Below are 56407 nucleotides of genomic sequence, written 5' to 3' on the forward strand. Positions count from 1 at the left end.
CGGGAGCAGGTGCATGAAGATTTTCGCGAGAACTACGGCGTTGCTGGCCATGGTATTGGCGCTGGCCAGCGGCCTGGTGCAGGCCGATCAACGCCCGGAAGTGGCGTCCAGGGTGGTGGCGTTTTCCGGCGAGCAGGGCGTGAAGGTATGGACGCTGCGCATCGGCGCACGGGGTGACAACCAGGCGCTGGTGCAGGTCGAGGGCGTGGACCATGACTGGGACATGCGCATCGAGCGCATGGCTGTGGAAAAGAACGCCGGGGACACCCGCTACAGCACCCAGGTCGATGGCAAGAAGTTCGTGGTGTTGCTGGTACGTAATGGCTGGGGTGAGCTGTACCTGCCCGGTGAAGCCAAGCCCCTGATGGTTGGCTACGACAACGGCCTGTCGGAGCAGGGCAATGCCCAGGCCTTTCTCACCGACTACCTGCAGGCGCAATAAGGTGCTGGCGCAGACGGCAGAGTGTTGAGCGGGCGGCTGATTGTTGTGAGTGCCAGCCGCTGTGCTGCCCAGGCTGTCTTACGGACCGGATAATCCGCGCATCATGTCTATGCGAGGATTTTTCCGATGAACCAGCCCCTGTCAACGCGCTTCTCCGACGACGGCGTGATGTACCCGCGTGGTGCCCAGCGTGACGCCGTGATCGCCGAGCTGACCCAGGTCATCGAGCGGGTTCCCGAGCAGATGGAGTTCACCAACACCAGGCGCTACTGGGTGCTCGGCCCGGTGCTGACCCTGGGCGCGCTGGGCATCCTGTGGAGCGGCTTCAGTTTCGGCAAGACCGGCCTGGTGATTTGCGGTGGCTTCATGACGCTGTTTTTCATGTTGCTCACTTGGCAGCACCGCAACGCCGGCCGCGAGGTGTTCATGCGCCTGACCCGCCGCGAGCTGCATCACACCGCGCTCAGTGGCCCCGTGGACCTGACCAAGGTGGTCGACGTATTCGTCAAGGACGAAGGCTTGCTGACCCTGCAGAAACTGACCCTGAGTGACACCGCCTCGCTGCCGACCCACCGCCCGGTGTCGGTGCTGTTCGGCAACCAGGCGATGGCGCTGAAAAAGCCTCAGCCCCATGTGCGCATCAATTCCGCCGGCGTGGCCACTGGCGGCAGCAAGCTCGATATCGATGACCTGCACGCCCTGCTGACCGCCTACGTGCAGGCCGCCCTGGCCCAGCAACAGCTCGATGCCCTGAAACAGCATGGATGATGCCAGCCGCGCGGCGCTGCTCAGCGAGCTGCAGGCCCAGGCCGACGGCCCGCAGCAGCGTCACGAAATCCACGAGCGTGCCTCCGGGCAGGCACTGTGCAGCGCTCTGGGGGCCGCGCTACTGCTGTTCATCGGCGGCTGGCTGGTCAGCCTTCCGAGCATCATCCACATGCGTTCGGCGCAGTGGCTGTGCTGGGTGCCCGGCGCCTTGCTGCTGGCGGCTGGCCTGGCGCTGTTGGCCTGCGCCGAGGCGTTCAGCCGCCGTAATGGCCGCCGAGCCATGCTGCTGACCGCCGACGGCGTGCAATTTGCCAGCGCCCGTGAGGCAACGCCCTGGGACTGCTTCGATGCCTTCGAGATCGAGCAGCGTCACCTGAGCACGGCGTTGGTGTTCTCGGTGATGGCCGGTCAGCGCGTGCAGGGGCTCACGGCGCCAGGCTTCAAATCGCTGGCCGCGCCGGATGCACGCTCGGTCGCCGCGGGCATGCGCCTGCGGCTGTGGCTTTTCAACCCGATGCTCGACGGCCGCCGTCTGGATATCGAGGCGCTGACCGACCTGCTCTATGCGTACCTGCAAGCCGCCCAGGCGCGGCGTACCCTGGGCAAGCTGTTCCCAGAGATTCAGCGCTTCTCGGCGGTGCGCCACAGCACTGGCCAGTAGGTCGAATCCAGGCCGAGGCAGGTGCCCAGCATGCTGGCGTGGAGCGGCACGAAGCCCTGGCCGTCGTAGCGCCAGCGCTGGGTAAAGCCGCAGCCACCCATGCCCATGGCCAGCGTGAAGCTGCTCAGCTCACCGCTGGCCGGGTCGAATTCGACGCTGCCATTGGGTGGTAGATCCTCGAAGACGGGTATCTCGGCGATGCGCGCTTTGCGCGCCTGCTGGGGCTGATCGAGCGGTGCCTGATACAGGCTGTAGGCGCAGTTGTAGGCGCCGCAGCCGGTCTTGAGGATGACCAGCGCCTCGCGGTCACTGAGCGCGAAGGCCTGGCCCTCGGGCAGTTCATCCTCATACATGTCCGGCTGCCAGTCATTGCGCATCGTCTCGCGCACCGCGTCCAGCAGGCGCTTGCTCTGCGCCTCGCTCAGCGCTTCGGGCACTTGCCAGGTTGGTGCAAGGGGCGCGGCCGGGGCGGGCGGTACGCTGTTTGCCGGGTTGCTGCCTTTGCGCAGCAGCGCCGTGGTGGTGGACAGGCGACCCTGCACCGAATCCATCAACAGCAAGGCGGCGCTCATACCGCTGAGCGAGGTCACCGCCTCGCCTTGCTCGGTCGGCAACACCAGGCGCTGGCCATTGCGCAGCTCGGCGATCAGCGCCTGGGCGTCGCTGCCCTCGACGCTGTAAACCTCCGGCACCGAACCCTCGGTCAGCTTGCCCGGCTGCAGCTTCACCTTCAGCGGCTTGCCATCGAGCAGCGGCTGGCCGCTGGCCTTGTTGTAGCTGAACAGGCCGACATGCAGCGCACCTTCGGGGCCGGCTTCACGGTTCACGCTCAGGCTCCAGGTGGGCAGCGTCTGTACGTCTTCTTCGGTGGCGTTGGACAGCGCCGTGCACTGGCGTGTGTTGTCACAGGCTACCAGCCAGTCCTTTAGGTTGCTGTAGAGCGGCACCTGCTCGGCGGCGCCGGCGCTACCGGCAGCCAGGGCGACGAGCAGGGCGAGGGAGCGACGAATCATGGGCGAACCTGCGCAGGGAAAAGTGCCATTAGGGCAGGTTTGGTGGGCGGCGCCTAGCGGCTGGCTGCCGCGCACAACAGACGGGACGTGCCGCACATTTTCGGGCTCAGAACCTGTTCAAAGTCTGCTGCGCGTCGGCACTGCGGCGTTAAAAACAGGCTCGGACTGCTCATTTACAGCTCGTAAACTCCGCGTCCTCGCCTGTTTTCGCCTTGCATTGCTCTAGCTCGCGAGACTTTGAACAGGTTCTCAGAACGAGGCGATGATTCGCCCCAGGGTCTGCATTGCCTGTTCGCTCTGGGCGGTCCACGGGTGGCCGTGATTGAGCCGCGCGCAATGGCCGAAACCGCGAGTGGCCGAGAAGATCGGCCCTGGCGCCAGGCTGATGCCCTGGGCCAGCGCCAGGCGAAACAACTGCAGGGCGTCGACCCGCTCGGCGAACTCGAACCACAGGAAGTAGCCGCCGCTTGGCCTCGTTACTCGCGTGTCTGCCGGGAAGTGCCGGGCGGCCGAGGCGAGCATCGAGCCCTGCTGGCTTTCCAGCTGGTGGCGCAGCTTGCGCAGGTGGCGGTCGTAGCCGCCGTGCTGCAGGTAATCGGCCAGCGCCGCCTGGGCGGGCACCGACGGTGAAATGGTGGTCATCAGCTTGAGCCGGGCGATGCGCTGGGCATGGCGCCCGCCCGCCACCCAGCCGACCCGGTACCCCGGCGCCAGGCATTTGGAAAACGAGCCGCAGTGCATCACCAGGCCCTCGCGGTCGAAGCTCTTCACCGGTTTCGGCGGCTGCGTGCCGTAGTGCAGTTCGGCGTACACGTCGTCTTCGATCAACGGCACTTGATGGCGCTGCAGCAGTTCGTAGAGCGCGGCCTTCTTGGTGTCGCTCATACTCGCGCCGAGCGGGTTCTGCAGGCTGCTCATGAACCAGCAGGCCTTGATCGGCAAGCGCTGCAGGCTGTCGGCCAGGCTGTCCAGGTCGATGCCTTCACGCGGATGCACGGGAATTTCTACCGCCTTGAGCTTGAGCCGCTCCAGCACCTGCAGGGTGGCGTAGAACGCCGGGCTTTCGATGGCCACCAGGTCGCCCGGTTCGGTTACCGACTGCAGGCAAAGGTTGAGCGCTTCCATGGCGCCGTTGGTGATCACCAGCTCTTCGAGCGGCAGGCGTACGCCGCTGAGCATATAGCGCAGGGCGATCTGCCGGCGCAGGTCCGGGTTGCCCTCGGTCATGTCGGCGATCACCGCGCGGCTCGGCATGTCGCGCACGCTCTGCGCCATGGAGCGGGCCAGGCGTGGCAGCGGAAACAGCTCGGGGCTGGGGAACGCCGAGCCGAACGGCACGGTGTGCGGATCCTTCAGCGAGCCGAGTACCGAGAACACCAGTTCACTGACGTCCACCTCGGTGGCCTGGGCGGCGCCCGCGCGCAACTGCGGCTCGTGCAGCGGCCGCTTGGCATGCTCGCGCACGAAGTAACCGGAGCGTGCACGGGCCTGGATCAGCCCGCGGTCTTCGAGCAGGTAATAGGCCTGGAAAACGGTCGAGGCACTGACGCCATAGGTGCGGCTGGCGTGGCGCACCGAAGGCACCTTTTCACCAGGCGCCAACAGACCCGAGCGGATCAGGGTGGCGATTTCGTCGGCGAGTTTCTCGTAGCGTTTCATGGCGTACCCGATGCGCAGGAAAGTAAGCATGCCACGACAGCGCGGCGCCCAAGGATGTTACAGAAGATATCAGATTTAAGAATTAGCGAATTTTGCATATCAGATAGAGCGCCGCTTGCCGCTTGACCTGCCGCTAAGTTGTTGAGCGAGAAACACTGCACAGAATTCTGAAATACCCATCTGATATGGTTTTTTGCGATTTATCTGAGGCTGTTTTGCTTTTGCCTGCTTGCCCATAGTGGCGGCCCTGTCTGCCGCGTTCCATGGCGCAAGGGGCCTGTCATGTATCACTACGACGAGTACGACCACGCGCTGGTGCGCGAGCGGGTCGCGCAGTTTCGCGACCAGGTGCAGCGACGCCTGAGCGGCGAGCTGAGCGAGGAGGAGTTCCTGCCGCTGCGTTTGCAGAACGGCCTGTACCTGCAGAAGCATGCCTACATGCTGCGTGTGGCGATTCCCTACGGCACCCTGTCGGCCCGCCAGCTGCGCACCCTGGCGTCCATCGCCCGTGACTACGACCGCGATTACGGCCACTTCACCACGCGCCAGAACATCCAGTTCAACTGGATCGAGCTGGAGCAGGTGCCGGATATTCTCGAGCGCCTGGCCGAGGTCGAGATGCACGCCATCCAGACTTCGGGCAACTGCGTGCGCAACATCACCACCGAAGCCTTCGCGGGCGTGGCGGCCGATGAGTTGTTCGACCCGCGGCCGCTGGCCGAGATCCTCCGGCAGTGGTCGACGGTAAATCCGGAATTCCTGTTTCTGCCGCGCAAATTCAAGATCGCCCTGTGCGCCGCCAGAGAGGACCGCGCCGCGGTACCGATGCACGACGTCGGCCTGTATCTGTACCGCGATGCCGCCGGTGAGCTGCTGGCGCGGGTGATGGTCGGCGGCGGCCTGGGACGTACACCGATCCTCAGCCAGGTGATTCGCGATGGCCTGCCGTGGCGCCATTTGCTGTCTTACGTCGAAGCGATTCTGCGGGTCTATAACCGCCATGGCCGGCGTGACAACAAGTACAAGGCGCGCATCAAGATTCTGGTCAAGGCACTGGGCATCGAGGCCTTCGCCAGGGAAGTCGAGGCCGAGTGGCAGCACATCAAGGACGGCCCCGCCGAGCTCACCGACGCCGAATACCAGCGTGTCGCCGCCACCTTCGCGCCGCCGGTCTACGCGGCGCTGTCGGACACCGATCTGGATCTCGGCACCGCCCTTGCCGGCGATGCCGCCTTCGCCCGCTGGGTGTCGCGCAACGTGCAGCCTCACAAGGTGCCGGGCTACGCCAGCGTGGTGCTGTCGACCAAACCAGGTGCCAGCCTGCCGCCGGGCGACGTGACCTCGGCACAGATGGACGCCGTCGCCGAGCTGGCCGAGCGTTACGGCTTCGGTGAAATTCGCGTGGCCCATGAACAGAACCTGGTGCTGCCCGACGTACGCAAGGCCGACCTGCACGGGCTCTGGCAGCGGGCGCTGGAGATCGGTCTGGGCAGCGCCAATATCGGCCTGCTCACCGACGTGATCGCCTGCCCCGGCGGCGATTACTGCGCCCTGGCCAACGCCAAGTCGATCCCCATCGCCCAGGCCATCCAGCAACGTTTCGAGGATGCCGAGGCGCTGCACGCCTTGGGCGACATCAGCCTGAATATCTCCGGCTGCATGAATGCCTGCGGCCACCACCACATTGGCAACATCGGCATTCTCGGCGTCGACAAGAACGGCAGCGAGTGGTACCAGGTGACCATCGGCGGCGCCCAGGGCAAGGCCAGCGCACTGGGCAAGGTGATCGGCCCCTCGTTCAGCGCCGCCGAGGTGCCGGACGTCATCGAGCGCCTGGTCGAGACCTTCGACGAGCAGCGCCAGGGTAACGAACGGTTCATCGACACCGTGCAGCGCGTTGGCATCGAGCCCTTCAAGGCGCAGGTGTATCGCCAGGCGGAGGCGCCGGCATGAACAACCTGATCAGCCTGCGCGACGGCGCGCCACGCATCGTCACCGACGACCCTTGGGTGCTATCCCGTGATGGCGAGACCACGGAGCAGCAGCCCTTGATTCTGCCGTTGGCGCGCTGGAGCGAGCGGCAGGAGGCTGGCGCGCAAACCCGCTGCGACGGCCTGCTGCTGAGCCCCGACGACGAGCCCCTGGATTTGCAGCCCTGGCTCGCCGTGTTGCCCCTGATCGCCATCGACTTCCCCAGCTTTCGCGACGGCCGCGGCTACAGCCAGGCCTACCTGCTGCGCACTCGCCTGGGCTGGCGCGGAGAACTGCGCGCGGTCGGCGACGTGCTGCGCGACCAGCTCGCCCACATGCGCCAGTGCGGCTTCGACAGCTTCGCAGTGCGCGAGGACAAGCCCGTGCACGATGCCCTCAAGGGCCTGGCCGGCATGAGCGTGCAGTACGGCCGTTCGGTCATCGAGCCGCGGCCGCTGTTCCGTCGCCGATCCCTCTGATTCTCACTGACCCAAGGAGCCCGCGCGCCGCCAGCCGGCGCCGTATCGACACATGCTCGGAAAACTCACTCTCGACGCCATACCCCTGCACGAGCCCATCCTCGTCGTCACCATGATCCTGGTGGCGCTCGGCGGCCTGGGCCTGTTCGCCGCGCTGACCTACTTCAGGAAGTGGGGCTGGCTGTGGCGCGAATGGCTGACCTCGGTCGACCACAAGAAAATCGGCGTGATGTACGTGATCGTCGCCCTGATCATGCTGCTGCGCGGCTTCGCCGACGCCATCATGATGCGCACCCAGCTGGCCGTGGCCACCGGCGGCGCCGAGGGTTACCTGCCGCCCCATCACTACGACCAGATCTTCACCGCCCACGGCGTGATCATGATCTTCTTCGTCGCCACGCCCTTGGTGGTTGGGCTTATGAACATCGTCACGCCGCTGCAGATCGGCGCCCGCGACGTGGCCTTTCCGCTGCTCAACTCGCTGAGCTTCTGGCTGTTCGTCGGCGGCGTGCTGCTGACCAACATCTCGCTGTTCGTCGGCGAGTTCGCCATGACCGGTTGGGTCGCCTATCCGCCGCTGTCGGGCATCGAGTACAGCCCGGGCGTCGGCGTCGACTACTTCATCTGGAGCCTGCAGCTCTCGGGGCTCGGCACGCTGCTCACCGGGGTCAACTTCCTGGTCACCATCCTCAAGATGCGCGCGCCGGGCATGGGCCTGTTCCAGATGCCGATCTTCACCTGGACCATCCTGTGCACCAGCGTGATCATCTGCGCGGCGTTCCCGATCCTCACCGTGGCCCTGGCGATGCTGACGCTGGACCGCTACCTGGATTTCCACCTGTTCACCAACACCGCCGGCGGCAGCCCGATGATGTACGTGAACCTGGTGTGGGCCTGGGGCCACCCCGAGGTTTACCTGTTGATACTACCGGCCTTCGGGGTGTTCTCCGAAGTCACCGCGACCTTCGCCCGCAAGCGTCTGTTCGGCTATCACTCGATGGTCTGGGCCACCGTGGCGATCACCCTGTTGTCGTTCGTGGTGTGGCTGCACCACTTCTTCACCATGGGCTCGGGGGCGAGCGTCAACGCCTTCTTCGGCATCATGACCATGATCATCGCGGTACCCACCGGGGTGAAGATCTTCACCTGGCTGTTCACCATGTACCGTGGCCGCCTGGAGTTCACCACGCCGGTGCTGTGGACCCTGGGCTTCATCATCACCTTTTCCATCGGCGGCATGACCGGTGTGCTGCTGGCGGTGCCCGGTGCGGATTTCCTGCTGCACAACAGCCTGTTCCTGGTCGCCCACTTCCATAACGTGATCATCGGCGGCGCAGTGTTCGGCTACATGGCGGGCATCACCTACTGGTTCCCGAAAGTGTTCGGTTTCCGGCTGCACGAAGGCTGGGGCAAGGCATCGTTCTGGTTCTGGATCGTCGGTTTCTACCTGGCCTTCATGCCGCTCTACATCCTGGGCTTCATGGGCATGACCCGGCGCCTGAACACCACCACCAATCCCGAGTGGGAACCGTACCTGTACGTGGCCGTGGTTGGCGCCGTGCTGATCGGTTTGGGCATTCTGTGCACGCTGATCCAGATCGCCGTGTCGATCATCAAGCGCAAGGAACTGGCCGACCACACCGGCGATCCGTGGGATGCTCGCACCCTGGAATGGTCGACCTCGTCGCCACCGCCGTTCTACAACTTTGCGATCACGCCGCGTGGCGACCGCGTCGACGAATTCCACGAGCAGAAGCGCGACGGCCGCCCACCCGCACCGAGCAAATTCCGCCCCATCCATATGCCGCGCAACACCGGCATAGGCCTGATCGCCTCGGCGTTCATGACCCTGATGTGCTTCGCGCTGATCTGGCACATCTGGTGGCTGGTGGGCGTGACCTTCATCGCCAGCATCGCCTGCTTCATCGTGCGCAGCTACGACGAGGACACCGACTACTACGTGCAGCCGGAGGAGATTGCGCGGATCGAGGCGGCGGGAAGGCGCTGACGATTGACCGACACCCCTTGCCTTTTTGGTAGGGGGTGTTTTTTGGGGCAAGGATGCAAGTATTGAGAATTGGAATGAAAATTCGTCGCTAATGCGATGAAGTGCTATTTACAATAAATACTCAGTTGCATAATCTCGCGCGGATTTTGCCGATGTCATCCCGATATCGGTTCATAACCAGCGTGAGTCCAGATCGTTCCGGCATGGAATTGCCGGGTGCGTGGTGCATCCCAGGGGAGAGCGTTCGGGGCATCCGCAGGTGTTCAGGGAGAAGAGCGGTGACGCGCGACACGCTGTTGTCGGAGCCTTCATGTCCCATAACAAAACCACTCTTCAGCTGGGTTCCGGTGCGGCGGCGCCGGGGCTGAGTATCTGTTCGCTGGCTCTCGCCGTACGCCTCGTGGCTGCTGGCGCGCTGTTCGCCGTACCTGCCGCTTATGCCCAGCAGGCCACCCAGAGCGGTGCATTGGAACTCGATGCGACCGCGATCACCGACACCGTCACGCCTGCTGACGATGCCGTGACCGAAGGCACTCAGTCCTACACCACACGTTCGGCACGTACCGCAACGCCGTTGAACATGTCGCTGCGTGAAACCCCGCAGTCGGTCAGCGTGGTGACTCAGCAGCGCATCGAAGATCAGGATCTGCGCACCATCAACGATGTGGTCAACAACACCGTTGGTGTATCCATGAACCGATACGAGACGGATCGCGGCCAGATCAACGCCCGTGGTTTCAAGCTCAATTCGTTGATGATTGATGGCGTACCGACCATCTGGGAGCAGCCGTGGAGTTCAGGTGAGATCTTCGGCAGCTTGGCCATGTACGACCGCGTCGAAGTGGTGCGCGGTGCCAATGGTCTGATGACGGGCGCCGGTGATCCTTCGGCCTCTCTGAACATGGTGCGCAAGCGGGCCAGCAGTCGCGAACTGACCGGCTCGATCGAAGGCAGTGCCGGTAGTTGGGATACCTACCGTACTCTGGGCGACGTCTCCATGCCGCTCAACGAAGCGGGAACCGTGCGCGGCCGCCTGGTGGGCGAGGTCGAGGACGGTAACAGCTGGATCGACATGAAGGGCAACAATCGTCAGACCTTCTACGCCACTATGGACATCGACCTGACGCCGGACACCACTCTCTGGTTCGGCCTCAGCCAGCAGGACAACAAGGCCAAGTCGCCAGCCTGGGGCTCGCTGCCAGTTTGGTACGCCGACGGCGGCCGCACTAACTGGAGTCGCTCCAAGTCCATTTCGGCGGACTGGAGCAAGTGGGACACCAGCACCGATACCTATTTCGCCAATCTGGAACATACCTTCGCCAATGACTGGCGCGCCAAGGTCGGCTACAGCTACAGCGAGCGCAATGCCGACTCCTATCTGCTGTATCCCAATGGTTTCCCCAACCGCAATACAGGTGCGCTAGAGGGCTCTTTTGCCGGTTACAACGGTGGTGCCTACAAAGTTAAAACTACTCAGTACGATTACTTCGCTCAAGTCGACGGCCCGTTTCAGGCTTTTGGTCGCAGCCACGACTTGGCATTCGGCTACAGCTACAGCAAGCAGAAGTTCGACGCAGATACCCGTGGCTATATCGGGCTGGGAGCTGATTTCGATTTCAACAGCGATTTCGGCCACTCGATTCCCGAGCCGGCCTGGGGCGGCTTGACCGACAGTGACGAAAGCAAGACCACGCAGGAAGGTCTGTACGCAGCCACCCGTTTGAATGTGGCCGATGACCTGAAAGTGATCCTCGGTGCCCGCAACAGCAACTACGAGAAGGATCGTGTGGGCTCCAAACTGGAAGCCAAGAACGAGGTCACCCCGTATGCGGGCGTGGTCTACGATCTGACCGAAAATCTCTCCGCTTATGCCAGCTACACGGAAATCTTCCTGCCTCAGTCGGAGCGCAGCCTCGGTGCGAAGCAGTTGGAGCCCATCGTGGGTGAAAGCTATGAGACCGGTCTGAAGGCCGAGTTTCTTGGTGGCCGTCTGAATACCTCTGCAGCCATCTTCAAGATCAAACAGGACAATCTAGCGCAGAGTACAGGCGTTTATATTCCAGGCGTAACTCCGCAAGAGTTCGGCTACGAAGGAACTGACGTGACCAGCGAAGGCTTCGAACTGGAAGTGTCCGGTGAACTGGCAGAAGGCTGGAATGCCTCCGCGGGTTACACCCAGTTCAAGGTGCGCGATACCGACGGTCATGCTGCCAATACGCTTTACCCGACCAAGCTGCTGCGCACCTTCACCACTTACAGGCTTCCTGGTGCATTCAACAAGCTGACCGTCGGGGGTGGGGTTAACTGGCAGGATGCTACCTACACCTATGCTACCAACCCGCAGGGCGGTACCGAGAAAATCAGTCAGGATGCCTACGCTCTGGTCAATCTGATGGCGCGCTATGACATCACTGACAACCTTTCAGCTCAGCTCAACGCCAACAACCTGACCGACGAGAAGTACTTCGACATGTTCGATGCGTTTGGTGGCATTACTTACGGTGCGCCACGTAGCTTCACTGCCTCGGCGAAGTACCGCTTCTGACTTACCACCGCTGCGCGACCTGAAGGCCGCGCAGCCTCTTGCAATCCAACAGCCCCTTCACTTCAGAAATTCAAGAAGATGCCCGACCACGAAGTCGGGCGCCTCTTCGGGGATATAGTGCCCGCACGGGGCGATCACGCCTGTCACGTTATCGGCCACCTGCCTCATCATGCTTTCCATCATGCTGCCCAGTGCCGCCTCGCCGCCCATGGCCAGTACCGGCATCTCTAGGCGCTTGCGCGCATGCACATGGTTCTGCGCCATGCTGTCGAACAGCGCCCGGTAATAGTTGGCTGCCGCTCGCCAGGCGCCTGGTGCGGAGTAACAGCGGACGTATTCGGCCAGCGCCTGGGGTTCGAGCCAGCTGCTGTTGGCGCTCTTGGCATGGAAGAGCCAACTGAGAAAAGCGTGTTCGCGGCCGCTGATCAGTGCCTCGGGCAGGTCCGCCTGGGCGAGAAAAAAGAAGTGCCAGTTCTTGCTGATGCGTTCTGGCTCGAAGGCGTACATCTGCGCTGGCGCAAGGCCGGGCACGGTGGCGTCCAGCAGGGCCATCCGGCGAACCTGCTGTGGGAACAGGCTGGTGTAGGCATAGCCGATCCATACCCCCACATCGTGGCCCACGAAATCGAAGCGCTCCCAGCCCAGGGCTTGGGTCAATTCATGCAGGCGCCTAGCCACGCTGTCGGTGTCATAGCCGCCGTAGGGTTTGTCCGAGTCGCCGAGGCCGGGCGGGTCCACGGCAACCACCGTGTAATGCTCGGCGAGCGCCAGCATGGTCTTGCGCCAGGCGTACCAGGTTTGCGGCCAGCCGGGTACCAGCAGCATCGGTGTGCCTTGGCCGCCGATCACGTAATGCAGGCGCTCGCCCGCAGCGCCTTGCATGCGGTGTTCGAAGATCGAAGCGAAGGCGGCTTCGTCATGAGTCGTGTCGTTCATCGCCAATTCCTCGTGGTGTTGTGTACCTATCCTAGGGCGCGGCGATCAACAGAAAATCGGCAGTGGCGTAACATCACTCATAACGGTGAGTGATGAGTGGGCGATAGTGATGGATCTGGATCTCAAGACGCTGGGTATCTTCGTCGAGGTGGCCGAGCGCAAGAGCTTCGTACGGGCGGCCGAGGCGCTGGGTATTACCCAGGCCGGGGTGAGCAATGCCATCAAACGCCTGGAAGCCCAGGTGGACACGGCCTTGCTGGTGCGCACTACGCGCAGCGTCAACCTGACAGTCGATGGCGAGGCGTTCTTCCATCGTTGCCGGCAGGTGCTCGCCGATCTCAACGACGCCAGGTTGGTGCTTTGCCGTGCCGGACGGCAGCCGACGGGTACTCTGCGACTCAGCCTGCCGGTGTCCTTCGGACGTAACCGGGTGGTGCCGCTGCTGGGCGAGTTTCAGGCGCGTTATCCACAAGTCGATCTGGCTGTCTCGATCACCGATCGCTACGTCAATCTGGTGGACGAGGGCATGGATGTGGCCATTCGCTTCGGCCCTCTCGAAGACTCCAGCCTGATCGCACGGCCGCTGCTTCAGGTGCGCCGTCGCGTGGTGGGCGCACCCGCCTATTTCGCCAGGCACGGTGTGCCCGAATCGCCTGACGACCTGACACGGCACAACTGCCTGGCGCTGACCTATCACGAAACCGGGCGCTCACGTGCCTGGGCTTTTAAGGCGGCGGATGAGCCGCGCGCTTCTCAGCCCAGAGGCTCGTTGACCTTCAACGATGGCCTGGCCCTGCATACCGCGGTGTTGGCAGGCTTCGGCCTGGGGCAGATTCACGATTATCACGTGAAGCGGGAAATAGACACCGGCCAGTTGGTGCCGGTTCTCGATGCCTGGGAGCCAGCCGCGGATGTGATTTACATCGTCTATCCGCAGTCTCGGCACCTGTCGCCGAGGGTTCGCGCTTTCGTCGATTTCATGGTCGAGGCGCTGGCCAGTGAAGGTAAGTTGTCGGGCGGCTGACTTGCCAGCCAGCCCGAGTGCAGTCGCGGCAGCTATGCTTGTGGCACTATTCTCTGCCGTCCCGGTGCCGCCGCGAAACCAGACCCCCACGTGAAATCTTTCCGCCCTGTCCTCGCGCTGTTTTGCCTGCTGCTCGGCGCCTTCGCCCGAGCCGAGCCCTATCAGATCGTCACCGAGGAGTGGGCGCCCTACAACTATCAGCAGGGCGACCAACTGACGGGCATGGCCACGGATATCGTGCGGGCGATCATGACCCTGACCGGCGACGGCTTCGAGATCGTGGTGGTGCCGAGCATGCGGGCCACCCATGTGCTGATGAATCGCCCCAAGACCATCATGTATTCGATGTTCCGCACGCCCGAGCGTGAGGCGCTGTACAAGTGGGTGGGGCCCATCGCCGAGGAGTCGATCTATCCCTACCAGCTGGCCGGCACGCCGCCGTTGGGCTCCCTCGAACAGTTGCGCCAGGCGCCGCAGATCACTACCCGGCATGCCGGGATCATCCCGCAGAAGCTCGAAGCCCAAGGCTTCGCTAACCTGGACAAGAATGCGAACAGCAGCGAACAGCTCTACCGCATGCTGCTGGCCGGGCGCACGGGAATCATCGTCGGTGATACCGATGCGGGCGTGGCCTATTACAGCGCCCAGCTGGATATCGCCCCCGGCACGCTGCGCCGGGTGCCCGTCGCGCTGTATCGCTCGGCGTTGTACATCGCCTTCAGCAAGGACAGCGACGATGCCGTGGTCGCTGCCTGGGCCGATGCGCTCGAGCAACTGCGCCTGAGCGGTGAGCTGGCGCGTATTCAGCAGCGTTACTGGCGGCCGATGACGTATGATCCTGCCCACTGAAGCGTGCCTGGCCAGGGGCGCTGTATCGATATAACCGGAACTGCACGCCATCCGGCGCACTCTGTATCCGCGCTGCCCGGTTGCTGGCCAAATGGCAGCGGTTTCCATCCCTGAGCGTCGTCGTTCAACTGCACTGGATATGAATGCGGATCCCATGGAACAACGAGCGTTTCTGATCGGCGGCGGCGAGACCGGTGCCCTGATCCGTGATCACGATTGGACGACATCTGCGCTGGGCTCTCCTGCGACATGGCCGCGTTCCCTGTGCAGCGCGTTGGAGCTGATGCTCGACTCCCCGGAAAGCATGTATCTGGTCTGGGGGCCGGAGCTGATCTTTTTCTACAACGATGCTTATCGGCCGATTTTTGGGCCGCGCTTGCCAGGTGCTCTCGGGCAGCCGTTGGCGGTGCTGTGGGCCGATGCCTGGGAGGCGGTGCGCGCACCCCTTGAGCAAGCCCTGCAGGGGCAAGCCGTACGCTTCGTCGATATGCCCATCGAGATGGCGCGACGTGGCGAACCCGAGCAGACCTGGTGGAGTTATTCGTTCTCGCCCTTGCGTGACGATGCCGGGCAGATCGCCGGCGTGCTGTGCTTTACCCGGGAAACCACCGAGCACGTCAAGGCCTCCCAGGCACTGCGCGACAGCGAGCAGCGCCTGGATGCGCTGATCCGCTCGTCCTCCGAGGTGCGCTTTCATATCAGCGCCGACTGGAGCCAGCTGCACGAGCTCAATGGTGGCAACTTCATCCCCGATACCCAGACCACCAACAGCAGCTGGCTGGACGACTACATTCCGGCCGAAGCTCGGGACATGGTCCGTGCGGAAATCGCCCAGGCCATCGAAACGGGCACCTACCACATCGAGCATCCGGTCAATCGTGTGGATGGCACCATCGGCTGGGCCCACGTGCGTGCGGTGCCGTTGTTCGCTGCCGATGGCACCGTCAGCAGTTGGCTGGGCGCGGCCTCCGACATCAGCGCCCGCAAGGAGGCCGAGGCGGCGCTCAAGGCGCGGGAGGCGCAGCTGCGCGAGCTCAACGCGACTCTGGAGCAACAGGTGGTCGAACGCACCACCAAGCTGCGCCTGTTCCGCGACGTGATCGAGGCCAACGCAGCACCCATTTGCATCTTCGACACCGAGTGCCGGCAGATCGCCTTCAACCAGGCCCACGCCCGCGCCATGCAGGAGCTCTACGGTGTCGCCGTGCAAGGCGGCGAAGTACTGCCCGACCTGGTCACCTCGGAGCAGGGCCAGGATCTGCGCGCCTACATGCAGCGCGCCTTGCGCGGCGAAACCTTTCGCGTGGCGGCCGAATATGGCCAGCCCAACGGCGAGCGGCGCAGCTACGAGCTCGCCTACACGCCGCTGCACGATGCCGATGGGCAGGTGATCGGCGCCTTCCACTTCGCCCACGACATCACCGAGCAGCTCCGCTCGCAGCTGGAGCTGGAGCGCACCCAGTCGGCCCTGCGCCAGGCCCAGAAGCTCGAGGCGGTCGGCCAGCTTACCGGCGGGGTCGCCCATGATTTCAATAACCTGCTTACGGTGATCAAGTCGTCCAGCGACCTGCTCAAGCGCCCTGGCCTGCCAGAGCAGAAGCGGTTGCGCTACATCGAGGCGATTTCCGATACGGTCGACCGCGCCTCAAGGCTGACCGGGCAACTGCTGTCCTTCGCCAGGCGCCAGACCCTGCGCCCGGAAGTGTTCGCGGTGGGCGACAGCCTGCGAGCGCTGACCGACATGCTGGAAACCCTCAACGGCACGCGCATCGAGCTCGCCCTCCAGTTGCCCAGCCAGCCGTGCCACGTTTACGCCGATGCCAACCAGTTCGACACGGCCATCGTCAACATGGCGCTCAACGCCCGCGACTCGCTCAACGGCGTCGGGCGCATCCAGATTCGCGCCAAGCCCTGCACGCAGATTCCGGCAGGCCGCATGGGCGCTGCGGTGAATGGCGATTTCATCGCCGTGTCCATTACCGACAACGGTACGGGCATCGAGCCGGAGCACCTGGAGGCGATCTTCGAGCCGTTCTTCACCACCAAGGAACTGGGCAAGGGCACCGGCCTGGGCCTGTCCCAGGTGTTCGGCTTCGCCAAGCAGTCGGGTGGCGAGATCATGGTCGACAGCGTGGTGGGCGAGGGCACCACGTTCACGCTATATCTACCGCGGGTCGCGGCGCGGCCGTCGTCTCGTGCCAAGCATGCCGAGCCGCAACCGCTGGACGGCGCCCATGGCACCCGCGTGCTGGTCGTCGAGGACAATCCCGACGTCGGCAGCTTCTGCGTCAGCGCGCTGATCGAACTCGGCTACCAGCCCACGTTGACCTGCAGCGCCGAGCAGGCGCTGGCGTGCCTTGGCGATGCGGCGCAGCGCTTCGACGTGGTGTTCTCCGATGTGGTGATGCCCGGCATGAACGGCATCGACCTGGCCAAGGCGATCCACCGCAACCACCCCTTGCTGCCGGTGGTGCTCACCTCCGGCTATAGCGAGGTGCTGGCGCAGCAGGGCAGCCACGGTTTCGAGTTGCTGCACAAACCGTACTCGGTGGAGCAGCTGTCGCGCATCCTGGCCGGGGCGATCCAGCGCGCCGAGGCGTGCGACTGAGAACCTGGCCCGTTTCTGTGGGAGCTGCGACCTCGCGGCGATTCGCTCAGGCGCTGCCGATAGGCAGCCAGGCTGCAATCGTTCGCCCCGAGGTCGAGCCTCCTACAGATCGGTTCGAACGGACGCTTCGCCTTGCAGCAGCCTCTTTGATGTCGCCTAGAAAATCGTGAACAGGCTCTGATCGAATGCATCAGGTCTGGTCAGGCGCTGGCGCAGTCGCGCCTGCGGCCAGGGGCGAAATCATCGTGCCAGGCGCTGGGCCATGGCGCGTGCCCAATCATCGACAGCGAAGCCGTATTGGCCCGTCCAATGCCCACCTCACAGGCTCCGAGCAACCCGAAATTTACCCAGCACTTCGCCAGATGCCGGTCGGTCATAGCTGCAGGGCTACCAAATCAGGAGTGCGCCGCAATGGCCGTGAGATTGAAGAAACTGCAGGGCAGCGACATACCCGAAGAACACAGGCACCTGGGCGATGAAGAGATCTTCCAGGTGGTCACCGCCGATGATCAACAGCACTTCTTCGCCAGCGAAACGGAAGCGGCAGCCAAGGTGGCGCAACTGATCGACAGCGAGCGCGACAGTAAGGCCTAGCGACGAACGTATTTACTGGCGGGTGAGCACCAGCGGTTTGTCCGGGCCGGGAATATGCACCTCGGTGCCGCTGATCACCTCCAGCGGCTCGCCCGGCTGCGGGAACAGCACGGCGTCGCCCTTGATTTCGCTGAAGGTCATCACCGCGCCGTCTAAGGCATAACGGGCGGTGCCGGTGAATTCGTAGGTCTTGATATGCGCTTTCTTGGTGATGACCTGGCCGTCGCCGAAGGCGAAGCTGATGGTCATCGGGTAGCCGTCCTGCTCGACCTGGCCGGTATACAGCCCGTGGGGCAGTTGGGTCGGTGTCGGCCTGGCCTTGTAGGTATCGATCACCGCCATTTTCGCCGGGCTTACCGCAGGCGGGTTGCTGCGAAAGGCGTCCATCGATTTGCGGTGCTCGTAGGGCACGTAAATGGTGACGTAAGCGCCCCAGACAATGAGCCCGAGAACCATCAGGCTGAACAGGTGGCCCGAGCCACGCTGTGAGTACTTCATCGTGTCATTCCTGCGTCGCCGGCCCTTGAAAGACGCCGATTATCGCATCAGTTTCGCCGCGCTGCAGTGGGCGTCGCCGAGGGCCTGAGGCAGCACGCACTCGGCGATCGTCCCGGCGGCCTTATTCGCTCTGCAGGGCCTCGCGCTGCTTGCGTACCTCGTCGGTACTGATCGGCGTGGCGGCGTTGCCCCAGCTGTTGCGGATGTAGGTCAGCACATCGGCGACGTTCTCGTCCGACAGGTTCCAGGCGAAGGCCGGCATCGCCGGGCCGGTGGGCGCTGCTTCGGTGCTCACGGCGCGGTTACCGGCCAGCACCACGCGAATCATCGAGGCGGCATTCTGAGCGTTGACCAGCGGTGCGTTGGCCAGTTTCGGGAACAGCGTGGCGATGCCTTCGCCGTTCGGCGTGTGGCAGCCCGAACAGCGGTCGGCGTAGATCGCGCTGCCGGCTTTCATCACAGCGTCAGTGGCGGCCAGCGGCTCGGGCTTGTCGTGCTCGTGGTCGAGATCCTTGAGGTACACGGCCACGGCCATCAGGTCATCGTCACGCCAGTGCTGGGTGGAGTGCTCGACCGCTTCGGCCATCGGCCCGGAGGCGATGTCGTAGCGGTTGGCACCGGTCTTCAGGTACTGGACGATGTCCGCCTCGCTCCAGTCGCCCAGTCCGATATGCGCGGCACCGGTGATGTTGGGCGCCATCCAGCCCTGCAGGTTGCCGCCTTGCAGGAACTCGGCGTTCTTGTCGCCGCCGATCAGGTTTTTCGGCGTGTGGCAGCTGCCGCAGTGGCCCAGGCCCTGCACCAGGTAGGCGCCGCGGTTCCACTCGGCGCTCTTGTCGGCTTGGGGTTTGAACTCGCCTTGTTCAAAGTTCATCCAGTTCCACACCTTCATGTTCATTCGCACGCTGAAGGGGAAGGGCAACTGGTTGGTTTCCACCTCGTTGTGCACCGGCTCGATGGTGCGCAGGTAGGCCCACAGGGCCTGGTTATCTTCGCGAGTGACCTTGGTGTACGCCGCATAGGGCATGGCCGGGTAGAGCTGCTTGCCGTCGCGGCGGTGTCCGCGGGCCATGCTGGCTTCGAACTCCTCGAAGTTCCAGCGGCCGATACCGGTTTGCTGATCCGGGGTGATGTTGGCGCCCAGCAGCTTGCCGAACGGCGTGTCGATGGCCACGCCACCGGAGAACAGCGGTTTGCCGGGAATGGTGTGGCAGGCGGTGCAATCGCCAAGGGTGGCGATGTAGCGGCCTTTCTGTACCAGCTCGTAGGCGTCCTGGCCGCCGACCGCATGGGCCCCGGCGCTGGCAGTGGCCAGCAGGGCGAAGCTGACGCTGAGGAGAGTCTTCATACGTTGATCATCTCCCCGGGGCGCTTGAGGTACTGAGTGCGGATCGCGTGGGCGGCCTTGAAGGCCAGCGCGCCGACGGTGCCGGTGGGGTTGTAGCCAGGGTTCTGCGGGAAGGCCGAAGCGCCAACCACGAACAGGTTGGGCACGCCCCACACCTGCAGGTGCTTGTTCACCGAACTGGTCGCCGGGTCAGCACCCATCACGAAGCCGCCGACCACATGGGACGACTGATAGGAAGTGTTCGACCACGGCCCTTTGCGCGGGCTGGCGAACATCATCTTGGGGTTCAGCGCCTTGGCGATCTCGGCGGTCTTGTCGGTCACGTACTGGGCCATGCGCAGGTCGTTCTCGGTGAAGTCGAAGGTGATGCGCAGCAGAGGCCGGCCGTGGGGATCCTTGTAGGTCGGGTCGAGCGACAGGTAGTTGGTACGCGCGCTGTAGTTGCTCGCCTCGCAACCGATGGACATGCTCGCGGCGTAATACTGCGCCGTGGCCTTCTTCCATTCCTTGCCCCATTTGGGCGTGCCGGGTGGCACCGGGCGCGAGTTGATCGGCGCAGCGCCGATGGGCGTCACCCGGGTGCTGCCGCCGCCGACGAAGCCCAGGCCGGAATGGTCGAAGTTGTCGTTGTTGAATTCGTCGATGCCCATGCCGATGGCGCCGCCACCGATGAAGGGGTTGAAGTTCTTGTCATCGAAGAACAGCTGCACATTGTTGGCCGTCTGGTAGGCGTAGTTGCGGCCGGTGGTGCCGGTATTGCTGATCGGGTCGTACGGCTCACCGATGCCGGAGAGCAGCATCAGGCGCACGTTCTCGAAGGTGAAGGCGGCCACCACGACGATGTCGGCGGGCTGCTCCCACTTCTCGCCGTTGGCGTCGACGTAGATGATGCCGGTGGCGCGCTTGCCGGTGCTGTCCTTGGTCACTTCCAGCACTTCGCAATGGGTGTTGGCGGTGAAGTTGGGCATGCGCACCAGCGCCGGCAGCACGTTGACGATGGCGCTGGCCTTGGAATAGTTGGCGCAGCCGTAGTTGGTGCAGAAGCCGCAGAAGGTGCACGGCCCCATGGTCACGCCGTATTGGTTTGTATAGCCCTGGGAGGCCAGTGCAGAGGGGACCGGGAACGGTTTGTAGCCCATGTTGCGCGCCGCTTCGGCGAACAGCGTGGGGGCGTAGGTCTGCTTGGTCGGCGGATTGGGGTATTCCCGCGAGCGAGCGCCCTCGAACGGGTTGCCGCCCTCGATGATTTTCCCGCCGATATTGCCGGCCTTGCCGGAGATGCCCGCTACGCGGTCGAATGCGTCGTAGTGCGGCTCCATCTCTTCCCAGGTCGTGCCCCAGTCCTGCAGGGTCAGGCCTTCGATGGCCTGGCTGCCGTAACGCTCGGTGAGGTGGCTCTTGAGGCGGAATTCCTCGGGCTGAAAGCGAAAGGTGATGCCGGCCCAGTGGTTGCCGGCGCCGCCGGTGCCGTTACCGGGGTGGAACGAGCCCCAGGTGCGCATCGGCAACGCGGTTTCGCTGGGCTTGTTGCGCAGCGTGCAGGTGTTCTGCCGGGTGCGCAGCATCAGCTCCTGGCGTGATACGTAGCGCAGCTCGTCGGCCACCGAAGCGATATTGAAGTCGCTCGCCGTGTCGCGCCAGGCGCCACGCTCGAAGCCCACTACGCGCAGGCCTTCGTCGGCCAGTTCCTTGGCGATGATCGAACCGGCCCAGCCGAGCCCCACCACCACGACGTCGGTTGCAGGAAGTTTCTTGGCCATGCCGCTCATCCTTTGCGATTCCACGCGGAGCTGCCGATGATCGACAGCGGTACCAGATCCAGCTTTTCGTTGTGCCGGTCGATGTAGGGGCGGTAGTCGTAACGCGCACCGGGAAAGCCGAGCATCTTCCAGCTCACCATGTCGCGGTTGCCGCCGTAGATCGGGTCGGCGAAGAAGCCCTCCATGGTGTTCTGCAGCACCTGGGTGAAGAACACCTTGGATTCGATGTTCTCGAAGACGATCTCGCCCGACTCCAGGCCTGTGAGCACCTTGTCGCGCTGCTCACCGCCCAGTTCGCTGAAGCGTTTGCCGAACGCCTGCTGGCAGTGTTTGCCGAGCTGCTCCAGGCCCAGGCGATAGCGCTCACGGGGTAGCTGCTCGGAGCCCGGTTCGATGTCGGGCACGAAGGGGCCCTGCTGGTAGAGGCGTTCATAGGTGCCGTAGTGGCCGGCCAGCTGGCGGTCGATGAACGCCGCGCAACCGGCGTCCTTGCCGCTGGGCGACAGCTCGTCCGCCGGGATCAGTTGTTCGACGATGGCCTCGACTTCGCGGGCCTCCTCGACGGTCAGGAACTGCCAGCCCTTGGCGTCGTAATGCAGCGGGCCGTTATGATCGAACGGCAGCCACTGCGGCACGCCGCTGATGGTGGCGGCCTGGGCGCTGGCGGCGACGCCGGCTGCCACGGTGGTGGCCGAGGCCTTGAGCAGCGAGCGGCGGCTCAAACCCCGCGGGGCTTCTTTGGACATGGGAACTCCTCGAGCGCCGGGCATCCACTGCCCGGCTCAGGCTGTCTGGTACGGAACCACCCGAGGGCGGCATGCGGATGCACGGGCATCCACGACGGGCGTCGAGGTGTTCTGGCCGGTTACGAATAATGGTTTTGCGGCCCTGCGACGCGGCGTCGGAAGCGGCTCCCAGGTGCTCGAAATGTTTTCTGCAATGCATTGCAACAAACTATTGGACGGCGCCAGGGAACTTCTTCGAAAAGTCCGACAGCGAAGCGGCGCGCGGCGTTCAGAGATTTTTGGCCAGGTGGTCAGAAAGTTTCCTGATCGTCGGCGCCCAGTTCGTACAGGGCAGGGTATTTGGGAATGTTTCTGCCTTCGCATCCAGGGGCGATGCGACTCGCTTCGCGCTATCGTTATCCACTCTCGCGCCTTTCAAGTTTCCTCTGGCCAAGCCGATGAAACGGTACCCATCCTGGAGTTCTTGCCGTGTTCAACTCTCACCTCAAACAGATCAACAAGCAGCTGGAAGCGCGCTTGGCCATGCAGGAGGAGGTAAGGGAGAACCTCGACAAGGAAATGATCATCATCCAGCTCGGCAGCGATGGCCGCATCGAGCGGGTCAACGAGCTGTTTCACACCGAGCTCGGCTATCGGCCCGGCGATGTCGAGGGCCAGGCCCTGACCCAGCTGTCGCCGCCGGAGCTGACCCGCGACCCGCATCAGTCCCGCGCGCTGTCGGCGATCAAGGAACGCCGGCATTTCAGCGGTGCGCTGCGTCTGCTCGGCAAGGATGGGCGCCACGTGTGGCTGCGTTCGGTGGTGGTGCCGATGAGCGACGTGCAGACCGGCAAGCAGCAACTGGTGATTCACTCCAGCAACCTGACGCGCACCATCGAGGCCTCCCTGGAAAACGAAAGCCTGGTCAAGGCGCTGCTGCGCTCGACGGCGGTGATCGAGTTCAACCTCGACGGTACGGTGATTACCGCCAACGACCTGTTCTTGCGCGGCATGGGCTATAACCTGGCGCAGGTGGTCGGCAAGCACCACCGCATGTTCTTCACCAGCGAGGAGAGCGCGTCGGAGGCCTACCGCCAGTTCTGGGAGCGGCTGCGCCGTGGCGAATTCGTGGTCGACCGTTTCCAGCGCATCGACAGCGCCGGTCGCGACGTCTGGCTGGAGGCGTCCTACAACCCTATCGTCGATCTGCACGGCAAGCTCTACAAAGTGGTCAAGTTCGCCACCGTGATCACCGAGCAGGTGCACCTCGAGCAAGCCGTCGCCAAGGCCGCCAACCTCGCCTACAGCACCTCGCTGCAAACCGATGCCAGTGCCAGCAAGGGGCGTGAGGTGATTCGCGATACCGTCGAGGTACTGCATCGCTTGGCCAGCGCGATGGAAAGCGCCACCCAGAGCATTCAGGCGCTGGATGAGCAGGGCAAGGCGGTCGAGACCATCGTCGCGGCGATCAGCGGGATCGCCGACCAGACCAACCTGCTGGCCCTCAACGCCGCCATCGAAGCCGCCCGTGCCGGCGAGCAGGGCCGTGGCTTCGCCGTGGTGGCCGATGAGGTGCGCCAGCTCGCCTCGCGCACTTCCAAGGCTACTCAGGAGATCGTCGCCGTGGTGCAACAGAACCAGGCGCTGGCTTCCGGCGCGGTCGACGTGATCACCCGTAGCCGCGAGCTGGCCGACGAGGCGCTCACCCTGGCCAACGACTCCGATGCGGTGATCCAGAACATCCAGAACGATGCCGAGTGCGTGGTCGCGGCGGTGAGCCAGTTCTCCAACCAGGTGGCCACCTGACCTGACGAGTAGCCATTGGCCGCTCGTCAGGTTGCACTCAATCCTCGGCCGGTACCGTCCAGAACAGCTGCACGCCATCGTCGCGCCAGGCGATGGTGACGTTGTCGTTCTCGGCTATCTCGTCGAGGATGCGCGACCAGTCTTCAGGGCTGTCGCCCTCGGCGCGCAGCAGCACCGCCGAGCGGGAGCGCTGGGCGGCGGGGGCGTTGATGGCGCGGGAAACCCGTGCGCCCAGCTGTTCGTAGGAGGTGGCGGGGCTGGCATCTTGAGTCATGAGCGGATTCTCGGATTGCTGTATGTGTATACAGTAATCCGGCCAGTGGCCAGCTGTCACTCCCCGTTCGAGGTTCCGTCGCTGCCGGTGATCGCCAGCGAATGCTCCGTGCCATAACAAGGAAAATACAGGCTGACGCTGGTGCCTTCGCCCACCCGACTGGTGATCGTCAGCTGGCCGTTCATGTCGGTGACGAAGCCCTTGACCATGGTCAGGCCCAGACCAGTGCTCTTGTCCACTGCCCGGGTGGTATAGAAGGGCGCGAAGATGTGCTCCAGCGCTTCCGGCGCGATGCCGGTGCCGGTATCCGTGATGCAGACCGCCACGTAACGACCGGGCTTGAAGTTGGCGTTGTGGTGGGGGAAGTTGCTGCGATCCAGATGGGTATTGAAGGTGCTGAGGGTCAGTTGGCCACCCTGGGCCATGGCGTCCCGGGCATTGGCCACCAGGTTGATGATGGCGCTTTCCAGATGCTGCTTGTTGGCCCTGAGGAAGCTGCTGTCGGTGGCCAGGTTGAGCTGGCAGTCGATCGTCTGGCCGGCCTCGTTGCTGATCAGCGTGCTCATGCCCAGCAGCAACTGGTTGGGGTCGATGCGCTCCAGTGCCCGCGGGCGAGTGCGCGCGAACAGCAGCAGGCCCTCGGCCAGCTGGGTGACCTGATCGGTCGCCTCGCGGCACAGCGCGTAGCGCGCCTGCAACTGCTCCGAGCCGGCGTCCATGATCTCCTTTTCCATCAGCGACAGGCTCATCGACAGGCTGGTCAACTGGTTGGTGAACTCATGGACGACGCCACCGCCGACCTTGCCGATCTGCTCCATCTTCTGTGCCTGGATCAGGGCATTCTGCAGGCTGTTCTGTGCCTGCTCCTGGGCGGCGTGCTGGCGCAGATCCTGGATGCTGTTCATGAAGCCGATCATGGCGCCATTTTTACCGAACAGCGGCACGATATTGGCGAGAATCGGCACCTGGCTGCCGTCACGCCGCTCGACGATCATGCGCAGGTTGGTGATCGGCTTCTTGCTGAGCAGCACCGCCGCCAGCGGTGACTGCTCCAGCGGCATATGCGCGCCATTCTCGCTACGCAGGCGATAGGCGCCGGTGTACTTGATCGGCTCCTTGCCCAGCTCCGGCGCCTCCCCCCAGATTTCCGCCGCCTTGGGGTTGTAAGTGGTCAAGTGCCCCACAGCGTTGCACAAGTACACACCCACCGGAAGAAACTCGATGAGCTCATGGCCGATCTTGCGCACCAGAGGTGCGTCTTCAGGCAGCCGCAAACCGGCGCTGGGCGGGATGTCTGCCATGGTGGCTCCGTTTGGTGGTAGGCGTAGATTAGTCGCTTCACGGGGCGGGCGCGACAGCAGGCGTGGGGCGTGAGGATAAATGGCAAGACGGCCGTCAGACACGAGTTTCGCTCGCTGCGCGAGCGCTATATTGCCAGGAGCTGCCTGCATCAGCAGCATGCGGCGACGCGAGTGTGCCGAGTGCCGAGGTCAGTCTCCGTCGCGAAGAGGCTCGCTTGTCACGCAGGCCTAGAACGACGAGGCGTGGGCACCATGCTTTCAGATTGGAAGTTGGTTCGTTTGCTTGATGGTTCTCAACGGGATCTCCGTCACCACATTGCCCAGACCCTCGATCTTGGTGAGCGTCTCCATCTGAAAGCGCTGATAATCCTCCAGATCCCTGGCGATCACCCGCAAGAGATAGTCATAGGTTCCGGCCATGAGATGGCATTCGAGAACCTCGGGTGCCTGCTGCATCGCGTTGGCAAATCGCTCCAGTGACGCTTTGTCGTGCCGCGTCAGGGTGATGCGCACGAATGTCGAGAACCTTAGGTCGACGGCGCAGGGCTTTACCTGGGCGATGTAGCCGGTAATCACTCCCTGCTTCTCCAGCAGATTTACCCGTCTGGAGCAGGGTGTGGCAGACAGCCCGACGTGTTCGGCGAGCTGTGCGTTGGTCTGCGTCGAGTCGCGCTGCAGGGCGCGGAGGATTCGTTTATCTATAGAGTCGATCATCTGGAGTCAGAAAAACCCTTATTCATTGGATAGGTAGTTATAACCGCCAATTGGCATCGTGGCTCTACCTTTTTTTGCATCCAATCTCCATCCCGTGGCTGTCACAATTTGTGTGTGGGTCATGGCGTGTCATCCAGCGCCTCCCCGATTTCTACGTATTGGAGACGTTCATGCACGAGCTCTTATGGCTTCCCTTCATCGCCACTTCCCTTTTGGTCATCCTCACACCTGGCCAGGACATGGTGCTAGTTCTATCGCGGGCCCTATCCTCCGGGACGCGATCGGGCGTGACGACGGCAGCAGGAGTCAGCGTTGGTCTGCTGCTGCATACGGTGCTGGCGACGCTTGGCGTGGGAGCATTGCTTCAGGCATCGGGCTGGTTGTTCACTGTGCTCAAGTTGCTCGGTGCGCTTTACCTGCTGTATCTGGGCGCAATGCTGCTTCGTTCATCTGGCGAGCTGCCCATAGCGGCCGGGCAGGATGCGCCGGTTTCCACGATCCGCTTATTCACCCAGGGCGCTCTGTCCAATATTTCCAACCCGAAGGTGCTGCTGTTCTACCTGGCCTTCCTGCCGCAGTTCGTGCCTGCCCATGTCGCGCATCCAATGCTCTCGCTGTTCATTCTGGGCAGCACATTTGCTGGGCTGACCTTTCTGGTCAAAGGCCCGGTCGCGTTATTCGCGGGGCTGCTCACCACCGCTGTGCGCCGTAATCCACGGATCCTGACGCGCATCCACCGGGTAAGCGGCGCCATTCTAGTGATTCTGGGCATCAAGCTGGCTTTGGAGCAGCGATAAGCATTTTTGGAAATGCAGGCAAGAGGCAGGGCGACTGGCCAGTGGCGTCCATCTGCCATATCGCCATGGCAGGTGGCGCTTCGCAAGACACGCGGGTGGTCATGTGGCGAGTCAGGTATCAGGCAGAAAAACCAAAACCTGAACCGCTGCAGGCTTTGTTCGGTGGGATGCAGCAGACATTGGCCGACAGCCGCGTAGTGGTGCGGGCCATCAGGATACGCCTCACTATCGAGTGGTATCCCGCACCTATCCTTTCGAGCGCTGGCTGCCAGCGGAAACCGACGCAACGGCAAAACCAAAAAACCCGCCAGAGGGCGGGTTTTCAAGGGTTTCAGCGATGTTGATGGACTTCGCTGGAACTTCAAATGGTGCCGGCACCAGGAGTCGAACCCGGGACCTACTGATTACAAGTCAGTTGCTCTACCAGCTGAGCTATACCGGCTTTTGAGGGCCGCCATTATATCCATTCGTTTGCATGAGTAAAGCGGCGCAAGGCAGCTTTTTTGCGGCTATTTCAGCCGCTCTGGCTGGGGCTTATGCACAAATGGGCAGCGGCTAGAGGTTTTTTAGAGAATTTCTACGCAGCCTTTCACAGTTTTGGCAAGTGACTGTTCTGTATAGCTTTTTATTGGCGGTTAAAAATGATCAGCTTTTGCCGCGCGTTATGGGTGGTGGGCTGGCGTGGTTTGCCCAGCTTCTATGAACAGAGTTATCCACAGATAGTGTGTGCAACTCAGGCGCGCTCGGCGAGCAGCAGCAGGTTGCGCGGGGTCAGGTGCGGGGCGCAGAACTGGCCGAGGCGTACCTCAAAGCCCTGTTCCTGCAGGTAGAGCGCGCGGTCGAGCACCAGCCAGAGTTCCAGAGGGCGGCGGAACAGGCCGCGCAGCAATTCCAGGTTGCGCACCTCGGCCAGGCGTTGCCAGCCGGTTGCTTCCAGGCGCTGCCAATCCTGCGTACCAGGGGCGGGCAGGTCTTTGAGTCCTGCGAGGTCGTGGCAATAGTCGGAGAAAGGCTTCTTCAGCCAGGCGGGCGGCAGCGAGGGCGTGGGCAGGTAGGCGTCCACGCCGCGCAGCTCGCGCTGCAGCAGGTCGAACGCCAGGCGCCAGGCCATGGATTGGTCGCGCTGCTGGCGCACGCGGTTGCCGGCCGTCACGGTTTCGCTCATGGGCAGGGCCAGGTCGTCCAGCGAGAGGCGCAGCGGCGAGCCCTTTGCGGCGGTGGATAACGGCTGGTAGTCGGCTGCTGCCACGCGGTTGTAGCAACAGGGGGCGATGGCCAACTGGCGGCAGCCTGCGGCGCTGGCCAGGTGCATCAGGCGTACGTGCAGGTCGCCGCAGGCGTGCAGGGCCACGGGGCTGTGTTCGGCGTGCAATTGGGTGGCAGCGCCTTCGGCGAGCACGTCCTGCTCGATATGCTGGGCTTTTATCCCCAGGCGGCTGCTCAGCTCGGCGCCGCTGGCCACCAAAGCTGGGTCGTATTCCAGGCAGGTCAGCTTCTGGCCGCCGTGGGCGAGTACGCGGCCGAGGTGGCCCTTGCCGGCGCACCAGTCCAGCCAGTGCTGCGGAGCTTGAGTGAAGCCCAGGCTGTCGCCGAACGCGCGTATCTGCTGCCATTTGCGACCGGGAACGTCCACCGAGAAGCGCGGCGGCAGGTCAGCCGAAGGCTGCTGGGGCAGGTCGCCGATCTGGCTCAAACGGTCAGCCTGCAAGGCCAGTTCGGGGAAGGGCGCTGGTGCGCTGTCCAGCTCCGTTGGCTGGTTGTGGCTGGCTTCGGCCTGCTCCAGGGTGCGGCTGCGCAGCCAGGCGGCCAGCTCGGCATGCTGGCTTTCCCAGGACAGTGTCTGGTGGGTGAATGGCCGGGGTTTCCACAGCGCTTGGTGGGCGACGAGAAACTTGTCCAGCGCCTGGAAGCGCTGGAGCAGTTCGGCGCCACTGAGGGGCGGGAGAGGTTCGGCTGTCATAAGCGACTGCGACGGGGCTTGCACCCCGTCGTCATCCTAGCGGCCCTGGCAGGCGTCGACGCGCAGCCAGCGCTCCAGGAGCTTGAAGGCGTTGATCAGCACGAAGGTGATCAGCAGGTAGAACACCCCGGCGGCGAAGAAACCCTCGACCGGCAGGTAGGTGCGCGCGTTCATGGTGCGCGCCATGCCGGTCAGCTCCAGCAGGGTCACGGTGCTGGCCAGGGCGCTGGCCTTGAGCATCAGGATCACTTCGTTGCTGTAGGCCGGCAGGCCGATGCGCGCCGCCCGGGGCAGCACGATGTGCAGCATCGCCTGGGGCCGCGACATGCCCAACGCCCGCGCCGCTTCGATTTCACCCGGCGGTACGGCCTGGATGGCGCCCCGCAGGATCTCGGCGATATAGGCGGTGGTGTGCAGGGTCATGGTGATCACCGCGCACCAGTACGGGTCGCGCAGGTACGGCCATAGCGGGCCCTGGCGCACGGCGTCGAACTGCGCCAGGCCGTAGTAGACCAGGAACAGCTGCACCAGGAGCGGTGTGCCGCGGAAGAAGAAGATGTAGCCGTAGGGCACGGCGCGCACGTACCAGTGCCGCGAGGCGCGGGCGATGCCGGTGGGGATGGCCAGAATCAGGCCGGTGACGACCGCCACGGCGACCAGCTCGATGGTCAGCAGGGCGCCTTGGGCCAGGCGCGGCAGCCAGGTGATGATGACGTCCCAGTTCATGCCGCACTCCGCTTGAAGCCTCGGTTGGCGCGCTTCTCGAGGAAGTGCAGGCCAATCATGGCAATGATGGTCAGGCCCAGGTAGATGAACGCGGCGACCATGTAGAACGTGAAGGGCTCCTTGCTGGCGGTCACGGCGATCTGCGAACGGCGCATCAGCTCATTGAGGCCGATCACCGATACCAGCGCGGTGTCCTTCATCAGGATCATGAACAGGTTGCCCAGGCCGGGCAGGGCGATGCGCCACATCTGCGGCATCACCAGGCGCCACAGGATGCGGCCCTTGGACAGGCCCAGGGCCTGGCCGGCTTCACGGTGGCCCTTGGGGATGGCCAGGATCGCGCCGCGAAACACTTCGGTGGCGTAGGCGCCGAAGCACAGGCCCAGGGCGATGACGCCGGCGGCGAAGGGCGAGAGCTCGAGGCTCTCGACGCCGAGCAGCTCGGCGAGGCCGCGCATCAGGCCCACGGTGCCGAAATAGATCAGCAGTACCCAGAGCAGTTCGGGCACGCCGCGAACCAGGGTGGAATAGGTACCGCCAAGCCACTGCAGCGGCTTGTAGGGCGAAGTCTTGGCGAAGGCGCCGAGCAGGCCGAGCACCAGGCCGACGCACAGAGCGCTGAGCGCCAGCTGCACGGTCATCAGGGTGCCGGCGGCCAGGGCCGGGCCGAATCCGGAAAGATCGAAATTCATGGAAACTCGAGCGCCCGCGCCGCCAGGGCGACGCGGGCAGGCTGCTTAGTAGATGCTGAAGGGGAAGTACTTGTCGTTGATCTTCTTGTAGGTGCCGTCGGCAACGATTTCCTCGAGGGCCTTGTTCAGGCGCTCACGCAGGGCGTCGCCCTTGCGCACGGCGATGCCGATCTTGTCGTTGTCGAATACCGGGTCGCCCTTGAATTCGAAGTCCTTGCCGGCGTCGCTCTTGAGCCACTCCCAGTTCACGAAGGTATCGGCCAGCACGCCGTCGACGCGGCCGGAGGCCAGGTCGAGGTAGGCGTTTTCCTGGGTGTCGTAGAGTTTCACGTCAACCACGCCGCCCATGTTGTCTTCCAGCCAGGTACCGGCGATGGTCGCGCGCTGGGCACCGATGACCTTGCCCTTGAGGCTGTCCTTGTCGGTCTTGAAGTCACTGCTTTTCGGGGCAATGAACTGCAGCTTGTTGGTGTAGTACGGGTTGGTGAAGTCCACGGCCTGCTTGCGCTCGTCGGTGATCGACATGGAGGCGATCAGGAAGTCGAACTTCTTGGCGTTCAGGGCCGGGATGATGCCGTCCCAGTCGGAGGTGACCACTTCGCACTCTGCCTTCATCTTGGCGCACAGGGCCTGGCCGATTTCCACGTCGAAGCCGCCGACCTGGCCGCTGGCGTCGATGAGGTTGAAGGGTGGGTAGGCGCCTTCGGTGCCGATCTTCAGTTTGTCAGCAGCGACGGCACTGGTGCCGAAAGCCAGGGTGGCGGCAGCTGCCAGCAGAATCTTCTTATAGCTATGCATGCGTGATTGCTCCGTGTTTAACGATTGCTGGACATGAATTGTTTGCAGCGCGCCGACGTCGGGTTGTCGAACACCTGGTCGGGCGTCCCCTGTTCCTCCACCACACCCTGATGCAGGAACACCACCTGGCTGGAGACCTGGCGAGCGAAGCTCATTTCGTGGGTCACCAGCAGCATGGTGCGGCCTTCGTCAGCGAGCGCGCGGATCACAGTAAGCACTTCTTGTACCATTTCCGGGTCGAGCGCCGAAGTCGGTTCGTCGAACAGGATCACCTTGGGTTGCATCGCCAGGGTGCGGGCGATGGCGGCGCGTTGCTGCTGGCCACCGGAGAGCTGGTTCGGATAGGCGTGACGCTTGTCGGCGATACCGACCTTGGCCAGCAGCGCCTCGGCGATCTCGCGGGCTTCGGCCTTGCTCTTGCCGAGCACGCGGCGCGGGGCTTCGGTGATGTTGTCCAGCACGGTCATGTGCGGCCAGAGGTTGAAGTTCTGAAACACGAAGCCGATTTCGCTGCGCAGGCGGTTGATCTGGCGGTTGTCGGCCGCTATCAGTTCGCCGTTCTTCTGCGCCTTGAGCTTGAGTTCTTCACCGGCCACGATGATCTGGCCCTGATGGGGATTTTCCAGCAGGTTGACGCAGCGCAGGAAGGTCGACTTGCCCGAGCCGGACGAGCCGAGAATGGAGATCACGTCACCGTCGCGTGCCGTGAGGGAAATGCCCTTGAGCACTTCGAGGTCGCCATAGCGTTTGTGCAGATTGCGGATTTCCAGCGCGGGCGTGGCCTCGGCCATCGAGCAGTCCTCTTAATTCTTATGCGGATGAATCCGGGTTCGGCGGGGCTGTGGGCAGCAAACCTAGCATAGGCACCAGGGGGCGCCAAGGTCGCTGCTGGCCCGTTGCCGTCACGGTCGCAGGGGTGTCGCATCATCGCAGTCTCTTGTCGCCACGCCGCAAAAACGCGGGCAACCAGGCTGCAGGGTGAAAAAGACGCGCACCCTACTCATATCCGCTTCGCAATTCCAGTGCCAGTCGGCCATTTGGCCGATCCGGGGCCGCTCGTGTCAGTTGCCGAGCATGCTCTGCACCTTGTCACGCAGTGCATCGAGTGAAAACGGCTTGCCGATGATCGAGGTGCGGCTGGCTGGCTCGCTCTTGTCGATCTCGACGCTCTCGGCGTAGCCGCTGGCGTACAGCACCTTGAGGTCGGGGCGCAGCTGGCGTGCGGCAACGGCCAGTTCCTGGCCGCTCATGCCGGGCAGGCCGATGTCGGTCATCAGCAGGTCGATGTGCTCGTCGCTGCGCAGGACCTGCAGCGCCTGCTGCGCTTCCCCCGCTTCGATCACGCGGTAGTCGAGCTCTTCGAGCACTTCCACGGTAAGCATGCGCACCACGTCGGAGTCTTCCACGAGAAGGATGCGCTGGCCGGCGGTCGATGCGCCTGGAGCTAGTTCTGACAACGGCGTTACCTCGATAAAGGATGGTGAAATGGCTGATCGTCTCGGCAGGCGGTTGGCCAGCCGGCGCGAAGCATTTCAGGGCCGCGTTAACGGCAGGCCGTCTAGCATGGCACGAATCTGGTGCGCGGGCTGCATCGCGAGCGTGCCGCCCGGCTGAAAAATGCCCATTGCAGGGTTGCTGTGGGAATTTGCCTGCAAGCCGAAAAAATAACTCGAACCCTGTGCAGCCTGTCGCGATCCAAGCGCGCGGACGACTGAGTGCTGATCGTTGGATTAACCCCGGGCGGCGCATTACCATCCGCCGTCCGCCACGATAACCATACCTATAACCATCTGCTGCAACACAGCCAGGGATCTGCGATGACCAACAGTTCGATCGACGAGAACAGCTTCAAGCGTATTCTCAGGCGCAACGTCGCCTTACCGCTTGGCGTGGGGGTCATCAGCGCGATCTTCTTCGTGACGCTGATCGCATACCTGCTCAACGTGCTCGGTTGGGTGCAGCACACCGACCGGGTGCTGAACAACGCCAGCGAAGGGCTGAAGCTGTCGATCGACCAGGAAACCGGTTTCCGTGGTTACCTGCTGTCCGGCGATGTGCGTTTCCTGCAGCCCTATGAAGTCGCCAAGCCGCGCATTCGCGCCGAGATGGAGATTCTCGGCGAACTGGTGGGCGACAACCCCACGCAGGTCGATCGCCTGCGCACCATCGCAGCGCTGCAGGACGAGTGGACCGCCTTCGCGCAGAGCGCCATTGCCGCCAAGCGCGACGGTGGCAATTTCCTGGACCCGGTGCGCGACGGCCGCGGCAAGCAACTGACCGATGCCATCCGCGCCGAGTTCGCGGACTTCATCGCCCAGGAGCAGCGCCTGCGCAAGGAGCGCAACGACGCGGCCAGCAACACCGCCACGCTCACCATCGGTCTGTTCCTGCTGTTCACTCTGGTGTTCAGTGCCGGCCTGGCGATTTTCGGGCGGCGTGAACTGATGCGCCTGACGGATACCTACGGCGCCATCCTCAGGAAGCAGGACGAGCACAACGAGCGCTTGCAGGCCCAGGCCTGGCTGCGCAACGGCCAGACCCAGATGGCCGAGCGGCTGATAGGCCAGCAGGCCCTGCCGGTGCTGGGGCGCAACAGCCTGGAGTTTCTTGCCAGCCATCTCGGTGCGGCGGTCGGCGCGCTGTACGTGCGCGAGGAGCACGGCAACCTCCGCCGTGTCGCCACCTACGGCTTCTCCCGTGAGCTGGAAAACACCGAGCAGTCGTTCTACAGCTCCGAAGGCCTGGTCGGCCAGGTAGCCCATGATCGCCGCCTGCTGATCCTCGACGAGCTGCCGGTCGATTACCTCAAGGTCAGCTCCGGCCTGGGCCATGGCGACCCGCTGACGGTGGCCCTACTGCCGATCAGCAACGACGGCGACGTCAATGGCGTGATCGAGCTGGGCTTCCTGCGCCCGTTGAGCGAGCGTGACGGCGAGTTTCTCCAGCAGGTCGCCTCGAACATCGGTGCCTCGGTCGAGGCGGCTCGCTACCGTCATCGCCTGCAGGAAATTCTTGCCGAGACCCAGCAGCTCAACGAAGAGCTGCAGGTTCAGCAGGAGGAACTGAAGACCGCCAACGAGGAGCTCGAGGAGCAGTCGCGGGCGCTCAAGGAATCCCAGGCGCATCTGGAAACCCAGCAGGCCGAGCTGGAGCAGAGCAACGAGCAGCTGTCGATGCAGCGCGATGCCCTGGACGACCGCAACAACGCCCTGCGCGATGCCCAGCAGCAGCTCGAGGAACGCGCCGAGGAGCTGCAGCGTGCCAGCCGCTACAAGTCGGAATTCCTCGCCAACATGTCTCACGAGCTGCGCACGCCGCTCAACAGTTCGCTGATCCTCGCCAAGCTGCTGGCCGACAACCCCAAGGGCAACCTGGACGCCGAACAGGTGAAGTTCGCCGACTCCATCTATTCGGCCGGCAATGACCTGCTCAACCTGATCAACGACATCCTCGACATTTCCAAGGTCGAGGCCGGCAAGCTCGACCTGCGCCCGGAGAACGCCAACGTGGTGCGCCTTGCCCAGAGCCTGGAGAGCACCTTCCAGCCGTTGGCCGGCGAGAAGCAGCTGGGCTTCAGCGTCGAGGTCGCCGACGACGTGCCGCGTTCGCTGTACACCGACCGCCTGCGCGTCGAGCAGATCCTCAAGAACCTGCTGTCCAACGCCATCAAGTTCACCGAGCAGGGCCAGGTCAGCCTGAGCGTCAGCCGGGTCGACGACGGCGTGGCGTTCGCCGTGCGCGACAGCGGCATCGGCATCGCCAAGGAACAGCAGGACTATATCTTCGAGGCGTTCCGCCAGGCCGACGGCACCACCAACCGGCGCTTCGGCGGCACCGGCCTGGGCCTGTCGATTTCCCGCGACCTGGCGGCGCTGCTCGGCGGCTCGATCAGCGTCACCAGCACGCCGGGCGAGGGCAGCGTGTTCACCCTGGTGCTGCCGCTGACCTACTCGCCGAGCGAGGAAGAGAGCCTGCTGTCCGTCGTCGAAACCGCCGGTGTGGTGCGCAGCGTGGCGCCGGCCATCGTCAAGGCACCGGTGCCGCAAGAAGCCGCGCCCGTGGTGCCGACCTTCCCGGACGACCGCGGCATGTCGGTGCTCGGTGGCCGCAGCGTGCTGGTGATCGAGGACGAGCCGCAGTTCGCCCACATTCTCTATGACCTCGCCCACGAGCTGGACTACCGCTGCCTAGTGGCCCATAGCGCTCAGGACGGCCTGGACCTGGCGACCACCCATCACCCCGATGCGATCCTGCTGGACATGCGCCTTCCCGACGTTTCCGGGCTGTCGGTGCTGCAGCGCCTCAAGGAGAACCCCGGCACCCGGCACATTCCGGTGCACGTGATTTCCGTCGAGGACATGGCCGAGGCCGCCCTGCACATGGGCGCCGTGGGTTATGCCCATAAGCCGGCGACCCGTGATCAGCTCAAGGGCGTGTTCAGCAAGCTCGAAGCGCGCCTGACCCAGAAGATGCGCCGCGTGCTGGTGGTCGAGGACGACAAGCTGCAGCGCGACAGCATCGCCCGGCTGATCGGCGACGACGACATCGAGATCGTCGCCGTCGAGTTCGGCGAACAGGCGCTGGAGCAGCTGCGCCACCACATCTTCGACTGCATGATCATCGACCTGAAACTGCCGGACATGCAGGGCGACGAACTGCTGGCGCGCATGGGCAGCGAGGAGATCCGTTCCTTCCCGCCGGTGATCGTCTACACCGGCCGCAACCTGACCCGCGCCGAGGAAGCCGAGCTGCTCAAGTACTCGCGCTCGATCATCATCAAGGGCGCGCGCTCGCCGGAGCGTTTGCTCGATGAGGTGACGCTGTTCCTGCACATGGTCGAGTCGGAGCTGTCCAGCGAGCGGCAGAGCATGCTCAAGACCGCGCGCAGCCGCGACCGCGTGTTCGAAGGAAGGCGCCTGCTGCTGGTCGATGACGACGTGCGCAACATCTTCGCCCTCACCAGCGCCCTTGAGCACAAGGGCGCTCAGGTCGAGGTCGCGCGCAACGGCCGTGAAGCCATCGAGAAGCTCGAGGCGGTGGGCGACATCGACTTGGTGCTGATGGACGTGATGATGCCCGAGATGGACGGCTACGAAGCCACCCGGCGCATCCGCGAGAACCCGCGCTGGCGCAAGCTGCCGATCATCGCGGTGACCGCCAAGGCCATGAAGGACGACCAGGACCTGTGCATGAAGGCCGGCGCCAACGATTACCTGGCCAAGCCCATCGACCTGGATCGGCTGTTCTCGCTGATCCGCGTGTGGCTGCCGAAGCTGGAGCGCATCTGACATGTCCGACCGTACGCAGGATATCGAGCTGCGTCTGCTGATCGAGGCGATCTACCTGCAGTACAGCTACGATTTTCGCGACTACTCCGGTTCTTCTCTGAAGCGCCGGATCGTGCACGCCATGGGCCAGTTCGACTGTGCGAGCATCTCCGAGCTGCAGGCGCGGATCATCCACGACTCCACGGCGTTCATGAAGCTGCTGCAGTTCCTCACCATTCCGGTCAGCGAGATGTTCCGCGACCCCAGCTACTTCCTGGCGCTGCGCCAGGAGGTGGTGCCGTTCCTGCGCACCTACCCGTCGCTCAAGCTCTGGGTGGCCGGCTGCAGCACGGGCGAGGAGGTCTATTCCCTGGCCATCCTGCTGCACGAAGAGGGCTTGCTGGAGCGCTCGATCATCTACGCGACGGACATCAATCCGCACTCGCTGGACAAGGCCAAGCGCGGCATCTTTCCCATCGACAACATGCGCCTGTACAGCGAGAACTATCAGCGCGCCGGCGGCAAGGGCTCGCTTTCCGATTACTACACGGCAGCCTATGACGGGGCGCTGTTCGAGCGCTTCCTGTGCGCCAACGTGACCTTCGCCGACCACAGCCTGGCCACCGACAGCGTATTCTCGGAGACCCAGTTCATTTCCTGCCGCAATGTGCTGATCTACTTCAACAAGACCCTGCAGGATCGCGCCTTCGGGCTGTTCCACGAATCCCTCGGACACCGCGCCTTCCTGGGGCTGGGCAGCAAGGAAAGCCTGGATTTCTCGGCCTACGCCGGGCGTTTCGAGGCGGTGAACCGGCAGGAACGGGTGTTTCGCAAGTTATGAACGCGCCACTTCGCAAGCTCGATGCGGTGGTGGTCGGCGCTTCGGCCGGTGGCGTGGAGGCCCTGCTGAGCCTGTTCGAAGGCTTGCCAGCCGACTATGGTTTACCGCTGGTGGTGGTGTTGCATTTGCCGGAAGGGCGCCCGAGCCTGTTGGCGGACCTGTTCGCCCGCCGCCTGAAACTGCGCGTCAAGGAAGCGCAGGACAAGGAAGCGCTGCAGGCGGGCACGCTGTACTTCGCGGCGCCGGGCTATCACCTGTGCATCGAGGCCGATCGCAGCTTTTCCTATAGCCGCGAAGAGCCTCTGCATTTTTCTCGGCCGTCGATCGATTATCTGTTCGAGTCGGCTGCCGATGCCTACGGCAAGCAGTTGATGGGCATATTGCTGACCGGTGCCAACCAGGATGGCGCCGCCGGGCTGTACACAATAAAACAGCGGGGCGGAGTGACCGTGGTGCAGGATCCGCAAGAGGCGCAGGTTCCGACCATGCCCGAAGCGGCTCTGGCGCTGCACCAACCCGATTACATTCTTCCTTTGCGAGGCGTTCTCGCATTGCTAGCCGAACTGGACTCACGCCCATGTTGAGTAGCACCGGATGCAAACTGTTGATCGTCGATGACCTGCCGGAGAACCTGCTGGCGCTGGAGGCATTGATCCGCCGCGATGATCGCGAGGTGTTCAAGGCGCAATGCGCCGATGATGCACTGGTGCTGTTGCTCGAGCACGAGTTCGCCCTGGCCATTCTCGATGTGCAGATGCCCGGCATGAACGGCTTCGAGCTGGCCGAGCTGATGCGTGGCACGGAAAAGACCAAGCACATCCCCATCGTCTTCGTCAGCGCCGCCGGGCGCGAGATGAACTACGCGTTCAAGGGCTACGAGAGCGGCGCCGTGGACTTTCTCTACAAGCCGCTGGATATCCAGGCGGTGCAGAGCAAGGTGGCGGTGTTCGTCGATCTGTACCGCCAGCGCAAGGTCATGGCCCAGCAGCTCGAAGCACTCGAGCGTTCGCGCCAGGAGCAGGATGCGCTGCTCGCCGAGCTGCGTTCGACCCAGGGCGAGCTGCAGCATGCGGTGCGCATGCGCGACGACTTCATGTCCATCGTCTCCCACGAGCTGCGCACGCCGCTCAACGGGCTGATCCTCGACACCCAGCTGCGCAAGATGCACCTGGCCAAGGGCAACCTCACCGCGTTCAGCGAAGACAAGCTCGGCGCCATGTTCGACCGCGACGAACGACAGATCCACAGCCTGATCCGCCTCATCGAGGACATGCTCGACGTGTCGCGCATCCGCACCGGCAAGCTGTCGATCCGCCCGGTGGAGTTCGACCTGGCGCAGACGGTGCGCAACGTCGCCGAGAACTTCGCCCAGCAGATGGCCGTGGCCGGCTGCGACCTGCAGCTCAACAGCACCGAAGTGCTGCACGGCAGCTGGGACCAGTTCCGCATCGAGCAGGTGATCAGCAACCTGCTCAGCAACGCCCTGCGTTATGGCGCCGGGCGGCCTATCGAAGTGCGTGCCCGCGCTGACGAGGGCGGTGTGCGCGTCGAGGTGCGTGATCACGGCATCGGTATTTCCCTTGAAAACCAGCACCGCATCTTCCAGCAGTTCGAGCGCGCGGTTGGTAGCGAATCGGTGGCTGGGTTGGGCCTGGGGTTGTTCATCTCCGACCAGATCGTCAAGGCTCATGGCGGGCGTATCGAGGTGCAGAGCAGCCTGGGGCAGGGCTCGCTGTTCAGCGTCTGGCTGCCGCGCGGCAAGCGCGTAGAGATAGGTTGAACTCGGGGCATGGCAAGGGTCGAAGCGAAGGTGCAGAAACAGGCAGGAGCAGGGCAATGAGCGATGTGAAACGAACCGTACTGATCGTCGAGGACGATCCGCTGCTGCTCATGCTGCTGGCCGAATACCTGCAGGGCGAGGGCTACCACGTGCTACAGGCCGACTGCGCCGCCGATGCCTTCGCCATCCTCGCCACCAAGCCGCACCTAGATCTGCTGATCACCGACTTCCGTCTGCCCGGCGGCGTTTCCGGCGTGCGCATCGCCGAGCCGGCATTGCTGCTGCGCCCGGATCTCAAGGTGATCTTCATCAGCGGCCACCCAGCCGAAGTGCGCGAGACCGGCAGCGCGCTGCTCGACTCCGCGCCGCTGCTGAGCAAGCCTTTCACGCTGGAAACCCTGAGCACGCAGATCGACCATTTGCTCGATTGAGGCGAAGGAGACAGCCGGTCGCGCTTACCTGATGAGGGGCGAGCCGGGACGTCTGGTTCATGCCCGCGAACTCGCCAATTCAGCGCTTCTCTGGCGCAGGCTTTCCCGGTTCTTCGATTGGCCGCTGAGGGCTGAAAGGGCTATCCGGGTCATCGACGATGGAGCCCGGGTCCTCGTTACCCGGATCGTTGATCGGCGTCTCTTGCGGCTCTGCCGGCGGCTGTTTCGGGTCGTTGGCGGCGTTCAGGGCGATATCGACGTGCATGGCTGGCTCCCGCTGCATGAGGCCCGCTGTAGTCGGTGCGGGCGATATCATGTGGATCGCCGGGCAGGGGCGTGCGTTCAGCGTATCCGCCAGGCGGAGGTGGGCTCGTCTATTTGCGTTTGTAGCTCTTGGTGCCACTGCTGGTCATGCAGTACTGCCCGCCGCGCGGGCCGGTGCAGAGCGTTCCGCTGCCGCAAGGGCAGTCGCTGGCGACGTTGCCGATGGCTCGCAGTGTCGTGCTGCCTGCGCCGCGGTGCTCGGCGCTGCAATTGCGCTTGCTGCCGCTGATCGACCCGTCGTTACAGAGAAACAGCGGGCCATCGCAGCGGGCGATACCGCCCTTGCTGCCCGAGCAGGGCGTGTTGGCGGCGTTGCCGAGCATTGGCAGCGTCAGCAGGAGCACCAACAATCCGATCAGACGAATGCTCATGCGCGCGGCTCCAGCCTTGAAGCGCCAGGGAGGGGGTAAATCTCAGGCATTAAAAAACCGGCGCTAGGCCGGTTCTTTAATTCTCGGATGGTGCATGCACCACCTGAGTAGAAGGTGGTGCCCAGGGACGGAATCGAACCGCCGACACGGGGATTTTCAATCCCCTGCTCTACCGACTGAGCTACCTGGGCAACGGCGCGTATTAAACGGTTTTAGCCTTGGGGTGTCAAACCTTTTTTGGAAAATATTTAAATATTCCGGGCGCTTACGTCTCAGGCCGCTTATTCGCTGGGCGGCACGTAGCCTTCGGCCTGGGCGTAATCCTCGCCGGAGAGAAACTTGTCCATCTCGGCCTGCAGGAATTTGCGGTCTTCGGCGTTCATCATGTTCAGGCGACGCTCGTTGATCAGTAGGGTCTGGTGCTTCTGCCATTCGTCCCAGGCTTGCTTGGAGACGTTCTGGAAGATGTCTTCGCCCTTGGCGCCAGGGTAGGGCGCGCGGTCGAGGCCGGGGAGTTGCTGCTTGTGCTTGCGGCACATCACGGTGCGGGTCATGCCATTTCTCCTGTATGCAGTGCGTCGGCCGCGCGTTTGAGCAGCTTCTTGACCGGGGCGGCGAGGCCCAGGCGCGGCGGGGTGGCGAGGTTATACCAGAGCCAGTCGGCCTCGGCCACGTAGCCGGGTACGCCATCGACTCCGATCAGCCAGGGGTCGATGGCCAGCTGGAAGTGGCTGAAGGTATGGATGATTTCATCGAGCTGGCGGCGCTCGCCCAGACGTAGCTGGTGCTGTGCGGCAAGCACGTGCAGGGCGTCGAGATCATCGAGTTCCGGCAGGCTCCACAAGCCGCCCCAGAGACCGGTGGAAGGCCGCCTGTAAAGCAGCACGGCGCCGTCACGGCTGACCAGCATCGGCATCAGGGTGCGCTTCTGCGGCAGTTCCTTGCGCGGCTTGGCCACCGGGTAGCGGATCTCCAGGCCGAGCAGGTGCGCTTGGCAGCCACTCTGCACCGGGCAGAGTAGGCAGGTGGGTTTGCTGCGCGTGCAGAGCGTGGCGCCCAGGTCCATCATCGCCTGGGTGTAATGGTTGACGCGTTCCTCGGGCAGAAAGCGCTCGGCCACGGCCCACAACTGCTTGGCTACCTTGGGCTCGCCCGGATAGCCTTCCTGGGCAACGAAGCGCGCCAGCACGCGTTTGACGTTGCCGTCGAGAATCGGCGCGCGCAGGCCCATGCTCAGGCTGGCGATGGCGCCTGCCGTCGAGCGGCCGATGCCGGGCAGTTCGGTGAGGGCTTCTACGCTGCGCGGGAATTCGCCGCCGTGCTCGGCCATGATGATCTGCGCGGTCTTCTGCAGGTTGCGGGCGCGGGTGTAATACCCCAGGCCGGTCCACAGGTGCAGCACTTCGTCTTCCGGTGCTTCGGCCAGGTCGCGTACGGTCGGCAACGCCGTCATGAAGCGGTCGAAGTAGCCGAGCACGGTGCTGACCTGAGTCTGCTGCAGCATGATCTCCGAGACCCACACGCGGTAGGGCGTGATGCCCTGCTGCCAGGGCAGATCCTTGCGGCCATGCACGTCGTACCAGCGCAACACGGCGCTGGAGAATTGCTCGGGGGTCATCGGTTGAACAGGCCCTTGAGTGCGTCTTTCAGTTCCGGGCTGACCTTGTCGCCGAGCTTTTCTTCGAGCTTTTCGTTGATGCGATCGCCGGCCAGCTTGGCGGCCACCTTGCCCATGCCTTCCTGATCCAGGCGGCAGGCCTTGGCGCCCAGCTCCAGCGGGCCGCGGCAGTGCAGTGGCCAGGCGATGCCGACGTAGCGACGGTTGACCTCGCAGGCTGGATCCGGCATCTCGCGCTGGTCGCCTTCGATGGTGATGCCGACGCGGTAGTCCAGGCCCAGCACGCGCAGGTCGACGTCACCATTGCCGGCCACGCTCAGGCCGGGAATGCGGGCCTGCAGGTCGGGGTTGCTGGCTACGCCGTTGCGGATGCTCAGGCTGCCTTGCAGGCGCTCGAAGGGCGTGTCCTTGCTGCGCGGCTCGCCGCTCAACTGCTTGCGGTTGAGTGTGGAGATGCCGCGGCACAGTTGCTGCTCCAGATTGGCGTCGACCAGCACGCCGTCCTTGAGCATGAAGCTGGCGGTGCCGTTGAGGGCGTCGACCCAGGCTTTCTGGCTGTTGCCGCTGGTGGTCAGGTCGCTGTTCAGGTCGAGCAGGCCTTTGAGCGGCGAGGGGCGCTGTTCGTCCTTGAGGAACGGCTCCACCGGAATGCCGCTCAGTTGAGTGTGCAGGCTGAGTACCGGCACGGCGGGGCGCACGTCGGCGTCGGCCTTGATGGCGAAGCTTCCGTTGCCGAGTTTGCCGCGCAACTCTTCCAGGTTCAGCGCGCCGCCCTGGCCGCGGGCCTTTAGGCTGACGTTGCTGAGTGCCTGCTTTTGCAGGGTCAGTTGATCGAGAGTGAGGTTGGCCTGCACATCGAGTTTGCGCAGGGTCGGGATCGGCAGCACCTCGCTGGAGCTCCAGGCTTGCTGGGTCGGTGCGTTGGGCACTGGCGTGGTGCCGGCCTGGCCGGCGTTGGCGACGGTTTCACGTACCTCGGCCTTGCGCGCCGAGTCGGCGTCTTTCTTGTCCTTGCCGGCGGGCGGCAGGTAGCGGTCGAGGTCGAGCTTGTCGCCTTTGAGCTGCACGCGCAGTGCCTGCTTGGCGAAGTCGGCCACGGCGAGCTTGCCGGTGAAGGTGCTGTCGTCGAGCTTGAGGGTCAGCTCGTCCAGCGAAAGGCTGTTGGCTGTACCCCCCAGTTGGGTGACCAGCTCGAATTGCGACAGGGTTCTCTCGTCGCTCATCGGCGGCAGCTTCTGGCCAAGGCTGGCGAGGAATTCACGCAGGTTGACCGGCGCCACGGACAGGCCACCGGACAGCTTTGGCTCGCTCTGCAGGTCACGCACTTTCACTTCGCCGAGGGCGCGCAGTTGGTTGGCCGACAATTTCAGGCCGTTCCATTCGGCGACCTGCGCCGCCAGGTCGACCAGCAGCTGGCCCTGAGCCGCATAGGTGAGCGTCTGGCCATTGAACGGCTCGCCGGACGCCTCGCCTGAGAGGCGTGCATCCTCGAGCTGGTAGCGCTTCAGGACGCGGTCGAAGCGCAGCTCGCCCTGCAGCTCGGTGCGCGCGCGCATCACCGGCTTGTTGCTGCCGAAGAAGGCGCTGAGCTTGATCGGCACGCCGGCGCCTTCGCGGATCGCGCCGGTGGTGAGCTGGATGCTCTCGGCGCTGAATTGCTGGCCCTTCTGAGCGTCGCGGTAGTCCACCCGGGCGCCATTGACGATCAGGCTGTCGATATCCAGTTTGATCGGCTGGCCTGGGCTTTCCTGGGCGGGCTCGCCTGGCGACTGCGGTGCATCATTGCCGGCAGTCTGCTCGGCCGGCGTTTCGCCTGGTTTGGCGGCCGGGCGGCCGACGTCTTCCCAGTTGCCGTGGCCGTTTTCGTCGCGCTGCAGGTCGAGGTTCAGGCCGTCGACGCGGATGTCGCTCATCTGCACTTCCTTGCGCAGCAGCGGCAACACGCGCACCGACAGGCCGAGCAGGCGCAGGTTGGCGAACGGTTTGTCCGGCGTGCTGGCGCTGGCCAGGGTGGCGTCGGTCAGCTCCAGGCCCAGCCAGGGGAAAAGGCTCCAGCCGATATCGCCGTTGAGCGTCAGCTCGAGATTGGCCTTGTCCCGCGCTAGTTGGCGGATTTCATCCTTGTAATCGTTGGGGTCGAACAGGTGAGTCAGGGCAAAGCCCAACGCCACGATGATCAGCAGTAGTCCGAGGAAGAACAGACCCAGGATTTTGCCGAGCGCTTTCATGGACGAGTCCTATGCAGTGACGAGAAGTTGGAATCCGCGAGTATAACGCCCACGGCGCACCCACGGTTAAAGGCTTCGGGCAACGCGTTCGACGATGGCCGGGCTGGCTGCCAGCCCTGGTGATTCGACGCCGAACGGATTCACCAGTCCTGGTAGACCATGATCGGCGGCGGTTTGCAGCACAAATTCTTGCGCGCCTTGGCGGTAGGCCCCGTTGCGGCGGCACCGATGATCAGGGTGTCGAGGCTGCCCATGGTGTTTCTGTGTCCTGGCTGTTCAGCCCAGCGCAACGCAATCGTCATGGCCAGTCGCTAGGGTGCGTGCTCGCGGCAGGGTGTTCAGTGTGCATCGGCGCGGTTGCCGATGACCGGTCGTCGCCAAAAGCGGCAGCCAAAGGTGAGAAATGGGCGACATATCCATAAAAGAGCGGCCTGGAAGGTTGCACAGGCACTGTGGCGATGTGACACAATGCCGCGGGGAGCTAGCGGTCAGCTAGAGCGAATGGATTCTCCCCGTACTTACTCGTTGTTTGGCGACGCCTCCACCGAGGTTTCGCCAGTAATTACCTGTTTGCCAACCTAATCAGAGAAGAAAACATGACTGACGCCACCGTGCAAAACGGTGCTTCAGCGACGCCTGCTTTCCTGTCCAAGGAGCGCATCATCGCTAAGCCCGGTTTCAACCGCTGGCTGGTTCCGCCAGCTGCCCTCGCCATCCACCTGTGCATCGGCATGGCCTACGGGTTCTCCGTATTCTGGCTGCCGCTGTCCAAGGCCATTGGTATCACCGCGCCAGTCGCGTGTGCGCCGGACATTGGTTTCTTCGAACAGATCTTCGCCAGTAACTGCGACTGGCAGATCTCCATGCTGGGCTGGATCTACACCCTGTTCTTCGTGTTCCTGGGTTGCGCGGCTGCCGTATGGGGTGGCTGGCTGGAACATGCTGGCCCGCGTAAGGCTGGCCTGGTATCGGCCGTGTGCTGGTGTGGCGGTCTGCTGATCTCCGCGCTGGGTATCTACACCCACCAGATCTGGCTGATGTGGGTCGGTTCCGGCGTGATCGGTGGTATCGGTCTGGGCCTGGGCTACATCTCCCCGGTATCGACGCTGATCAAGTGGTTCCCGGACAAGCGCGGCATGGCCACCGGTATGGCCATCATGGGCTTCGGTGGCGGCGCGATGGTCGGTGCTCCCCTGGCCGCAGCGCTGATGGGTCACTTCGCCAATGAAACCGGCGTCGGCGTATGGCAGAGCTTCGTGGTCATGGCGGTGATCTACTTCATCTTCATGGTCGGTGGCGCACTGGCCTACCGCGTTCCGCCAACCGGCTGGAAGCCTGCTGGCTGGGTCGCTCCGGCTGCCAAGGCCAACAACGCGATGATCACCAAGGGTCACGTCCACGTGAACACCGCGTGGAAAACCCCGCAATTCTGGCTGGTCTGGGCCGTACTGTGCCTGAACGTATCGGCCGGTATCGGCATCATCGGCATGGCCTCGCCCATGCTGCAGGAAGTCTTCGGCGGCAAGCTGATCGGCCTGAACGTGCCATTCAGTGAGCTGAGCGCTGCACAGCTGGGCCAGATCGCCGCCATCGCGGCCGGCTTCACCGGCCTGCTGAGCCTGTTCAACATCGGTGGCCGTTTCTTCTGGGCTTCGTTCTCCGACCTGATCGGCCGCAAGGCGACCTACTTCGTGTTCTTCGCGCTGGGCTTCACCCTGTACGCGCTGGTGCCGTGGACCGGCCACCTGGGTAGCATCGCCCTGTTCGTGTTCGCCTTCTGCCTGATCCTGTCCATGTACGGTGGTGGCTTCGCGACCGTTCCGGCTTACCTGGCCGACCTGTTCGGTACCCAGATGGTCGGTGCGATCCACGGTCGCCTGCTGACCGCCTGGGCCTTCGCTGGCGTGCTGGGCCCGGTGCTGGTCAACTACCTGCGTGAGTATCAGCTGAGCATCGGCGTCGAGCGCGCTGCCGCTTACGACATCACTCTGTACATCCTCGCTGGCCTGTTGGTGCTGGGTTTCATCTGCAACCTGCTGGTCCGCCCTGTGGATCCCAAGTACTTCATGACCGAAGCAGAGCTGGCTGCCGAGCGCGCCCATGGCGAGAAATCCAAGCCGTCCGCTACCGAGCTGGAGTGGGCTGCCGATCCGTCGAGCAAGCCGCTGGTGATCGCTGCCTGGCTGGCCGTGGGTATCCCGCTGGCCTGGGGTGTCTGGATTACCCTGCAGAAGACTGCCGTACTGTTCCAGTAATCACGATCTGCTGCGCGTCGGCCCTGCGGCGTTAAAAACAGGCTCGGAATGCTCATGTACAAAAGTACATTCCGCTTCCTCGCCTGTTTTTGCCTTGCAGGGCTCTAGCTCGCGATATCGTGAGTCACATTAAGGTCCCGCTGACGCCCCGTGCGTCAGCGGGATTTTTTATGCCTGCGATTTGGCGGCGTAGGGGGAAGCGTCTTGTCACGTTTTGGTGCAACGTGCGCCTTCGCGGCATTTTTGCCGGACGGCTTTATAGCTTTGCCGCTTATCAGCCTATAATGTTCGCCCTTTCGCCCAACGATTTTGTGGAGCAGGTGATGGCCGAACGTACGGCATCCGTCGAGCGCAATACCCTGGAGACCCAGATCAAGGTCTCGATCAATCTGGATGGCACCGGCAAGGCCACCTTCGATACCGGCGTGCCGTTCTTCGAGCACATGCTCGACCAGATCGCCCGCCATGGCCTGATCGACCTGGACATCTTCTGCAAGGGCGACCTGCACATCGACGACCACCACACCGTCGAAGACGTCGGCATCACCCTCGGCCAGGCCTTCGCCAAGGCCGTCGGCGACAAGAAGGGCATGACCCGTTACGGTCACTCCTACGTGCCGCTGGACGAAGCGCTGTCGCGCGTGGTGATCGACTTTTCCGGTCGTCCCGGCCTGCAGATGCACGTGCCGTTCACCCGCGCGGTGGTCGGCGGCTTCGATGTCGATCTGTTCCAGGAGTTCTTCCAGGGCTTCGTCAACCATGCTCAGGTCAGCCTGCACATCGACAACCTGCGTGGCGTGAACACCCACCACCAGATCGAGACCGTGTTCAAGGCCTTCGGTCGCGCCCTGCGCATGGCGGTCGAGCTCGACCCGCGCATGGCCGGGCAAATGCCATCGACCAAGGGCGTGCTCTGATGCAGACGGTAGCCGTCATCGATTACGGCATGGGCAACCTGCACTCGGTGTCCAAGGCGCTGGAACATGTGGGCGCCGGCCGTGTGCTAGTGACCAGCGATGCCCAGGTGATTCGTGAGGCCGACCGCGTGGTGTTTCCCGGTGTCGGTGCGATCCGCGACTGCATGGCCGAGATCCGCCGCCTGGGCTTCGACGAACTGGTTCGCGAGGTCAGCCAGGATCGTCCGTTTCTCGGCATCTGCGTGGGCATGCAGGCGCTGCTCGAGCGCAGCGAAGAGAACGACGGCGTCGACTGCATCGGCCTGTTTCCCGGCCAGGTGCGCTTCTTCGGCAAGAGCATGGTCGAGGATGGTGAGCCGCTGAAAGTCCCGCACATGGGCTGGAACGAGGTGAGCCAGGCGGTCAAGCATCCGCTGTGGCACAACATTCCCGAGCAGGCGCGCTTCTACTTCGTGCACAGCTATTACATCGAGGCGGCCAAGGCGCAGCAGGTGGTTGGCCGTGGTCACTACGGCAAGGATTTCGCCGCGGCCCTGGCCGACGGTTCGCGCTTCGCCGTGCAGTTCCACCCGGAGAAGAGCCACACCCATGGCCTGCAGCTGCTGCAGAACTTCGCCGCCTGGGATGGCCGCTGGTAGATGGCGCGGCTCAAGAGCCCGATCCTGACGCTCACGCCCGAGCAGGAAAGCGATGCGGTGCACAAGCTGCAGCGCTTTCTGAGCGACCGTTTCGAGCTGGAACTGGGCTCCTTCGAGGTGTTGGAGCTGCTCGAACTGTTCGGGCGCGACATCGCCCCGCATTACTACAACCGAGCGATCACCGATGCGCACAGTTTGCTGCGCGAGCGCTTCGAGAGCCTCGAAGTCGACCTGTGGGCGCTCGAGAAAGATTGATCCCGGCCCAGGCCGGCTGAACTAGACAAGGTGCTGCAGATGCTGATTATTCCCGCTATCGACCTCAAGGACGGCGCCTGCGTACGCCTTCGCCAGGGCCGCATGGAAGATTCCACGGTGTTCTCCGATGACCCGGTGAGCATGGCCGCCAAGTGGGTCGAGGGCGGCTGCCGTCGTCTGCACCTGGTCGACCTCAACGGCGCCTTCGAGGGTCAGCCGGTCAATGGTGAAGTGGTTACCGCCATCGCCAAGCGCTACCCGAACCTGCCGATCCAGATCGGCGGCGGCATCCGGTCGCTGGAAACCATCGAGCACTACGTCAAGGCCGGCGTCAGCTACGTGATCATCGGCACCAAGGCCGTGAAAGATCCGCAGTTCGTCACCGACGCCTGCAAGGCCTTCCCGGGCAAGGTCATCGTCGGCCTGGACGCCAAGGATGGCTTCGTCGCCACCGACGGCTGGGCAGAAGTCAGCACCGTGCAGGCCACCGATCTGGCCAGGCGTTTCGAGGCCGATGGCGTCTCGGCGATCGTCTACACCGATATCGCCAAGGACGGCATGATGCAGGGCTGCAACGTCGAAGCCACCGCCGCCCTGGCTGCCGCCAGCCGCATCCCGGTGATCGCTTCCGGCGGCATCCACAACCTGGGTGATATCGAGAAGCTGCTGCTGGCCCGGTCGCCGGGCATCGTCGGTGCCATCACTGGCCGCGCGATCTACGAAGGCACCCTGGATGTGGCGCAAGCGCAGGCGTTCTGCGACAACTTCAAGAATTAAGCACGCTCTGAAGTCCTCGCCAAGCGAGCGAGCCGCTTCAGACGCAACGCCGCGGATGTGCGGCGCAGCCGGTTAGAGAGGGTTTCAGCATGGCATTGGCCAAACGCATCATTCCTTGCCTGGACGTGGACAACGGCCGCGTGGTCAAGGGCGTCAAGTTCGAGAACATCCGCGATGCCGGCGATCCGGTGGAAATCGCCCGTCGCTACGACGAGCAGGGCGCCGACGAGATCACCTTCCTGGACATCACCGCCAGCGTCGATGGCCGCGATACCACGCTGCACACCGTCGAGCGCATGGCCAGCCAGGTGTTCATCCCGCTGACCGTGGGCGGCGGCGTGCGCAGCGTGGCGGACATCCGCAACCTGCTCAACGCCGGTGCCGACAAAGTGTCGATCAACACCGCTGCGGTGTTCACCCCCGAATTCGTTGGCGAGGCGGCCTCGCGCTTCGGCTCGCAGTGCATCGTCGTCGCCATCGACGCCAAGAAGGTGTCCGGCCCGGGCGAAGCGCCGCGCTGGGAAATCTTCACCCACGGCGGCCGCAAGCCGACCGGCCTCGATGCCGTGCAGTGGGCGATGAAGATGGAAGGCCTGGGCGCCGGCGAGATCCTGCTCACCAGCATGGATCAGGACGGCGTGAAGAGCGGCTACGATCTGGGCGTGACCCGTGCCATCAGCGAAGCGGTGGGCATTCCGGTAATCGCCTCCGGCGGCGTCGGCAACCTGCAGCACCTGGCCGACGGCATCATCGAAGGCAAGGCTGCCGCGGTGCTGGCGGCGAGCATCTTCCACTTCGGTGAGTACACCGTGCCCGAAGCCAAGGCCTACATGGCCAGCCGCGGTATCGTTGTGCGCTGAGCCGCGCAGGCGCCAGTGGTGCGTCCAAACTGGTGCGATTGGCCTTTTGGATGCCCGCTAATGGCGCTAAGCTAGCACCCGTGTGACAAGGATCGGGTCAAGCCAGAGCGTCTAGCTCGCTACTTCTGCCCAGACGCCCGGTCACTCCGGGCGCTACCTTTCCGGCCGCCCGTCAACGCTTTGAATGACAGGTAGTCCAGTACATGTGCAAACGTCTGTGGTTGGCAGCGGCCAGTGCCCTGCTCTTGATGGCATCGGTGGCGCGCGCCGAAATCGACCCGAACTACAACGTGGTGTTGCTGACGGAAAACTTCCCGCCGTACAACATGGCGATCAACGGCAAGAACTTCGCCCAGGAAGACAATGTTGATGGAATCGCCGTCGACGTGGTGCGCGAAATGTTCAAGCGCGCCGGCATCAAGTACAGCCTCACCCTGCGCTTTCCCTGGGATCGTATCTACAAACTCGCCCTCGAGAAGCCCGGCTACGGCGTGTTCGTGACCGCTCGGCTGCCCGAGCGCGAAGCGCTGTTCAAGTGGGTCGGCCCCATCGGCCCGGACGACTGGGTGCTGCTGGCGCGCGGTGACAGCAAGCTGGTGGTCAACAACCTGCAGCAGGCCAAGCAGTACCGGATCGGCGCCTACAAGGGCGACGCCATCGCCGAGCACCTCGAAAAGGAAGGCCTGCAGCCCGTGACCTCGTTGCGCGACCAGGAAAATGCCAAGAAGCTGATGGCCGGGCAGATCGACCTGTGGGCCACTGGTGACCCGGCAGGGCGTTACCTGGCCCGCCAGGAAGGCGTCAGCGGCCTGAAGACCGTGCTGCGTTTCAACAGCGCGCAACTGTATCTTGCACTGAACAAGGACGTGCCGGACGAGGTGGTACAGAAGCTGCAGTCGGAACTGGACAAGATGCGCGCTGAGGGGATCGTCGACAGCATTCTCAACAGCTATCTTTAGCCCTGAAGGTCGTATGAAGGGCACGCCGAGGCGCTGAGGGGGCGCTGGCGTGGCGATGATTCGGCGTTCATGCTGCCGTGTGCCTTGTGCACGGCAGCCATTGCCAGGACGGTGGTGGTGCGAAGTTCGGCAGGAGGCCGCCAACCATAATCATAACCACGTGGCGGGGACGACAGATGTTGAGCAGTTTGAAGAGCATTGCACTACTTGGGCTTACCTTGATCGCCTGCACGGCCAGGGCCGAGCTGCCAGCCGACTACAAGATGGTATTGCTGACCGAGAACTTCCCGCCGTTCAATATGGCGGTGGACGACAAGAACTTCGCCCGTGACGACGGTATCGATGGCATCAATGCCGAAATCGTTCGCGAGATGTTCAAGCGGGCTGGCATCAAGTACAGCCTGACCCTGCGCTTCCCCTGGGATCGCCTCTACAAGCTGACCCTCGACAAGGCCAACTATGGCCTGTTCTCCACCACCTTCACCCCCGAGCGCCAGCCGCTGTTCAAGTGGGTCGGCCCGCTGGCCAAGACCGGCTGGGTGCTGCTCTCGGCGCCAGGCAACGAGGTCACCGTGAAGAGCCTCAAGGATGCCGGGCAATACACCATCGGCGCCTACAAGAACGATGCGGTGAGCCAGCACCTGGAAAGCCAGGGCCTGGCGCCGGTCAACGCGCTGCGTGACCAGGAGAACGTCAAGAAGCTCACCGGCGGCAAGATCGACCTGTGGGCCACCACCGACCCGGTCGGTCGCTACCTGGCCAAGCAGGAGGGCGTCACGGGGCTCCACACCGTGCTGCGTTTCAACGAGGCTGAGCTCTACCTGGCGCTCAACAAGGACACGCCGGACGAAGTGGTGCAGCGCCTGCAGAAGGCGCTCGACGAGATGCGTAATGACGGCTTCATCGACGAGATGACCAATAATTACTTGTGACGGGCGCCTATTCGCCGTGATCCCGCGCAGTTCACCGACCGTGTAGGAGCGCCGACCCCGGCGCGAACGATTGCGGTCTTAGCGCGCTATCGGCGTTGCAGCCACTATTCGCCGCGGGTCGCGGCTCCTACGTGATCCCGCGCAGTTCACCGACTGTGTAGGAGCGTCGACCCCGGCGCTAACAATTGTGGCCTTGGCGCGGTATCGGCGGCGTACCCACTGTTCGCCCCGAGGCGGGGCTCCCACTAGAACCCGAGTAGTTCACCGACCATGTAGGAGCGTCGACCTCGGCGCGAACGATTGTGGGCTTAGCGCGGTATCGGCGGCGTACCCACTGTTCGCCCCGAGGCGGGGCTCCTACAAGATTCTGTGCAGTTCACGACCGTGTAGGAGCGCCGACCTCGGCGCGAATGCGGCCGGCCTGTCGCGAGGGTGACAGCCATTCAGGCAATAAAAAGCCCCGGTGCAGTTGCCTGCGCCGGGGCTTTTCGGTGACGGCCGACGTTCAGTCGGCGCGCGTGACGTTCAGGCCCTTGAGCAGGTTCAGCGCCTGGCTCAGCTGGTAGTCGTCGTCCTGCGGGCGTGCCGGCTTGCCGGGCGCGCCCTGGCTCGGGCGATCAGCGCCGCCGTTGCCATTGCCCAGGTGGCCTTGCAGATCGGCTTCCTTGAGGGTCGGATCGTCGCTCTCGCGTGTCAGCTTGGCGCGTGCCACTTCCACGTCCGGGACGATGCCCTGGGCCTGGATGGAACGGCCGTTGGGCGTGAAGTACAGCGCCGTGGTGATCTTCAGGGCGCGGTCGTTGTTCAGCGGCAGCACGGTCTGCACCGAGCCCTTGCCGAAGCTGTCGGTGCCCATGACGATGCCGCGCTTGTGGTCCTGCAGGGCGCCGGCGACGATCTCCGAGGCCGAGGCGCTGCCGCCGTTGATCAGCACCACCAGCGGCACACCTTCGCTGGCGTCCAGCGGGTCGGCGGAGAAGCGCAGTTCCGAGTTTGGGATGCGCCCCTTGGTATAGACGATCAGGCCCTTCTTGAGGAAGTGGTCGGCCACTTCCACGGCCGATTGCAGCACGCCGCCGGGGTTGTTGCGCAGGTCGAGCACCAGGCCGCTGAGTTTCTTGCCGTTTTCCTTGCGCAGCTTGTTCAGGGCCTTGCCGACTTCCTCGCCGGTGTTGACCTGGAACTGGGTGACGCGAATGTAGCCGTAGCCCGGATCGATCATCTGGCTGCGTACGCTGGTGACCTTGATCACCGCACGGGTCAGCTCGACGTCGAACGGTTTGCCGCCTTCGCGCACCAGGGTCAGGACGATCTTGCTGCCGGCCTTGCCGCGCATTCTCTCCACGGCTTCCATCATCGACTGGCCCTTGGTGGGTTTGCCGTCGATCTTGACGATCAGGTCGCCGGGGTGGATGCCTGCCTTGGAGGCCGGGGTGTCGTCGATGGGCGAGACGACCTTGATGAAACCGTCCTCGGTGCCGACTTCGATGCCCAGGCCGCCGAACTCACCGCTGGTGCTTTCCTGCAGCTCGGCGAAGGCCTTCGGATCTAGGTAGGCCGAATGCGGGTCGAGGTTGCTGAGCATGCCCTTGATGGCGTTCTCCAGCAGTTCCTTGTCGGTGACCGGCTCGACGTAGGCGGCCTTGATGCGGTCCATCACCTCGGCGAAGGTGCGCAGCTCGTCCAGGGGCAGCGGCGCTGCATTCTGGTCGGCGGCCGGCGGCGGGGTGATCGGAGCCTGGTCGGCATGCAGCACAGGTGCGCCACCGAGCAGGGCAATCGCCAGGGCCAGGGAGGTGAGGCGGGACAGATGCGGCATTCGAACTAACTCCTACGACAATGAGATGGCGCTTATCCTTGCGCCCGACACCATTGGGCCGGATCGCTGGCGCGGCCCTGCTGGCGAATCGCGAAATACAGTGCTGGGGTGTCCTGGCCGCCGCTGGTACCGACGGTGGCGATGGGTTCCCCGGCTTTGACGATGTCTCCGGCGTCCTTGAGCAGGCTCTGGTTGTGCCCGTAAAGGGTCAGATAACCATTGCCATGGTCGAGAATGACCAGAAGCCCGGAACCGCGCAACCAGTCTGCGAAAACCACTCGACCGCCATGCACGGCGCGTACCTGACTGCCGGCGGTGGCGCCGATCAGCACGCCGTCCCACTTAGTCCGAGCGTCTTCGCCCCGTGGGGTTCCATATCTTGCAACAACGCGGCCATTGACTGGCCATGGCAGCTTGCCTTTGGCGTTGGCGAACGGCCCGCCATAGGTGGCGCCGGAGCTGACCAGCGGGCCACTTTCGGCACGCTTGCCGGTGGCTGCCGGTGCGCTGGGTTTCTCGCGCGCAGCGGCGAGCTCGCGCTGGCGCTGCGCCTCGGCTTCACGGGCCTGGCGGGCGAGGGTTTCCTCGATGGTCTTGAGCACGCGGCCGAGTTCGGCCTGCTCCTGCTCACGAGCCTTGAGGCGCTGGTCGCGGGCAGCGTAATCCTTGTTCAGCTTGGCCAGTGCCTGCTGACGCTCTTTGCGTACCTCGGCCAACTGGGCGCTGCGGCTGTCCAGCTCGCCTTTCTGCGCCTGCAGTTGCTGCTGGTGATGGCTGATGTCCTGCTCGACGTTGGCCAGTTGGCGAAGCGTCTCGTTGAAGGCCGTCAGCTGACCCATGCGCGCTTCGGCGAGGTAATCGTAGTAGGTCAGGGTGCGGGAGAATTTTTCCGGGTTCTGCTGATTGAGCAGCAGCTTGATGTACTCCTGGCGCCCGCCCTGATAGGCCGCGCGGGCCTGGATGCCGATCAGCCGTTGCTGTTCAAGGCGCGCGCCCTGGAGTTTTTTTTTCTCCTGATCGAGGCGTTTGAGCTCTTCCTCGCTCTCCTGCAGCTCTTCGCGCAGGCCCTTGACCTGATTCTCCAGCTCGCCCATTTCGGTTTCGGTGGTCTTGAGCTGCTTCTGCACGCCGGATTTTTCCTGCTGCAGTTGCTCCAGCAGTTTCTTCAATTCGCTGACGTCGGCACGTGCCGCATCCAGCTGCTTTTGCGTATCGGCTTTCTGATCGGCGAAAGCTGGTGCCAGCAGGCTGGTCATGAGGATAAAGGTGAGGACACGGAGCATGGTGCAGGCGATACCTGGCGGGGAACCGGCTTAGTATGCCCTTGGTTCCGGGTAAAAAAAACGTCCCTGGTGCAGATGCCGACCCAAGGTGGCAGGCGGTCGACCGGTGGGGCAGCGCTGCTGCGCCGCCCCGAGCCTTCGCCTGTGGGGTCAGCCGAGGGTGACGATGCTGGTGCCGGTCATTTCCTTGGGAATCGGCAGGCCCATCAGGGTCAACAGGGTGGGTGCCACATCCGCCAGCACGCCGCCTTCGCGGATGCTCACCTGGCGCTTGCCGACATAGATGAACGGTACCGGCTCGCAGGTGTGTGCGGTGTGCGCCTGGCCGGTGCATTCGTCCTGCATCTGCTCGACGTTGCCATGGTCGGCGGTAATCAGTGCTTCGCCACCGACCTTGTCGAGGGCGTCGACGATGCGGCCCATGCAGGTATCCAGGCATTCCACCGCGGCGACCGCTGCCTCGAACACGCCGGTATGGCCGACCATGTCGCCGTTGGCGTAGTTGACCACGATCACATCGAAGCGCTGGTTCTCGATGGCGTCGACGATCTTGTCGGTCACTTCGGGGGCGTTCATCTGCGGCTGCAGGTCGTAGGTGGCGACGTTCGGCGACGGGATCAGGATGCGCTCTTCGCCCGGGAACGGCTCTTCACGGCCGCCAGAGAAGAAGAAGGTGACGTGGGCGTACTTCTCGGTCTCGGCGATGCGCAGTTGGGTCTTGCCGTTGTTGGCCAGGTATTCGCCGAACACGTTGACCAGCGGCTCGGGCTTGAAGGCGCTGGGCGTGTCGATGCTCGCCGCGTACTGGGTGAGCATGATGAAGCCGGCGGTCTGCGGCACACGGGCGCGTTCGAAGGCGTCGAAGCCCGGCTCGACGAAGGCGCGGGTAAGCTCGCGGGCGCGGTCGGCACGGAAGTTCATGAACACCACGGCGTCGCCATCCTCGACCCGGACCGGCTCGCCGATGCTGGTGGCTTTGACGAACTCGTCGCTTTCCTCGCGGGCATAGGCGGCTTGCAGGCCAGCCACGGCGGTGTCCGCCTGGAACTGGCTGTTGCCATCGGCGATCAGGTTGTAGGCCTGGGCGACGCGATCCCAGCGGTTGTCACGGTCCATGGCGAAGTAGCGGCCGATCAGCGAGGCGATGCGGCCCTTCCCGAGTTTGGCGAAGGTGGCGTCGAGCAGCTCGATGGAGCTCTGGGCGCTTTTCGGCGCGGTATCGCGACCGTCGAGAAACGCGTGCAGGTAGATCTTTTCGGCGCCGCGGCGCGCGGCCAGCTCGGCCATCGCTACCAGGTGATCCTGATGGCTGTGTACGCCGCCGTCGGACAGCAGGCCAAGGATGTGCACAGCCTTGCCGGCACCCACGGCCTTGTCCACGGCGCCGGTGATGGCCGGGTTCTCGAAGAACTCGCCGTCACGGATCGCCTTGGTCACCCGGGTGAAGTCCTGATACACCACGCGGCCGGCGCCGAGGTTCATGTGGCCGACCTCGGAGTTGCCCATCTGGCCATCCGGTAGGCCGACGTCCATGCCGCTGCCGGAAATCAGCCCGTGGGGCTGGGTGGCACGCAGGCGGTCGTAGACCGGCGTGTTGGCGGCGAAAATGGCGTTGTGCTCGGGGGTTTCGCTGTGGCCGAAGCCGTCGAGAATGACCAGGACCAGGGGTTTGGGCGCTGCGCTCATACGGGGCTCGCTCTGCTTAGGGGACGCAATGAAGGCCGGCGGCGAGCGCGTACTCGCCCGCGGCGATCCGGAGGCGGTCGCCTGGCAAGGCGACCCACTGAAATCGGTCTGACATTCTACGGCCCCGGAAAGATCCCGTCACCGCCGTGCGGCCTTTGGTGGACTCACCGGGCTGTGTATACTGGCCGGCATTTTACCGTCCCGGAACCG

49 protein-coding genes, 2 tRNA genes and 3 pseudogenes are annotated in these 56407 nt (G+C 63.8%); 27 read left to right on the plus strand and 27 right to left on the minus strand.

Translation table 11 applies throughout. The annotated features are described in order from the left end of the window. Positions 1 to 13: 13 nt before the first annotated feature. From BVH06_RS24275 to BVH06_RS24285, 3 genes are all read left to right on the plus strand, one after another. Positions 14 to 442 (plus strand): hypothetical protein, encoded by a 429-nt coding sequence (locus BVH06_RS24275; RefSeq protein WP_075935747.1) that lies wholly within the window; start codon positions 14 to 16, stop codon positions 440 to 442. A gap of 126 nt (positions 443 to 568) precedes the next feature. Then, positions 569 to 1210: a hypothetical protein gene (locus BVH06_RS24280; RefSeq protein ID WP_075928695.1), complete on the plus strand. Its 642-nt coding sequence runs from the start codon at positions 569 to 571 to the stop codon at positions 1208 to 1210. Beyond that, positions 1203 to 1871, plus strand: coding sequence for a hypothetical protein (locus BVH06_RS24285; RefSeq protein WP_075935748.1), 669 nt, complete (start codon positions 1203 to 1205; stop codon positions 1869 to 1871). The genes BVH06_RS24280 and BVH06_RS24285 overlap by 8 nt, the downstream gene beginning before the upstream one ends. Here the strand turns inward: BVH06_RS24285 and BVH06_RS24290 are convergent. Further along, positions 1832 to 2884: a DUF1176 domain-containing protein gene (locus BVH06_RS24290; RefSeq protein WP_075935749.1), complete on the minus strand. Its 1053-nt coding sequence runs from the start codon at positions 2882 to 2884 to the stop codon at positions 1832 to 1834. The genes BVH06_RS24285 and BVH06_RS24290 overlap by 40 nt on opposite strands. Before the next feature lie 249 nt (positions 2885 to 3133). Further along, complete coding sequence (gene mapR, locus BVH06_RS24295) at positions 3134 to 4543, minus strand: GntR family transcriptional regulator MpaR (RefSeq protein WP_075935796.1); 1410 nt, start codon at positions 4541 to 4543, stop codon at positions 3134 to 3136. Between the two features lie 282 nt (positions 4544 to 4825). On the opposite strand from mapR, the gene BVH06_RS24300 reads away from it, so the two are divergent. The 4 genes from BVH06_RS24300 to BVH06_RS24315 all read left to right on the plus strand — a co-directional run bounded on the left by BVH06_RS24300 (position 4826) and on the right by BVH06_RS24315 (position 11546). Further along, positions 4826 to 6496 carry a nitrite/sulfite reductase gene (locus BVH06_RS24300; protein WP_075935750.1) on the plus strand — a complete coding sequence of 557 codons (1671 nt, stop codon included), beginning with the start codon at positions 4826 to 4828 and terminating at the stop codon, positions 6494 to 6496. After that, a complete protein-coding gene (locus BVH06_RS24305) occupies positions 6493 to 6993 on the plus strand; it encodes a DUF934 domain-containing protein (protein ID WP_075935751.1) in 501 nt (166 codons plus the stop codon). Before BVH06_RS24300 ends, BVH06_RS24305 begins: the two co-directional genes overlap by 4 nt. Before the next feature lie 52 nt (positions 6994 to 7045). Beyond that, on the plus strand, positions 7046 to 9001 hold the full coding sequence (gene cyoB / locus BVH06_RS24310) for a cytochrome o ubiquinol oxidase subunit I (RefSeq protein WP_075935752.1): 1956 nt from the start codon (positions 7046 to 7048) through the stop codon (positions 8999 to 9001). Between the two features lie 310 nt (positions 9002 to 9311). Next, on the plus strand, positions 9312 to 11546 hold the full coding sequence (locus BVH06_RS24315; RefSeq protein WP_075935753.1) for a TonB-dependent siderophore receptor: 2235 nt from the start codon (positions 9312 to 9314) through the stop codon (positions 11544 to 11546). Between the two features lie 57 nt (positions 11547 to 11603). Here BVH06_RS24315 and BVH06_RS24320 read toward each other — a convergent pair whose 3' ends face one another. Then, entirely contained in the window at positions 11604 to 12482 is an 879-nt protein-coding gene (locus BVH06_RS24320; protein ID WP_075935754.1) for an alpha/beta fold hydrolase, read from the minus strand. Positions 12483 to 12591: 109 nt separating this feature from the next. On the opposite strand from BVH06_RS24320, the gene BVH06_RS24325 reads away from it, so the two are divergent. From BVH06_RS24325 to BVH06_RS24340, 4 genes are all read left to right on the plus strand, one after another. Then, entirely contained in the window at positions 12592 to 13506 is a 915-nt protein-coding gene (locus BVH06_RS24325) for a LysR family transcriptional regulator (protein WP_075935755.1), read from the plus strand. A 90-nt stretch (positions 13507 to 13596) separates the two neighbouring features. Then, a complete protein-coding gene (locus BVH06_RS24330; RefSeq protein ID WP_075935756.1) occupies positions 13597 to 14355 on the plus strand; it encodes an ABC transporter substrate-binding protein in 759 nt (252 codons plus the stop codon). A 154-nt stretch (positions 14356 to 14509) separates the two neighbouring features. Then, positions 14510 to 16963: a PAS domain-containing protein gene (locus BVH06_RS24335; protein ID WP_168172942.1), complete on the plus strand. Its 2454-nt coding sequence runs from the start codon at positions 14510 to 14512 to the stop codon at positions 16961 to 16963. Between the two features lie 411 nt (positions 16964 to 17374). After that, positions 17375 to 17557: a hypothetical protein gene (locus BVH06_RS24340; RefSeq protein ID WP_075935758.1), complete on the plus strand. Its 183-nt coding sequence runs from the start codon at positions 17375 to 17377 to the stop codon at positions 17555 to 17557. 12 nt (positions 17558 to 17569) lie between these two features. On the opposite strand, the gene BVH06_RS24345 is transcribed toward BVH06_RS24340, so the two are convergent. From BVH06_RS24345 to BVH06_RS24360, 4 genes are all read right to left on the minus strand, one after another. Then, the gene (locus BVH06_RS24345; protein WP_075935759.1) at positions 17570 to 18055 is read right to left on the minus strand and encodes a hypothetical protein; all 486 of its coding nucleotides are present in this window, start codon (positions 18053 to 18055) and stop codon (positions 17570 to 17572) included. 121 nt (positions 18056 to 18176) lie between these two features. Continuing rightward, positions 18177 to 19403: a cytochrome c gene (locus BVH06_RS24350; RefSeq protein WP_075935760.1), complete on the minus strand. Its 1227-nt coding sequence runs from the start codon at positions 19401 to 19403 to the stop codon at positions 18177 to 18179. Next, positions 19400 to 21163 carry a GMC family oxidoreductase gene (locus BVH06_RS24355; protein WP_075928710.1) on the minus strand — a complete coding sequence of 588 codons (1764 nt, stop codon included), beginning with the start codon at positions 21161 to 21163 and terminating at the stop codon, positions 19400 to 19402. Before BVH06_RS24355 ends, BVH06_RS24350 begins: the two co-directional genes overlap by 4 nt. Before the next feature lie 5 nt (positions 21164 to 21168). Next, the gene (locus BVH06_RS24360; protein ID WP_075935761.1) at positions 21169 to 21909 is read right to left on the minus strand and encodes a gluconate 2-dehydrogenase subunit 3 family protein; all 741 of its coding nucleotides are present in this window, start codon (positions 21907 to 21909) and stop codon (positions 21169 to 21171) included. 558 nt (positions 21910 to 22467) lie between these two features. On the opposite strand from BVH06_RS24360, the pseudogene BVH06_RS26425 reads away from it, so the two are divergent. Then, positions 22468 to 23154, plus strand: a pseudogene (locus BVH06_RS26425) (PAS domain-containing protein); the annotation flags it as partial. Positions 23155 to 23340: 186 nt separating this feature from the next. Then, positions 23341 to 23694 (plus strand): annotated as a pseudogene (locus tag BVH06_RS26430) (methyl-accepting chemotaxis protein); the annotation flags it as partial. Positions 23695 to 23731: 37 nt separating this feature from the next. On the opposite strand, the gene BVH06_RS24370 reads toward BVH06_RS26430, so the two are convergent. The 3 genes from BVH06_RS24370 to BVH06_RS24380 all read right to left on the minus strand — a co-directional run bounded on the left by BVH06_RS24370 (position 23732) and on the right by BVH06_RS24380 (position 25983). Beyond that, positions 23732 to 23968, minus strand: coding sequence for a DUF1654 domain-containing protein (locus BVH06_RS24370; protein ID WP_075929120.1), 237 nt, complete (start codon positions 23966 to 23968; stop codon positions 23732 to 23734). 56 nt (positions 23969 to 24024) lie between these two features. Beyond that, complete coding sequence (locus BVH06_RS24375; protein ID WP_075935763.1) at positions 24025 to 25269, minus strand: nitrogen regulation protein NR(II); 1245 nt, start codon at positions 25267 to 25269, stop codon at positions 24025 to 24027. A 258-nt stretch (positions 25270 to 25527) separates the two neighbouring features. After that, complete coding sequence (locus BVH06_RS24380) at positions 25528 to 25983, minus strand: Lrp/AsnC family transcriptional regulator (protein ID WP_075928714.1); 456 nt, start codon at positions 25981 to 25983, stop codon at positions 25528 to 25530. Positions 25984 to 26153: 170 nt separating this feature from the next. On the opposite strand from BVH06_RS24380, the gene BVH06_RS24385 reads away from it, so the two are divergent. Continuing rightward, on the plus strand, positions 26154 to 26780 hold the full coding sequence (locus tag BVH06_RS24385; RefSeq protein WP_075928715.1) for a LysE family translocator: 627 nt from the start codon (positions 26154 to 26156) through the stop codon (positions 26778 to 26780). 366 nt (positions 26781 to 27146) lie between these two features. Here BVH06_RS24385 and BVH06_RS24390 read toward each other — a convergent pair. The 7 genes from BVH06_RS24390 to BVH06_RS24420 form a co-directional block, all read right to left on the minus strand. Next, positions 27147 to 27222, minus strand: a tRNA-Thr gene (locus BVH06_RS24390). 291 nt (positions 27223 to 27513) lie between these two features. Further along, entirely contained in the window at positions 27514 to 28740 is a 1227-nt protein-coding gene (locus BVH06_RS24395; protein ID WP_075935764.1) for a methyltransferase, read from the minus strand. A 36-nt stretch (positions 28741 to 28776) separates the two neighbouring features. After that, complete coding sequence (locus tag BVH06_RS24400) at positions 28777 to 29466, minus strand: ABC transporter permease (protein WP_075928717.1); 690 nt, start codon at positions 29464 to 29466, stop codon at positions 28777 to 28779. Beyond that, on the minus strand, positions 29463 to 30158 hold the full coding sequence (locus tag BVH06_RS24405; protein WP_075928718.1) for an ABC transporter permease: 696 nt from the start codon (positions 30156 to 30158) through the stop codon (positions 29463 to 29465). The genes BVH06_RS24400 and BVH06_RS24405 overlap by 4 nt, the downstream gene beginning before the upstream one ends. A gap of 45 nt (positions 30159 to 30203) precedes the next feature. After that, complete coding sequence (locus BVH06_RS24410; protein ID WP_075935765.1) at positions 30204 to 30956, minus strand: ABC transporter substrate-binding protein; 753 nt, start codon at positions 30954 to 30956, stop codon at positions 30204 to 30206. Between the two features lie 17 nt (positions 30957 to 30973). Next, positions 30974 to 31747, minus strand: coding sequence for an ABC transporter ATP-binding protein (locus BVH06_RS24415; RefSeq protein ID WP_075928720.1), 774 nt, complete (start codon positions 31745 to 31747; stop codon positions 30974 to 30976). A gap of 270 nt (positions 31748 to 32017) precedes the next feature. After that, positions 32018 to 32413 (minus strand): response regulator, encoded by a 396-nt coding sequence (locus tag BVH06_RS24420; RefSeq protein ID WP_075928721.1) that lies wholly within the window; start codon positions 32411 to 32413, stop codon positions 32018 to 32020. Between the two features lie 360 nt (positions 32414 to 32773). Between BVH06_RS24420 and BVH06_RS24425 the strand changes: the two genes are divergently transcribed. Genes BVH06_RS24425 through BVH06_RS24445 form a run of 5 tightly spaced genes read left to right on the plus strand, consistent with a single transcriptional unit; the run spans position 32774 to position 39275 of the window. Further along, positions 32774 to 36244 (plus strand): response regulator, encoded by a 3471-nt coding sequence (locus BVH06_RS24425; RefSeq protein ID WP_075935766.1) that lies wholly within the window; start codon positions 32774 to 32776, stop codon positions 36242 to 36244. Position 36245: 1 nt separating this feature from the next. After that, complete coding sequence (locus tag BVH06_RS24430; RefSeq protein ID WP_075928723.1) at positions 36246 to 37064, plus strand: protein-glutamate O-methyltransferase CheR; 819 nt, start codon at positions 36246 to 36248, stop codon at positions 37062 to 37064. Further along, on the plus strand, positions 37061 to 37648 hold the full coding sequence (locus BVH06_RS24435) for a chemotaxis protein CheB (RefSeq protein WP_075928724.1): 588 nt from the start codon (positions 37061 to 37063) through the stop codon (positions 37646 to 37648). Before BVH06_RS24430 ends, BVH06_RS24435 begins: the two co-directional genes overlap by 4 nt. Next, positions 37642 to 38844 carry a hybrid sensor histidine kinase/response regulator gene (locus BVH06_RS24440; RefSeq protein WP_075928725.1) on the plus strand — a complete coding sequence of 401 codons (1203 nt, stop codon included), beginning with the start codon at positions 37642 to 37644 and terminating at the stop codon, positions 38842 to 38844. Before BVH06_RS24435 ends, BVH06_RS24440 begins: the two co-directional genes overlap by 7 nt. Before the next feature lie 56 nt (positions 38845 to 38900). Then, positions 38901 to 39275 carry a response regulator gene (locus tag BVH06_RS24445; protein ID WP_075928726.1) on the plus strand — a complete coding sequence of 125 codons (375 nt, stop codon included), beginning with the start codon at positions 38901 to 38903 and terminating at the stop codon, positions 39273 to 39275. A 79-nt stretch (positions 39276 to 39354) separates the two neighbouring features. Here BVH06_RS24445 and BVH06_RS24450 read toward each other — a convergent pair whose 3' ends face one another. The 7 genes and pseudogenes from BVH06_RS24450 to BVH06_RS26120 form a co-directional block, all read right to left on the minus strand. Next, complete coding sequence (locus BVH06_RS24450) at positions 39355 to 39540, minus strand: hypothetical protein (RefSeq protein WP_075935767.1); 186 nt, start codon at positions 39538 to 39540, stop codon at positions 39355 to 39357. Between the two features lie 109 nt (positions 39541 to 39649). Beyond that, positions 39650 to 39970, minus strand: a complete 321-nt coding sequence (locus BVH06_RS24455; RefSeq protein ID WP_075928728.1) for a hypothetical protein — start codon at positions 39968 to 39970, stop codon at positions 39650 to 39652. A 115-nt stretch (positions 39971 to 40085) separates the two neighbouring features. After that, positions 40086 to 40161, minus strand: a tRNA-Phe gene (locus BVH06_RS24460). A gap of 90 nt (positions 40162 to 40251) precedes the next feature. Further along, positions 40252 to 40524, minus strand: a complete 273-nt coding sequence (locus BVH06_RS24465; RefSeq protein ID WP_074881610.1) for an oxidative damage protection protein — start codon at positions 40522 to 40524, stop codon at positions 40252 to 40254. Further along, positions 40521 to 41588, minus strand: coding sequence for an A/G-specific adenine glycosylase (gene mutY / locus BVH06_RS24470; RefSeq protein ID WP_075935768.1), 1068 nt, complete (start codon positions 41586 to 41588; stop codon positions 40521 to 40523). The genes BVH06_RS24465 and mutY overlap by 4 nt, the downstream gene beginning before the upstream one ends. Next, a complete protein-coding gene (locus BVH06_RS24475; protein ID WP_075935769.1) occupies positions 41585 to 43816 on the minus strand; it encodes an AsmA family protein in 2232 nt (743 codons plus the stop codon). The genes mutY and BVH06_RS24475 overlap by 4 nt, the downstream gene beginning before the upstream one ends. A 66-nt stretch (positions 43817 to 43882) precedes the next feature. After that, a pseudogene (locus BVH06_RS26120) lies at positions 43883 to 44002 on the minus strand (NAD(P)/FAD-dependent oxidoreductase); the annotation flags it as partial. A 410-nt stretch (positions 44003 to 44412) separates the two neighbouring features. Between BVH06_RS26120 and BVH06_RS24480 the strand changes: the two are divergent. From BVH06_RS24480 to BVH06_RS24515, 8 genes are all read left to right on the plus strand, one after another. After that, the gene (locus tag BVH06_RS24480) at positions 44413 to 46071 is read left to right on the plus strand and encodes an OFA family MFS transporter (RefSeq protein ID WP_075928772.1); all 1659 of its coding nucleotides are present in this window, start codon (positions 44413 to 44415) and stop codon (positions 46069 to 46071) included. A 323-nt stretch (positions 46072 to 46394) separates the two neighbouring features. Then, entirely contained in the window at positions 46395 to 46988 is a 594-nt protein-coding gene (gene hisB / locus BVH06_RS24485; RefSeq protein ID WP_013793001.1) for an imidazoleglycerol-phosphate dehydratase HisB, read from the plus strand. Beyond that, positions 46988 to 47626, plus strand: a complete 639-nt coding sequence (gene hisH / locus BVH06_RS24490) for an imidazole glycerol phosphate synthase subunit HisH (RefSeq protein WP_075928773.1) — start codon at positions 46988 to 46990, stop codon at positions 47624 to 47626. The genes hisB and hisH overlap by 1 nt, the downstream gene beginning before the upstream one ends. Then, complete coding sequence (locus tag BVH06_RS24495; protein ID WP_013792999.1) at positions 47627 to 47881, plus strand: DUF2164 domain-containing protein; 255 nt, start codon at positions 47627 to 47629, stop codon at positions 47879 to 47881. A gap of 39 nt (positions 47882 to 47920) precedes the next feature. Beyond that, positions 47921 to 48658 carry a 1-(5-phosphoribosyl)-5-[(5-phosphoribosylamino)methylideneamino]imidazole-4-carboxamide isomerase gene (gene hisA, locus BVH06_RS24500; protein WP_075928774.1) on the plus strand — a complete coding sequence of 246 codons (738 nt, stop codon included), beginning with the start codon at positions 47921 to 47923 and terminating at the stop codon, positions 48656 to 48658. Between the two features lie 89 nt (positions 48659 to 48747). Continuing rightward, positions 48748 to 49518 (plus strand): imidazole glycerol phosphate synthase subunit HisF, encoded by a 771-nt coding sequence (gene hisF / locus BVH06_RS24505; protein WP_013792997.1) that lies wholly within the window; start codon positions 48748 to 48750, stop codon positions 49516 to 49518. A gap of 203 nt (positions 49519 to 49721) precedes the next feature. After that, positions 49722 to 50477, plus strand: a complete 756-nt coding sequence (locus BVH06_RS24510) for an ABC transporter substrate-binding protein (protein WP_075928776.1) — start codon at positions 49722 to 49724, stop codon at positions 50475 to 50477. Between the two features lie 176 nt (positions 50478 to 50653). Continuing rightward, a complete protein-coding gene (locus BVH06_RS24515; RefSeq protein WP_075935770.1) occupies positions 50654 to 51409 on the plus strand; it encodes an ABC transporter substrate-binding protein in 756 nt (251 codons plus the stop codon). A 505-nt stretch (positions 51410 to 51914) separates the two neighbouring features. On the opposite strand, the gene BVH06_RS24520 is transcribed toward BVH06_RS24515, so the two are convergent. The 3 genes from BVH06_RS24520 to gpmI form a co-directional block, all read right to left on the minus strand. Beyond that, positions 51915 to 53228: a S41 family peptidase gene (locus BVH06_RS24520; protein WP_075928778.1), complete on the minus strand. Its 1314-nt coding sequence runs from the start codon at positions 53226 to 53228 to the stop codon at positions 51915 to 51917. Positions 53229 to 53260: 32 nt separating this feature from the next. Further along, positions 53261 to 54511: a murein hydrolase activator EnvC gene (locus BVH06_RS24525; RefSeq protein WP_075935771.1), complete on the minus strand. Its 1251-nt coding sequence runs from the start codon at positions 54509 to 54511 to the stop codon at positions 53261 to 53263. Positions 54512 to 54661: 150 nt separating this feature from the next. Then, positions 54662 to 56197 carry a 2,3-bisphosphoglycerate-independent phosphoglycerate mutase gene (gene gpmI / locus BVH06_RS24530; protein ID WP_075935772.1) on the minus strand — a complete coding sequence of 512 codons (1536 nt, stop codon included), beginning with the start codon at positions 56195 to 56197 and terminating at the stop codon, positions 54662 to 54664. Positions 56198 to 56407 lie beyond the last annotated feature (210 nt).

This window comes from Pseudomonas sp. PA27(2017) (assembly GCF_001945445.1).
Classification (GTDB): domain Bacteria; phylum Pseudomonadota; class Gammaproteobacteria; order Pseudomonadales; family Pseudomonadaceae; genus Aquipseudomonas.

Coding starts and splice junctions, on each gene's coding strand:
- BVH06_RS24300 (WP_075935750.1), top strand. CDS start 4,826: ATGTATCACTACGACGAGTACGACCACGCGCTGGTGCGCGAGCGGGTC.
- BVH06_RS24465 (WP_074881610.1), bottom strand. CDS start 40,524: ATGACCCGCACCGTGATGTGCCGCAAGCACAAGCAGCAACTCCCCGGC.
- BVH06_RS24325 (WP_075935755.1), top strand. CDS start 12,592: ATGGATCTGGATCTCAAGACGCTGGGTATCTTCGTCGAGGTGGCCGAG.
- BVH06_RS24495 (WP_013792999.1), top strand. CDS start 47,627: ATGGCGCGGCTCAAGAGCCCGATCCTGACGCTCACGCCCGAGCAGGAA.
- BVH06_RS24380 (WP_075928714.1), bottom strand. CDS start 25,983: ATGATCGACTCTATAGATAAACGAATCCTCCGCGCCCTGCAGCGCGAC.
- BVH06_RS24480 (WP_075928772.1), top strand. CDS start 44,413: ATGACTGACGCCACCGTGCAAAACGGTGCTTCAGCGACGCCTGCTTTC.
- BVH06_RS24350 (WP_075935760.1), bottom strand. CDS start 19,403: ATGAAGACTCTCCTCAGCGTCAGCTTCGCCCTGCTGGCCACTGCCAGC.
- BVH06_RS24425 (WP_075935766.1), top strand. CDS start 32,774: ATGACCAACAGTTCGATCGACGAGAACAGCTTCAAGCGTATTCTCAGG.
- BVH06_RS24510 (WP_075928776.1), top strand. CDS start 49,722: ATGTGCAAACGTCTGTGGTTGGCAGCGGCCAGTGCCCTGCTCTTGATG.
- BVH06_RS24285 (WP_075935748.1), top strand. CDS start 1,203: ATGGATGATGCCAGCCGCGCGGCGCTGCTCAGCGAGCTGCAGGCCCAG.
- BVH06_RS24335 (WP_168172942.1), top strand. CDS start 14,510: ATGGAACAACGAGCGTTTCTGATCGGCGGCGGCGAGACCGGTGCCCTG.
- hisB (WP_013793001.1), top strand. CDS start 46,395: ATGGCCGAACGTACGGCATCCGTCGAGCGCAATACCCTGGAGACCCAG.
- BVH06_RS24340 (WP_075935758.1), top strand. CDS start 17,375: ATGGCCGTGAGATTGAAGAAACTGCAGGGCAGCGACATACCCGAAGAA.
- hisF (WP_013792997.1), top strand. CDS start 48,748: ATGGCATTGGCCAAACGCATCATTCCTTGCCTGGACGTGGACAACGGC.
- BVH06_RS24400 (WP_075928717.1), bottom strand. CDS start 29,466: ATGAACTGGGACGTCATCATCACCTGGCTGCCGCGCCTGGCCCAAGGC.
- BVH06_RS24435 (WP_075928724.1), top strand. CDS start 37,061: ATGAACGCGCCACTTCGCAAGCTCGATGCGGTGGTGGTCGGCGCTTCG.
- BVH06_RS24375 (WP_075935763.1), bottom strand. CDS start 25,269: ATGGCAGACATCCCGCCCAGCGCCGGTTTGCGGCTGCCTGAAGACGCA.
- cyoB (WP_075935752.1), top strand. CDS start 7,046: ATGCTCGGAAAACTCACTCTCGACGCCATACCCCTGCACGAGCCCATC.
- BVH06_RS24405 (WP_075928718.1), bottom strand. CDS start 30,158: ATGAATTTCGATCTTTCCGGATTCGGCCCGGCCCTGGCCGCCGGCACC.
- BVH06_RS24415 (WP_075928720.1), bottom strand. CDS start 31,747: ATGGCCGAGGCCACGCCCGCGCTGGAAATCCGCAATCTGCACAAACGC.
- BVH06_RS24520 (WP_075928778.1), bottom strand. CDS start 53,228: ATGCCGCATCTGTCCCGCCTCACCTCCCTGGCCCTGGCGATTGCCCTG.
- BVH06_RS24455 (WP_075928728.1), bottom strand. CDS start 39,970: ATGAGCATTCGTCTGATCGGATTGTTGGTGCTCCTGCTGACGCTGCCA.
- BVH06_RS24385 (WP_075928715.1), top strand. CDS start 26,154: ATGCACGAGCTCTTATGGCTTCCCTTCATCGCCACTTCCCTTTTGGTC.
- hisA (WP_075928774.1), top strand. CDS start 47,921: ATGCTGATTATTCCCGCTATCGACCTCAAGGACGGCGCCTGCGTACGC.
- hisH (WP_075928773.1), top strand. CDS start 46,988: ATGCAGACGGTAGCCGTCATCGATTACGGCATGGGCAACCTGCACTCG.
- BVH06_RS24355 (WP_075928710.1), bottom strand. CDS start 21,163: ATGGCCAAGAAACTTCCTGCAACCGACGTCGTGGTGGTGGGGCTCGGC.
- BVH06_RS24525 (WP_075935771.1), bottom strand. CDS start 54,511: ATGCTCCGTGTCCTCACCTTTATCCTCATGACCAGCCTGCTGGCACCA.
- BVH06_RS24360 (WP_075935761.1), bottom strand. CDS start 21,909: ATGTCCAAAGAAGCCCCGCGGGGTTTGAGCCGCCGCTCGCTGCTCAAG.
- BVH06_RS24320 (WP_075935754.1), bottom strand. CDS start 12,482: ATGAACGACACGACTCATGACGAAGCCGCCTTCGCTTCGATCTTCGAA.
- gpmI (WP_075935772.1), bottom strand. CDS start 56,197: ATGAGCGCAGCGCCCAAACCCCTGGTCCTGGTCATTCTCGACGGCTTC.
- BVH06_RS24370 (WP_075929120.1), bottom strand. CDS start 23,968: ATGACTCAAGATGCCAGCCCCGCCACCTCCTACGAACAGCTGGGCGCA.
- BVH06_RS24515 (WP_075935770.1), top strand. CDS start 50,654: ATGTTGAGCAGTTTGAAGAGCATTGCACTACTTGGGCTTACCTTGATC.
- mapR (WP_075935796.1), bottom strand. CDS start 4,543: ATGAAACGCTACGAGAAACTCGCCGACGAAATCGCCACCCTGATCCGC.
- BVH06_RS24275 (WP_075935747.1), top strand. CDS start 14: ATGAAGATTTTCGCGAGAACTACGGCGTTGCTGGCCATGGTATTGGCG.
- BVH06_RS24410 (WP_075935765.1), bottom strand. CDS start 30,956: ATGCATAGCTATAAGAAGATTCTGCTGGCAGCTGCCGCCACCCTGGCT.
- BVH06_RS24445 (WP_075928726.1), top strand. CDS start 38,901: ATGAGCGATGTGAAACGAACCGTACTGATCGTCGAGGACGATCCGCTG.
- BVH06_RS24345 (WP_075935759.1), bottom strand. CDS start 18,055: ATGAAGTACTCACAGCGTGGCTCGGGCCACCTGTTCAGCCTGATGGTT.
- BVH06_RS24395 (WP_075935764.1), bottom strand. CDS start 28,740: ATGACAGCCGAACCTCTCCCGCCCCTCAGTGGCGCCGAACTGCTCCAG.
- BVH06_RS24475 (WP_075935769.1), bottom strand. CDS start 43,816: ATGAAAGCGCTCGGCAAAATCCTGGGTCTGTTCTTCCTCGGACTACTG.
- BVH06_RS24450 (WP_075935767.1), bottom strand. CDS start 39,540: ATGCACGTCGATATCGCCCTGAACGCCGCCAACGACCCGAAACAGCCG.
- mutY (WP_075935768.1), bottom strand. CDS start 41,588: ATGACCCCCGAGCAATTCTCCAGCGCCGTGTTGCGCTGGTACGACGTG.
- BVH06_RS24305 (WP_075935751.1), top strand. CDS start 6,493: ATGAACAACCTGATCAGCCTGCGCGACGGCGCGCCACGCATCGTCACC.
- BVH06_RS24440 (WP_075928725.1), top strand. CDS start 37,642: ATGTTGAGTAGCACCGGATGCAAACTGTTGATCGTCGATGACCTGCCG.
- BVH06_RS24315 (WP_075935753.1), top strand. CDS start 9,312: ATGTCCCATAACAAAACCACTCTTCAGCTGGGTTCCGGTGCGGCGGCG.
- BVH06_RS24430 (WP_075928723.1), top strand. CDS start 36,246: ATGTCCGACCGTACGCAGGATATCGAGCTGCGTCTGCTGATCGAGGCG.
- BVH06_RS24280 (WP_075928695.1), top strand. CDS start 569: ATGAACCAGCCCCTGTCAACGCGCTTCTCCGACGACGGCGTGATGTAC.
- BVH06_RS24290 (WP_075935749.1), bottom strand. CDS start 2,884: ATGATTCGTCGCTCCCTCGCCCTGCTCGTCGCCCTGGCTGCCGGTAGC.